Annotated in this window: 46 protein-coding genes (1 of these 46 running past the window's edge); 22 read left to right on the forward strand and 24 right to left on the reverse strand. The window is 59.5% G+C overall.

What is annotated here, in order from left to right; translation table 11 throughout:
- The first annotated feature begins 588 nt into the window (after window positions 1-588).
- The gene (locus IH881_08110) at window positions 589-1,281 is read left to right on the forward strand and encodes a hypothetical protein (protein ID MCH7867649.1); all 693 of its coding nucleotides are present in this window, start codon (window positions 589-591) and stop codon (window positions 1,279-1,281) included.
- A gap of 115 nt (window positions 1,282-1,396) precedes the next feature.
- Here IH881_08110 and lnt read toward each other — a convergent pair whose 3' ends face one another.
- Genes lnt through IH881_08130 form a run of 4 tightly spaced genes read right to left on the reverse strand, consistent with a single transcriptional unit; the run spans window position 1,397 to window position 6,079 of the window.
- Window positions 1,397-2,998, reverse strand: a complete 1,602-nt coding sequence (lnt, locus tag IH881_08115) for an apolipoprotein N-acyltransferase (GenBank protein MCH7867650.1) — start codon at window positions 2,996-2,998, stop codon at window positions 1,397-1,399.
- A gap of 30 nt (window positions 2,999-3,028) precedes the next feature.
- Window positions 3,029-3,781 (reverse strand): cupin domain-containing protein, encoded by a 753-nt coding sequence (locus IH881_08120; protein MCH7867651.1) that lies wholly within the window; start codon window positions 3,779-3,781, stop codon window positions 3,029-3,031.
- 43 nt (window positions 3,782-3,824) lie between these two features.
- Window positions 3,825-5,468 (reverse strand): pyridoxamine 5'-phosphate oxidase family protein, encoded by a 1,644-nt coding sequence (locus IH881_08125; protein MCH7867652.1) that lies wholly within the window; start codon window positions 5,466-5,468, stop codon window positions 3,825-3,827.
- 5 nt (window positions 5,469-5,473) lie between these two features.
- Window positions 5,474-6,079, reverse strand: coding sequence for a glutathione S-transferase family protein (locus tag IH881_08130; GenBank protein ID MCH7867653.1), 606 nt, complete (start codon window positions 6,077-6,079; stop codon window positions 5,474-5,476).
- 214 nt (window positions 6,080-6,293) lie between these two features.
- Between IH881_08130 and IH881_08135 the strand changes: the two genes are divergently transcribed.
- On the forward strand, window positions 6,294-7,925 hold the full coding sequence (locus IH881_08135; protein ID MCH7867654.1) for a sigma 54-interacting transcriptional regulator: 1,632 nt from the start codon (window positions 6,294-6,296) through the stop codon (window positions 7,923-7,925).
- 245 nt (window positions 7,926-8,170) lie between these two features.
- Here the strand turns inward: IH881_08135 and IH881_08140 are convergent, their stop codons facing one another.
- Entirely contained in the window at window positions 8,171-9,001 is an 831-nt protein-coding gene (locus IH881_08140; GenBank protein ID MCH7867655.1) for a hypothetical protein, read from the reverse strand.
- A 193-nt stretch (window positions 9,002-9,194) separates the two neighbouring features.
- Between IH881_08140 and IH881_08145 the strand changes: the two genes are divergently transcribed.
- Window positions 9,195-9,908, forward strand: coding sequence for a hypothetical protein (locus tag IH881_08145; GenBank protein ID MCH7867656.1), 714 nt, complete (start codon window positions 9,195-9,197; stop codon window positions 9,906-9,908).
- 64 nt (window positions 9,909-9,972) lie between these two features.
- On the opposite strand, the gene IH881_08150 is transcribed toward IH881_08145, so the two are convergent.
- Window positions 9,973-10,722 (reverse strand): sterol desaturase family protein, encoded by a 750-nt coding sequence (locus IH881_08150; protein ID MCH7867657.1) that lies wholly within the window; start codon window positions 10,720-10,722, stop codon window positions 9,973-9,975.
- A 197-nt stretch (window positions 10,723-10,919) separates the two neighbouring features.
- Between IH881_08150 and IH881_08155 the strand changes: the two genes are divergently transcribed.
- The 3 genes from IH881_08155 to IH881_08165 all read left to right on the forward strand — a co-directional run bounded on the left by IH881_08155 (window position 10,920) and on the right by IH881_08165 (window position 13,793).
- Window positions 10,920-12,386, forward strand: coding sequence for an NAD(P)/FAD-dependent oxidoreductase (locus tag IH881_08155; GenBank protein ID MCH7867658.1), 1,467 nt, complete (start codon window positions 10,920-10,922; stop codon window positions 12,384-12,386).
- Window positions 12,387-12,437: 51 nt separating this feature from the next.
- Entirely contained in the window at window positions 12,438-13,304 is an 867-nt protein-coding gene (locus tag IH881_08160) for an SDR family oxidoreductase (GenBank protein ID MCH7867659.1), read from the forward strand.
- Window positions 13,305-13,493: 189 nt separating this feature from the next.
- Entirely contained in the window at window positions 13,494-13,793 is a 300-nt protein-coding gene (locus IH881_08165; protein ID MCH7867660.1) for a DUF971 domain-containing protein, read from the forward strand.
- Between the two features lie 35 nt (window positions 13,794-13,828).
- Here the strand turns inward: IH881_08165 and IH881_08170 are convergent, their stop codons facing one another.
- Both IH881_08170 and IH881_08175 read right to left on the reverse strand, forming a co-directional pair.
- On the reverse strand, window positions 13,829-15,064 hold the full coding sequence (locus IH881_08170) for a class I SAM-dependent methyltransferase (protein ID MCH7867661.1): 1,236 nt from the start codon (window positions 15,062-15,064) through the stop codon (window positions 13,829-13,831).
- Between the two features lie 11 nt (window positions 15,065-15,075).
- Window positions 15,076-15,765: a PEP-CTERM sorting domain-containing protein gene (locus IH881_08175; protein MCH7867662.1), complete on the reverse strand. Its 690-nt coding sequence runs from the start codon at window positions 15,763-15,765 to the stop codon at window positions 15,076-15,078.
- A gap of 394 nt (window positions 15,766-16,159) precedes the next feature.
- On the opposite strand from IH881_08175, the gene IH881_08180 reads away from it, so the two are divergent.
- A complete protein-coding gene (locus IH881_08180; GenBank protein ID MCH7867663.1) occupies window positions 16,160-18,112 on the forward strand; it encodes an NAD(P)-binding domain-containing protein in 1,953 nt (650 codons plus the stop codon).
- Window positions 18,113-18,127: 15 nt separating this feature from the next.
- Here IH881_08180 and acnA read toward each other — a convergent pair whose 3' ends face one another.
- On the reverse strand, window positions 18,128-20,800 hold the full coding sequence (gene acnA, locus IH881_08185; GenBank protein MCH7867664.1) for an aconitate hydratase AcnA: 2,673 nt from the start codon (window positions 20,798-20,800) through the stop codon (window positions 18,128-18,130).
- Window positions 20,801-20,972: 172 nt separating this feature from the next.
- Here acnA and IH881_08190 point away from each other — a divergent pair, with 172 nt between their 5' ends.
- Both IH881_08190 and IH881_08195 read left to right on the forward strand, forming a co-directional pair.
- Window positions 20,973-22,370: a hypothetical protein gene (locus IH881_08190; GenBank protein MCH7867665.1), complete on the forward strand. Its 1,398-nt coding sequence runs from the start codon at window positions 20,973-20,975 to the stop codon at window positions 22,368-22,370.
- A gap of 172 nt (window positions 22,371-22,542) precedes the next feature.
- The gene (locus IH881_08195; protein MCH7867666.1) at window positions 22,543-23,727 is read left to right on the forward strand and encodes an acyl-CoA dehydrogenase family protein; all 1,185 of its coding nucleotides are present in this window, start codon (window positions 22,543-22,545) and stop codon (window positions 23,725-23,727) included.
- On the opposite strand, the gene IH881_08200 is transcribed toward IH881_08195, so the two are convergent.
- From IH881_08200 to IH881_08220, 5 genes are all read right to left on the reverse strand, one after another.
- On the reverse strand, window positions 23,687-24,922 hold the full coding sequence (locus IH881_08200; GenBank protein MCH7867667.1) for a serine hydrolase: 1,236 nt from the start codon (window positions 24,920-24,922) through the stop codon (window positions 23,687-23,689). The genes IH881_08195 and IH881_08200 overlap by 41 nt on opposite strands.
- A 109-nt stretch (window positions 24,923-25,031) precedes the next feature.
- Window positions 25,032-26,255: a hypothetical protein gene (locus tag IH881_08205; GenBank protein ID MCH7867668.1), complete on the reverse strand. Its 1,224-nt coding sequence runs from the start codon at window positions 26,253-26,255 to the stop codon at window positions 25,032-25,034.
- A 105-nt stretch (window positions 26,256-26,360) separates the two neighbouring features.
- Complete coding sequence (locus IH881_08210) at window positions 26,361-32,276, reverse strand: CHAT domain-containing protein (GenBank protein MCH7867669.1); 5,916 nt, start codon at window positions 32,274-32,276, stop codon at window positions 26,361-26,363.
- A gap of 55 nt (window positions 32,277-32,331) precedes the next feature.
- Entirely contained in the window at window positions 32,332-34,080 is a 1,749-nt protein-coding gene (locus IH881_08215) for a ShlB/FhaC/HecB family hemolysin secretion/activation protein (GenBank protein ID MCH7867670.1), read from the reverse strand.
- 404 nt (window positions 34,081-34,484) lie between these two features.
- Window positions 34,485-35,228 carry a dienelactone hydrolase family protein gene (locus tag IH881_08220; GenBank protein ID MCH7867671.1) on the reverse strand — a complete coding sequence of 248 codons (744 nt, stop codon included), beginning with the start codon at window positions 35,226-35,228 and terminating at the stop codon, window positions 34,485-34,487.
- A 69-nt stretch (window positions 35,229-35,297) separates the two neighbouring features.
- On the opposite strand from IH881_08220, the gene IH881_08225 reads away from it, so the two are divergent.
- Window positions 35,298-36,080: an enoyl-CoA hydratase/isomerase family protein gene (locus IH881_08225; protein MCH7867672.1), complete on the forward strand. Its 783-nt coding sequence runs from the start codon at window positions 35,298-35,300 to the stop codon at window positions 36,078-36,080.
- 36 nt (window positions 36,081-36,116) lie between these two features.
- Here IH881_08225 and IH881_08230 read toward each other — a convergent pair whose 3' ends face one another.
- A complete protein-coding gene (locus tag IH881_08230) occupies window positions 36,117-37,286 on the reverse strand; it encodes a sulfotransferase (GenBank protein ID MCH7867673.1) in 1,170 nt (389 codons plus the stop codon).
- Window positions 37,287-37,503: 217 nt separating this feature from the next.
- Here IH881_08230 and IH881_08235 point away from each other — a divergent pair, with 217 nt between their 5' ends.
- Together IH881_08235 and IH881_08240 are read left to right on the forward strand one after the other, a co-directional pair.
- Complete coding sequence (locus IH881_08235; GenBank protein MCH7867674.1) at window positions 37,504-38,037, forward strand: hypothetical protein; 534 nt, start codon at window positions 37,504-37,506, stop codon at window positions 38,035-38,037.
- 226 nt (window positions 38,038-38,263) lie between these two features.
- Window positions 38,264-38,941: an SH3 domain-containing protein gene (locus IH881_08240; protein MCH7867675.1), complete on the forward strand. Its 678-nt coding sequence runs from the start codon at window positions 38,264-38,266 to the stop codon at window positions 38,939-38,941.
- 39 nt (window positions 38,942-38,980) lie between these two features.
- Here IH881_08240 and IH881_08245 read toward each other — a convergent pair whose 3' ends face one another.
- A complete protein-coding gene (locus IH881_08245; protein ID MCH7867676.1) occupies window positions 38,981-40,675 on the reverse strand; it encodes a diguanylate cyclase in 1,695 nt (564 codons plus the stop codon).
- Between the two features lie 478 nt (window positions 40,676-41,153).
- Here IH881_08245 and IH881_08250 point away from each other — a divergent pair, with 478 nt between their 5' ends.
- The 4 genes from IH881_08250 (at window position 41,154) to IH881_08265 (ending at window position 44,237) form a co-directional block, all read left to right on the forward strand.
- Window positions 41,154-42,041, forward strand: coding sequence for a DUF115 domain-containing protein (locus IH881_08250; GenBank protein MCH7867677.1), 888 nt, complete (start codon window positions 41,154-41,156; stop codon window positions 42,039-42,041).
- 7 nt (window positions 42,042-42,048) lie between these two features.
- Complete coding sequence (locus IH881_08255) at window positions 42,049-42,810, forward strand: class I SAM-dependent methyltransferase (protein MCH7867678.1); 762 nt, start codon at window positions 42,049-42,051, stop codon at window positions 42,808-42,810.
- Window positions 42,811-43,041: 231 nt separating this feature from the next.
- Window positions 43,042-43,686, forward strand: coding sequence for a hypothetical protein (locus tag IH881_08260; protein MCH7867679.1), 645 nt, complete (start codon window positions 43,042-43,044; stop codon window positions 43,684-43,686).
- Between the two features lie 41 nt (window positions 43,687-43,727).
- Window positions 43,728-44,237 (forward strand): hypothetical protein, encoded by a 510-nt coding sequence (locus tag IH881_08265; GenBank protein ID MCH7867680.1) that lies wholly within the window; start codon window positions 43,728-43,730, stop codon window positions 44,235-44,237.
- A 608-nt stretch (window positions 44,238-44,845) separates the two neighbouring features.
- Here the strand turns inward: IH881_08265 and IH881_08270 are convergent.
- Window positions 44,846-45,691 carry a DUF115 domain-containing protein gene (locus IH881_08270; protein ID MCH7867681.1) on the reverse strand — a complete coding sequence of 282 codons (846 nt, stop codon included), beginning with the start codon at window positions 45,689-45,691 and terminating at the stop codon, window positions 44,846-44,848.
- Between the two features lie 345 nt (window positions 45,692-46,036).
- On the opposite strand from IH881_08270, the gene IH881_08275 reads away from it, so the two are divergent.
- Window positions 46,037-46,753 (forward strand): CAAX prenyl protease-related protein, encoded by a 717-nt coding sequence (locus tag IH881_08275; GenBank protein MCH7867682.1) that lies wholly within the window; start codon window positions 46,037-46,039, stop codon window positions 46,751-46,753.
- Between the two features lie 38 nt (window positions 46,754-46,791).
- Here the strand turns inward: IH881_08275 and IH881_08280 are convergent, their stop codons facing one another.
- Complete coding sequence (locus tag IH881_08280; GenBank protein ID MCH7867683.1) at window positions 46,792-47,121, reverse strand: hypothetical protein; 330 nt, start codon at window positions 47,119-47,121, stop codon at window positions 46,792-46,794.
- A 103-nt stretch (window positions 47,122-47,224) separates the two neighbouring features.
- A complete protein-coding gene (locus IH881_08285) occupies window positions 47,225-47,968 on the reverse strand; it encodes a hypothetical protein (GenBank protein ID MCH7867684.1) in 744 nt (247 codons plus the stop codon).
- 151 nt (window positions 47,969-48,119) lie between these two features.
- On the opposite strand from IH881_08285, the gene IH881_08290 reads away from it, so the two are divergent.
- Window positions 48,120-48,401 (forward strand): hypothetical protein, encoded by a 282-nt coding sequence (locus IH881_08290; protein ID MCH7867685.1) that lies wholly within the window; start codon window positions 48,120-48,122, stop codon window positions 48,399-48,401.
- 91 nt (window positions 48,402-48,492) lie between these two features.
- Window positions 48,493-49,170, forward strand: coding sequence for a TIGR00730 family Rossman fold protein (locus IH881_08295; protein MCH7867686.1), 678 nt, complete (start codon window positions 48,493-48,495; stop codon window positions 49,168-49,170).
- A gap of 30 nt (window positions 49,171-49,200) precedes the next feature.
- Here the strand turns inward: IH881_08295 and IH881_08300 are convergent, their stop codons facing one another.
- Window positions 49,201-50,631, reverse strand: a complete 1,431-nt coding sequence (locus tag IH881_08300; protein MCH7867687.1) for a UbiA family prenyltransferase — start codon at window positions 50,629-50,631, stop codon at window positions 49,201-49,203.
- 179 nt (window positions 50,632-50,810) lie between these two features.
- On the opposite strand from IH881_08300, the gene IH881_08305 reads away from it, so the two are divergent.
- Both IH881_08305 and IH881_08310 read left to right on the forward strand, forming a co-directional pair.
- Window positions 50,811-51,563 (forward strand): glycosyltransferase, encoded by a 753-nt coding sequence (locus IH881_08305; GenBank protein ID MCH7867688.1) that lies wholly within the window; start codon window positions 50,811-50,813, stop codon window positions 51,561-51,563.
- A gap of 619 nt (window positions 51,564-52,182) precedes the next feature.
- Window positions 52,183-53,595 (forward strand): sugar transferase, encoded by a 1,413-nt coding sequence (locus tag IH881_08310; protein MCH7867689.1) that lies wholly within the window; start codon window positions 52,183-52,185, stop codon window positions 53,593-53,595.
- Between the two features lie 8 nt (window positions 53,596-53,603).
- On the opposite strand, the gene IH881_08315 is transcribed toward IH881_08310, so the two are convergent.
- The 4 genes from IH881_08315 to IH881_08330 form a co-directional block, all read right to left on the reverse strand.
- On the reverse strand, window positions 53,604-54,371 hold the full coding sequence (locus tag IH881_08315; GenBank protein MCH7867690.1) for a polysaccharide biosynthesis/export family protein: 768 nt from the start codon (window positions 54,369-54,371) through the stop codon (window positions 53,604-53,606).
- Window positions 54,372-54,491: 120 nt separating this feature from the next.
- Complete coding sequence (locus IH881_08320) at window positions 54,492-54,836, reverse strand: FHA domain-containing protein (protein MCH7867691.1); 345 nt, start codon at window positions 54,834-54,836, stop codon at window positions 54,492-54,494.
- An 87-nt stretch (window positions 54,837-54,923) separates the two neighbouring features.
- On the reverse strand, window positions 54,924-55,733 hold the full coding sequence (locus IH881_08325) for a carbon-nitrogen hydrolase family protein (protein MCH7867692.1): 810 nt from the start codon (window positions 55,731-55,733) through the stop codon (window positions 54,924-54,926).
- Between the two features lie 4 nt (window positions 55,734-55,737).
- Window positions 55,738-56,787, reverse strand: coding sequence for a sigma-54-dependent Fis family transcriptional regulator (locus IH881_08330; protein ID MCH7867693.1), 1,050 nt, complete (start codon window positions 56,785-56,787; stop codon window positions 55,738-55,740).
- Window positions 56,788-57,010: 223 nt separating this feature from the next.
- Between IH881_08330 and mutL the strand changes: the two genes are divergently transcribed.
- Window positions 57,011-57,671 carry the beginning of a DNA mismatch repair endonuclease MutL gene (mutL, locus tag IH881_08335; protein MCH7867694.1) on the forward strand. It continues 1,178 nt past the right edge of the window, so the window shows 661 of its 1,839 coding nt (coding positions 1-661); its start codon is at window positions 57,011-57,013; its stop codon lies beyond the right edge, outside the window.

The raw sequence follows: 57,671 nt of genomic DNA on the forward strand, positions 1-57,671 counted from the left end.
GAGGTTGGCCACCGGGGTGTGGATGGTGCCTTCGGGGGACTTTTTGTGAAGCCAATCGCGACCAATGGCACTCAGGCCAAGCCTCGTCGCACCATGGATGCGTTCCAGCGCGCCTGGGACAAATCCGAGCAACGGGTGAATCGACTACTGGATCCACCGCCAAGCACCGATGACGATGTCGCTCAGTAGATAGTTCACGCGTCTGAAACAACGGTGGCACTCCCTAGCTATCGCGGAAACCCTCAAGCTCATCCGGTCGTGCGTATCCGTACGCAACAGAAGGTAGTTCGTCGCAGTTCGTTTCGACGCCCGCACTCCGACCTAAATGTTTGTGCGGGGCTCATGCGAGCAATTGCGCATTCTGGTTCGTCATGGTAGTTTGAAAACTTCCGAAGAGGTGGCTGTAATTCAGGGCCATGTCCTTCGAATGCGGTATCCCCCGCAGCCGCTGGCTCGAAGCTGCCTCGGTATCAGCTTTAGAAGTCCCCCGTAGCGCGCGGCACCCTGTTCAACGATTTCCACCCCTTCGTAACCTCAACTCTTCTCCTGCTCAGCCGATGCAGGGGCAGACATACGAAGGAAATGACTATGCCTCTACTAAGTGTACTTTCCGTTCGAATTCGACCCGAGAAGATCCAGGAGCATGAAGCGCTTGTAGCTGAAATCGCCCAGCGGGCACGTGATGCGGGCGAGACTTTTCATTGGACCGCGCATCAGGTGATGATGGGAGACCTGCAGACCCTTTACTTCAGTTCGGTGTCTGAGGACTTCAACGCGCTGTCCCAGCGCGGCCAAGCACCCGAAATGGTGACGCGGCTGCTCGGAGAGAAGCAAGCGCAGAAGACGGAGTCCGCGATCAACGCCTGCACTCAGGAAGTTCGTCTCAGCGTATTCACCGAACGCGCGGACCTCAGCTATCAGCCAGACCAAGCCGTCCAAAATTCACCCATATCGGCAAGCACAACGATTCGCGCTCGAAACGGTGAGTTCGAGGCTTGCGAGGAGTTGCTGCGCAAGCTGGCAGAGGCCATTCCCAAGGTCGGCGATCCAGCCAGGATCGTCACTTGGCAGCCAGTGATCGGTGATCTGGCAGTCTATGTGGCAGTGCGACCGCTTCAGGACCTGGCGGATCTCGACAAGCAGATGAGCCCGCCGGAACTCCTGAGCGCAGCGTTTGGTCCCGCTGAGGGTGGCCTGATCTATCGGGCCGGGCTCAATGCGATCGAAAGCGCAACACGCGACATCGTGATCCTGCGACCGGATCTCTCGAACCCGAAGTAGGTCGCGAGGTCAGAACTGTATTGGCGCCTCGACGGAGCGGGGCGCCAGTTCAGGGTCATATCTCATAGTGGCATTGCACCGCGCGCTGAGATTGTGAGCGAAGCGTGCGTTCGCGTCAGGTTCGTGTCCGAGCCTGCTGCCAAGTCAATGCAAGCTTGAGCAGGACTCCCAATTGACAGATGTGAGGCAACAGCCAACCGACGGACGCGTACACAGTCGGCGCTTTCTCGGTATTGCGAGGAAGTTGCACGGATGCGCGTATGTGCTGGGGCGGGTGATCGCTCCTGTTCGCCATGTTTACGTCCAGAGAGGGCAGCTGCGCGATCAGTCGTCCATTGAAATCGACAATTGCGCTTACCCCCGTACTGACAGAGCGAAGCAGGGGAACACGATGTTCGACGGCGCGGAAGCGCGCCAGCGCCAGATGCTGCCAGGGTTCGACTCGATGACCGTACCACGAATCGATTGTGAGGTTGACGAACATGGCGACGCCCTTGGGTTGTCGTGCCACTTCCCGTACATAGCCCGGAATAATGTCTTCGAGACAGATCAGCGGCCCGATCGCAACCGCGGGATGATCGGGCGTGGCTGCTAACTCGAAACGCGCCGGCCCTGTGCCGGCCGAGATATGCGCGATGCCCCCGACGTGCGCGGCCAACCACTCGGGATTGACGAAGGGCATGTACTCGCCGAAGACCACGAGTCGAACTTTGTCGTACGAACCGCTCACCCTGCCGTTCGAATCGAGCAAGTAGGCGCTGTTGTGATCGAATCCGTCAGCGGGATTTCCGCTGACTGCGCCGAGCATAAGCGGCTGACTAAAGCCCTGGCGTATCGGGAACGCTTCATTCGGCACGTCACGTTGAAACGGACGAGGTACGCGGAATGGATAGATCCCCGCCTCGGGCCAGATGATCAGGTCGACACCGAGCTGCTCCAATTCGCGCGAGGGCGACCAAAGCCGGTGCATGCGTTCTGCGATCGGCATCGGCCCGATGGGAATATTCGGCTGCACCACGCCGATTCGCAGCAGCGGCGCTCCCTCTGCGGCACGATCGAGAGCCGCCATTCGCCAGCTTCCAAATCCGACTAGAAACAGTGGGATGGCGAGCGCGGGAAGCCAGTAGCGACGTGCCGGGCGACCGCCAAACAATGCTTCTACCACGAGGCTCGCGCAGAGCACCACCAAAAGCTCGAGGAGCGCCACGCCGCCGAACTCGGCCAGCTGAATCCATGCGGGCTTCAGCGCCAACCCGATGATGATCGTGTATGGAAAGATCAGTGGCCAGGCTGCGTGAACCGCACAGAAAACGACACTCGGCCACAATACGCGCTGCCAGGTCAAATTCGACGACGTCGCCTGCTGCGCAGTCGGAGGCGCAGACAATAGAAGCAGCCAGATGCCATAGGGAATGGCCAGCCAGAAGCAGAAGGCCAGCCAGCCCAGCACCCCGACGAAGTACGGGACACCAGCGAAACGGACGAGGAGTCCGACGATCCAACCCGCGGCGCCGAGGCCGACCCCCATCCCTATCGTCAGGCCGAGGCCGAATCGCACCCGCCGGCTCGTACTTGTCACGAGGCGATGCGCAGTCAGCGCCAACATCACGCCCAGCCACGGCGCCCACAACATTCCGTAGGGCGGTGAGCCGAGGGGGAACATGAATCCCGAAACAGCAGCGAGCGCCCAGCCGACGAGCTCCCGCTTTCCACCCATCGCTCTGTTCATACAGCGAGCGTGGTCGATCTAGTCGCGGATTGCCAGCCGCTCGGAGGGAGGGTCGGCGATCGTCCTCAGGGTCGGCAGGGCGCCTCTCTTTATGTAGAGCACGCATCCCTGCTCCGAGATCAGTTCGATACCCGCCGCATTCGGCAACCGGATCCAGGTTCCGACTCCGTAAACTCCCTCGCTGTCGTAAATCTCTCCCGCGATCACAAAGATTTCACACCCGCCATTCAAGGGGTCTGTCTTCCAGGTTGTGCCCGACGCCCAGCGTTCGAGTCGTGTTACGTCGGGAAACGCGGACTCTTCGTAGAGCAGTTTCGTTTCGATTCCTTCGCTGTTCGTGCACTGCCAATCCATCGCATGGGTGTCGATCTTTTGGTAGACCCGTTGTGCTCCCGCGTACTGGCGCAACTTGACAAAGAGCACGCAGCCATCGCGGGAGAAGGGAGCGTGCCGGAAGCCCTCCGGATTCAGCAGGTGAGTGCCGGCAGGCCAATCGCCGTGCTCATCCGAGAACACGCCCTCGAGCACGAAGATCTCTTCACCATCGGGGTGGTCGTGGATTGGAAATGCGGCGCCTGGCTCGTAGCGAACGACCGATGTCACCTGTCCTGACTCGGCATCACCCACCAGGTGGAGACGTTTGCGCCAGACCGTGCCACTGGGGCTCGCCTGCCACTCGATTTCCGGGGTACGCATTACCGCTCGATGCGCCATGTCGCCATTGAGAGATGCTGGAGCCCGGATCTCTTGGCTGCCTGCTTCGTCGTTCATCACAGCGACCTCAGCTGAAATTGCGGATGCCTTCAAGCCGATTTCATGCCACCGGCCCGAACGACTCCGAGTGTATGCGTTCCGGCGAAACATCGCGTTGCTCCAGGTGTTCGTAGATTGCGGCCATCCATTTACTGGGGCCGCAGAGGTAGAAATCTGCCTCATACGAGTTCAGCAGCGCATCCAGCCTGTCGCCATCGACACGACCTTCCAGATGATCTGCGTCTCGGGTCACGTCCCCGGGAAGTGGGCGGCTGTAACTCACACGAACCTTTACGTTGGGCGCCGCTTCCGCAAGATTGCGCACTTCTTCGTCCAGGGGATGCTGCGTTGAGTTGCGGGCGCCGTGGATGAACCAGATGGGTTTGGTCTCGCCCCGGTCGATCAGAGCGTGCAGCATGCTCACCATCGGCGTGATCCCGACTCCAGCACTGAGTAGTACGCTCGGTCGCGATGTTTCCTTCGCCAGCGTGAAGTCGCCAGCGGGTGCACCGGCAATCAGCGTATCACCCACCTCGACTACGTCGTGCAAATGACGGGACACTGTCCCCATTGATTCCCGCTTGACGGTGATGCGATAGTACGGGTCGCGAGGATCATTGGACAACGAATAAGTCCGATCGACTGCGGCATCGTGCCCAGGGATTTCGAGCTTCACCGGCAAATGCTGTCCGGCCATGAATGAATCGAGTTCCCCGCCCGCGACCGGCTCGAGAACGAAGGAGGTCACGTCCGCGCTCTCCTTCAGCTTGGAGGCAATACGAAGTTCGCGACCCGAATGGGTCTGGCTATCCCAGCGCAGGGGAATTACAGCTGTTTGTTCAAGAACCTCTGCCACTTGAAAATGGATCAACCGCTGGGCGCCAGGGAACTGAGCAAGTTGCGGGCCCGCATCTTCAATCCGGGCCCGCCCCGTGAGTTGGAGCAGGTTTCCAGCTGCGAAATCCACGAAGAGGAGTCCGACTCTCGGATCCATCAGTAGATTGCCAACCGTATTGAAGTGGTTGTTGCCCGCGTAGTCCGGGAACACCAGGCTCTGGGCACTGTCTACCCGAACAAACCCCGGATCCCCGCCGCGGTGGGACGCATCCATTCCGTACGCTGCGCTCTCGCCTTCTCCCCGGTAGCCCGTCGCAATGAAGAAAGTGTCGGCCGTCTCGATGATTTCACGGAAGTGGCGGGTAAGCTGGAGATGACGCACCGGAACTGCCTTCAGAGCCACCACGGGTACGCTTCTCCAGCCGCGTTCATGGATGTACTGGGGGCAATTGCCGAAGGCTTGACCGACGGCGAGTTCCAGACCTTTCCCGTCCCGATGGCTGACGCGCCCATTCAGCCGGTTGCGCCTTCGGGTACTGAACTCGAGGCCCAGGAGCCCGAGATCTGATCCCTCCACAAGGCTATCGACAAGCGGATCACTCGCAGGCGGCAATGCATCAATGCGCAGCGCACCGGGGTGGGGCGAGTGAGCAAATCCAACAGCTCCGGTCAAGAGTGTCGCCCAGGGCTGACCGTCCGCATCGCGCGCCGCAGCCACTAGGAAAGGCAGTTCGGCGTAGAACTCGCGATGCTGCTCGGGCAACGTGCTGCGTACCACCTTGCGGGCCCACGGCTCGATCTCGGCCCGCACACCGAGCTGTGTCTGAACCGTTTGCTCACCAGCATGAAACGGCGATGGGACGGACATCAGCCTTACTCCTTTCCGGGCTTGACTGGAATCGGTGTCGCGCCCGGTCGTTTCGCGAGACGCTCGATCCAGGCCCGAACGTTGGGATATGCGTCGAGCTCAACGCCTCCGTCGGGTGCCAGGGCCAGGTAGCTGTAGTTGGCGATGTCGGCGATGGTCGGAGTGTCCGACACGAGAAAGGATCGATCCGCGAGGTGTTCCTCGAAGCGCTCGATTACCGCGTGCGCGCGCTCCTGTGCTTCGGCGAGATCACCGTTGGCACCGAACACTGTGATGAGTCGTGCGAAGGCCGGACCGTTGGCGACATCGGTGCTGGCGGTGGCAAGCCATTCCTGGACTTTTGACTCTCCTTCCGCGTCGAGCGGTAGCCATTCACCGTGGCCGAATCTCCGGCCGAGGTAGACGAGAATTGCGCTCGAATCGCGCACGACCACGTCTCCGTCGACCAGGACCGGGACCTGGGCGAAGGGATTCAAGGCCAGAAACTTCTGACTGCGCTGTTCGCCTGCCAACAGGTCTACGTCGATGAGTTCGTGCTCGACGCCGAGCAGGGAAAGGAGGTTGCGGACCTTGTGTGAATTGCCGGAAAGATAGAAGTCATAGAGTTGAATCGTCATTTTTGAATCCTTTGGGTGTGCGGTTTAGTTGTGGCCGGCGCGGCCATGTCACCCAATAAAGCACGAGGCATGCCAACTGAGCATAAAACACACTAAATTAGTAATATCCGTTAGTTACGAATACATTTGCCGATCCGTAATCCATGCGAAATGTAGAGAATCAATGAAATTTCGTGTCTAATTACGAAATTTCGCGTATTTTTTGTAAATGGAACTGACGGCGGAGCGCTTCAAAGGGTTGCTGCTCCAAATAGTGGGGGAGTGCGATCTCGACACCTTGCTTCGGGTGATCGTGAGCGAACTCGCCGACGAGAGCGATGTCGCCCTGGCTCGGATCTGGCTCATCAGGCCGGGGGACATTTGTGCCAGCTGCCCGAGGCGCGACGATTGCCCCCAACACACCGCGTGCCTGCATCTGGTTGCCAGTGGCGGAACACCTCTGAATGCGACGACCCCAGCCGGCGAAACCCTTGACTGGACCCGCACCAACGGGAACTTCCGCCGCTTCCCCCTGGGCGTTCGCAAGATTGGGCGCGTCGGCACAGGAGAAACTGTTCGTATCGAAACAATCGAAGGCAACGAAGCTTGGCTCGCCGATCCCGAATGGGCGACCCGAGAGCAGATCCGCGGTTTCGGAGGCGTCCCCCTGACCTATTCCGGTGAAGTCCTGGGCTGTCTCGGCGTCTTCACCAGAAGCGATTTTTGCGAGGACACTCTCGAATGGATGCGGATCGTCGCCGATCATGCGGCGGCCGCCATTGCCAACGCAAGGGCCTTCCAGGAGATCGAAAGTTTGCGCGGCGAACTCGCGCTCGAGAATGAGTATCTCCGCGAGGAGGTGAGCGAAGCGAAGTCATTGGGTGCGATCGTCGGCACCAGCGCATCGCTTGCCAGCGTTCTCCAGCGCATCGCATTGGTCGCACCCACTGACGCGACCGTACTGATTCAAGGAGAGTCGGGGACCGGCAAGGAACTCGTCGCTCGCGAGATCCACCGTCTCAGTGAGCGCGCCGAACGACCGCTGATCCAGGTGAACTGCGCCGCCATTTCGCGCGAACTCTACGAAAGCGAATTCTTCGGTCACGCTCGCGGCGCCTTTACCGGGGCAACTCGTGAGAGAGCCGGGCGCTTTGCCGCGGCCCATGGTGGAACACTCTTCCTGGACGAAGTAGGAGAGATCCCACTCGACTTGCAGGGCAAGCTTCTCCGAGTGCTCCAGGAGGGAAGCTATGAACGTGTGGGTGAAGAGCAGACCCGAGAGGTGGACGTTCGCATCGTGGCTGCGACCAACCGAGATCTGCGCGCCGAAGTGGCAGCGGGGCGCTTTCGCGAGGATCTCTACTACCGGCTCGATGTGTTTCCAATTGAAGTTGCACCATTGCGCGAACGCCGCGAAGACATCAGTGCGCTGGCGGACCACTTTATCGCCCGGACGGCGCGTCGACTCGGACGGCGCGTTCCAAGACTCGACGGGAAGAGCTACGCGGCACTGCGGGGCTACGACTGGCCGGGCAACGTTCGCGAACTTCAGAACGTGCTCGAGCGGGCGATCATCACATGGCGCGGCGGGCCGCTGCGAGTCGATCTAAAACTGTCATCGGCAACACGTACAAGCGGTCAAAAAGTGTCGTCGTCAACAAGTGATGCCGATCGGGTCGGCGAGTCGCCGATCCTCACCGATCTCGAATTGCGAGACCGCGAGCGCGAAAACATCGAAGCCGCACTTCGTCGCACCCGCTGGAAAATTGCGGGGCCGGGCGGGGCCGCGGAGTTGATTGGGGTCCGACCTTCGACTCTCGCCTCACGCATCAAGAAGTTGGGGGTGGAGCGCCCAATCTGACGAGGAGGATCGATCAAGTGTGCCCGGCTGGCTCTGTCGGGGCGAGAGGCAGTCGTACCGCAAACTTGGTTCCGGCCGAGCTCGATTCGCAATCGATCGTCCCGCCGTGCTTATCGACAACCACTGACCGCGAGATCGTAAAACCTTGCCCCGATGCCAGATTTCTCGTGGCACGGACAACCCGTGGTGATTGGGCTCGTGGCCAGTACGAAGGACGCTAGTGCGACGATCTACTAGTCGTTGCTTCAGCTGGCGCCGTCGCGAATGCTCGCCGTCGCATCTTTGCCGTAGATGTAATCGCCAACCCGTCTCATCCAGGCTTGCTCTTCGGCATCCATCGGACCCAGTTCGAGGGCCGCGAGCGCCTCTCTCATCTGGGCTGCGTTGTCTGGGCCCGCGAGACAAAGGTCGACATCAGGGTTGGAGATGGCGAAGCGGTAGCAGTCGGTACCGGTCGGTGTGCGCTCGCCCGGGGGCGTCTTCGCTGCGTCACAGAGTTGGCCCCAGCTCGTGGTCGTGTAGGTCACAACGCCGGGTCGCTCGTCTTCGGGCTTTGCTTCGAGAACCGGAAAAACGTCATTCTCGGCGCCGCGGTGCACCGCATTGTAGCGGACGTGCCAGATCGAATAGGTGTCGTCCTCGAGCAGGGTAGGGAAGAACCTGCGACGATGGCTCGAGATTGCGATCGATCGAATTCGTTCTCGATGCTTCAGTTCGAGCGCTGCGTCGACCACACTGCGAGGCGGCGGTGAGTTGTACCAGCCGAGCAACAGCACGTCGCCGTGGTCGATTCCGAGCTTGCGGATTGCGCTTTCGACCGATCGATTGAGATGCCAGCCCCATCTCGAGTAGCTCTGTAGTACAACACTGATCTCTTCTCGTTTCTGACGCGAAATCTCTCGGATCGCGGTGGCCATCAAGCTGCGACGGTAGCTACCCCAATAAAAGTAATTGACGCCCCGCTCAAACGCTTCGAGATAGCTGGCTGCGGGGGCCCCGAACGACGAGCCAAGGCCGAGCTTGGAAACCCGCAGGCCGCTCCGCCCCAGGGTGGTGCGTTCGGGAAATCCGCTCATCTTCAGCCCCCTAGTGTTGTGGTGCATTGCAGATGCTAGCCAAAACGCTGGACCGTGTAGTGGGGTGGGTCGCGAATTGGGTGCGGATCTGCTCGTGTTTGACAATCCGCACAACGCTTCAATCCCCGAAGATGGTACTCTTGGCTCAGCAGCAGTGCATGGCTCAAAAATCCATGTACTTCGATGGTAGAAAATGAAGCACTTCCCCGTTTCCGTACGAGGTTATTCCATGTGGCTCAACAAGTACGCGCTCTCATGCTGTGGCGTTTGTATTCTGCTGGTTCTTGGTTTTGCGAGCACAGGCGGGGCCGAAGGCCTGCCCGAAGTCAGCGCGCGGCCGCCTTGGATGCTGCACGATCAAAACCGCGACAGTGAAACCGGCTACGCACTTTACAAGCGAAAGCCTGTGGGATCGGACTATGACGCATTCCGATTGGAAGCCATCATCGACTCTCCGCCCAGAGTTGTCGCAGCGGCAGCGGCAGGGAACATTGCTGACCCCGAACGGAGTCAGAAGAACATGGACAAGAAAATCCTCCGCGACGATGAAAATGGGATGATTGTCTACAGCTATATCCACATCAACGCACCTTTTGTCGCGGATCGCGACGTCATCTCCCACATTGATCGCTCCTACGATGCGGCAACAGATACCCACATGATTTCTTGGCGAGCTACGGATGAAGGGCCTGCCCCGATCGACGGCGTGACTCGCGTGTCCCGTTCCGAAGGTTCCTGGACCTTTTCGCCCGAAGCAGGCGGCAAGACCCGGGCGGTCTACGTCAGCCATACCGAGGTCGATGGCTTTGTCCCGGTCTGGATCATCAACGCCACGATGAGAAGAACGATGGTCCAAGGGCTAAAAGGGCTTCGTGAGTCGGTTGCTCTCGTGCGGCAATCTGAATAGTCGGGATTCCACCGAACCTTTCCTGGTGGGCGCCCTGGCGGTGGATTTCAATACCCGCGAGTAACTATTCGATGAACGGGGCATCGCCAAGCGGAGCGCGGACTGGCTTCTCGAGGGTTCCAAACATCCAGTCGTAGATCATCGTCAAAGTGGCGTAGTTTCCCTGGTCCATGTCGATGTGATGCGCGGCGTGAACTGACGTGATGTAGTCGACGGTCTTGAAGGGAAAGTAGGGCAAGTTGACGTAGGTGTGATTGAGGGTGTTGAGTTGGGTGAAGACCAGCGTGGCGAAGACTGCTGATACCACATGGAGCGGACCGCCGCCCAGGAATCCGATCAGCGGGATCATCATCAGGAACAAGCCGAGCCCAATAATGGTCTCGAGAGGATGCACGTACAGCGCATCGATAAAGGTCGGCTGGCGCGCCTGGTGGTGCAGAGCGTGAAGCTTGCGCATGAGTCTTCCATGAAAGATGAAGCGGTGTGTCAGGTAATAGAAGAAATCGAACACCATCAGCACGGCAAGGATGTCGACCAAGTGCCGCCAGATGGGACGCGGCGCCAGATTTACGCACCAGGGCAAGATCACGACAAAGAAAACCAGATTGGTGATCAGCCCGGCCTTGTTGTTGATCTTGACCGCATCGCGGAAGCGTTTGCGGGACAACTTCTCTTTGTCCACTTCTCGGTTCATTTTCAATGCACGCTCGAACGCTGGGATCTTGAACACCAGAGCCTTACCCGCCACGGTCACCACGGACAAGCCGCCAACAAACAGCAGGGCTGCGATCCAGTCGTAATGCAATTCGCTCATGTCGGCTCCGTCCTCAACTCGCATTTCGAGGAGCTCAGCCAGATGCGCTGCATCTCCGCTCGGGCTCCTGCCTGTCGAAGATAGGAGAGCGGCTCGCATTTGGTCAGTGTTTCTTGACATTCTTGTCGCGGATGGATTATCACGAGACTGCCACGTCTGCTGGTATCGTCTACGTGAGCCAGCTGAGGAATGGGATCTTGAGCGGAACCGACGAGCGTAGGCGAAGTCTCCGGGTTGCAATCATCGGCGCAGGCCCGGGGGGGCTGTGCATGGCGAGTCAGCTCAAGCTGGCGGGCTTCGAGGATATCGTGTTGCTCGAAAAGAGCGACGGAGTGGGGGGCACCTGGTACTACAATCGCTATCCGGGCTGTGCCTGCGACATCCCATCCGGTCTCTATTCGTTCTCCTTCGAGATCAAATACGACTGGTCGCGTCCCTACGCTCCTCAACCCGAAATCCGCACCTACATGGAAGAGTTCGCCAAAAAATACGACTTGATTCGCCACTGTCGTTTCGAAAGTGACGTCACCCGTGCTCGCTGGGATGAAGAGCGCGCATGTTGGACGCTGGAACTCCGTTCGGGGGACTGCGTGGAAGCGGAAGTGGTCGTCAGCGCAGTGGGGATGTTCAATGAACTGAATTGGCCGGAGCTCGAGGGACTCGAAACTTTTTCAGGCACGAGCTTTCACTCCGCGCGCTGGAATTGGGATCACGATCTCACTGGCCAGCGGGTTGGCGTGATCGGGAGTGCGGCGAGCGCCGTTCAATTCGTGCCCGAGATCGTCGAGGAGGCCGGTCAGGTTTACCTGTTTCAGCGCACAGCCAACTGGGTTCTCCCGAAGCTCGACGATCCCTACACCGAAGAACAGCTCGAGACATTCCGCAGGGATCCGAACGTCTCGGCGGCGATTCGCGATCAGATCTTTCAAGTCGTCGACGAGGGCATGACGTTTTCGAACCCCGATACACTGGCTGGGTTCGAGGCGGCAGTGCTCGGTGCAATCGAGGGCATCGAGGACGAACAATTGCACGGCAAGTTGCGACCCACGCATCCCTTCGGATGCAAGCGACCGCTGCTATCCAACCGTTTCTACCCCGCATTCAACCGGCCGAACCTCGAATTGGTGACCGACGGAATCGAACGCATCACCAAAAATGCCATTGTCACCGTAGACGGAACGGAGCGTCCGGTAGATACGCTGATCATGGCAACCGGGTTTTCAACCACCAAGTACTTGTCGGCGATCGACGTGACCGGGCGGAACGATCGACACATCGATGAGGCGTGGAGCGATGGCGCACGTGCCTACCTTGGAATTGCCACCGCAGGTTTTCCAAATCTCTTCATGCTCTACGGACCCAACACCAACAACGGATCGATCCTCACGATGATCGAGGCCCAGGTGGGCTACGCGTTAAAGCAGATCGAGCGGATCGTGGGTGAAGACCTCGCATGGATGGATATTCGGTCCGAGCCGATGGAGCGCTACAACGAGGAGGTCCAGCAGGCCATCGCCGGAATCAAGGTGTGGCAGGCGGGTTGCAATGGCTATTACCGAACGCCGAGCGGCCGGGTCGTCACGCAGTGGCCATTTTCCATGAGCGAGTTTTGCGACCGCACGGTCGACGCGGATCCCGATGTGTTCGAAGTCGCCCCCCGCTAACCTTTCCTGGGCGTGCGATCCCCAACCTCAGGAAGTTGTCGAGGCGAGCCCATGACCCGAGAGAAACCAGTTGCCTTCGTGACCGGCGCTAGCCGTGGGATCGGGAAGGCCGGCGCCCTGGCGCTCGCCGAGGCTGGCTATGACGTCGTGATTACGGCTCGCACGGTCGCGCCCGGTGAGAAATACGAATACGGCTCGACAGTCATCGATTCGGGCACCCCCCGATCCATGCCCGGCAGCCTCGCAGAGACCGCCGCACTGATCCGCGAGCGAGGGGGCGAGGCCTTGCCCATTCGCCTCGACTTGATGGACCGCAGGAGCATTGATGCAGCGGTCAAAGAGGCCCTGGCTAGCTGGGGACAGATCGATGTCCTTTACAACAACGGCATCTACCAGGGCCCCGGAGTGATGGATGGGTTTCTGGACCTCCCCCAGGACAAACTCGAATTGGTGTTCGAGGGAAACTTCTTCGCGCAGTTCTATCTCACGCGTCTGTTGCTCGATCAAATGCTGGAGCGCGGGGAGGGCACGATTGTCAACATGACTTCGGGCGCCGCGTCGAGCGACCCCAAGTTTCCGACCGGGAAAGGGGGCTGGGGCTTTGCGTACGGTGCTTCCAAGGGTGCCCTGCATCGGATGGTCGGCATGATCCACGTCGAACTGAATCCGCGCGGGATCCGGGCCTACAACATTGATCCCGGGCACGTACCCACCGAGGCCCTGCGCGAAATACTCGGCGAAGACAGCGCCGTATTCCGGATGCAAGTTGAACACGGTACTCCGGCCGAAGTCCCGGCGGCTATGCTCGTCTGGATCCTCACCAGTGATGAGGGCCGGGCGCGCAGTGGCGAGACGTTCATCGCGCCGGAGTTTTGCGCGGAACGCGGACTCGTACCCGGCTGGCCCAAAAAGACTTGATCGCACCCGCGCTCCAACTTGTGCGATCCACATCAAGTGGGACCGGTCGCCCGAAGACTTCGCTCCGGACGAGGCGCGGGAAAACGTCGTCGCTTTTCTGGTAAACGCTCTCGCGCATCAGGCCTAGGTGCACCTATCCTGTGCCAGGCAGGATAAACCCTCTCAGCGAGCAAGGACACGTTCAAGAGCATGATTCCACTTCCGACACAAGTAGACCTGGCAGACGACGGGCGCCGCATCGAGATTAAATGGCAGGACGGGAGAAGGACGCAGCATTCAGCGTTCGAGCTGCGAGCGCAGTGCCCGTGTGCTTCGTGCGTTCATGAGTTCTCAGGGGAACAGCTGCTCAAGATCGAAGATGTGGACGAGAATGTCGCCGCCTCGGGCTTCCACAAGGTGGGGCGATACGCCCTGCAGTTTGACTGGAGCGATGGGCACTCGACAGGCATCTACACCTACGAGCGGCTGCGCGACGACATGTTGGCCTGATCTCTCGACCTGGGACGTCGACCGGGTAGGTCGGCCTACTTGATCGGGAGACGCGGATCGGAAAAGCCGCGCGCAATCAAACTCAACAGGGTTTGTTCGACCTCGGTTCCGCCATGTCCCTCTTCGCCGGCTACGGCCTGCAATTCGGCGAGGGTCGGGGCAGGGGAATCATCGTTGAGCATGCGCTGCAACAGGGCGAGGCTGCAAGGGTCTTTCAACTCGAACAACTGGCCGTCCGCCCTTGCGAACTTTCGCGCAAGGGTTTGCGTAGAAGTCGGCTCGAGTGAATGACGCAGTCGGGTTGTGAACTCGAGCCCGGCCAGTGTCTCGACCGAGAGCGCGCGAGCCACCGGTGCATCGTCACGCACAATGAGCGACCTGCGACCCGAGCGATTTACCATGAAATCGATCAGCTGCTGGGTTTCGATAAAATCGGGCGCGAGCTGCTGCAGCAACCCGGCAGCACCGGACGGCAGTCCGTCGAGGGCCATCGTGCCCAGATCGACCTCCGACAGGTACTGCATCCCCCACTCGCTCGCCCACTCGACGAATTGGACGAAGTAGCAAGGGTCGTGAATGCTTCCGAGTTCGTCGTGGAGGAACACGTCCGCTGCACTGGTCTGCATGCTCTCCACCACACTCTTGAGAGACTGCGCGTGGCAATCGTCACTGTTGCTGGAATAGCCGGCGTGCAACAGTTTCAACACCAGCGCAGACTGGCGCACTCGCTCCTTTGGATCCTTGATATCGCTGGTCCGAAAGGCGAGCAGTTCGCGGATGGCTTCGCGCTGTTTCCAACCGGGATAGGTTAGATACGCAATCGCGGCGACGCCGCTCCGCTTGAGCCCGAGCCTGCAGAGTTCAAAAATACGCTCCTTGACATCGTCAGCAACCCAAGAGAACGCTCCATGACACAGAATTACATCGAAATCGCCTGGCGCAATATCGAGACTTCGCAGGTCTGAACAAATCAATTCAACGTTGGTCGCGCCGCTCTCTTTGATGGCCTTGCGTCCAGCATCGATTTCGTTTTGAGAGAAGTCGGCTCCGGTGAACTGGACACCCGGATAGCGTTCTGCCTGTTGGCGAATGTGCGCCCCGGAAGCGCAGGCTAGATCGAGTACCCGGATTTCCGAGCCCTTCGACCCATCCGGGCCCAGCCGAAAAAGACGCGCCAGCCCAAGCAACCGGGAGAGATCGAGGTCGTGGAAGACTTGATCCCGATACGGGCTCTCGTCGTAGCGCGCTTTGAGGGTATCGTCCGAATCCATGCAGTCGGATGTCAGCTGGCGCTGAGTTTGGCGCGTCGGCGCTTGCGGGAGAGGATCGCAAAGCCCACCAGACCCATGCCGAGCATGAGTGCGGTGTTGGGTTCGGGGTTGGTCAACCAACCCGCGTTGAGAGCAAGGCCTGAATCATCGTAGGCAAACCCCAGAACCGTAAAGTCGGTTCCACTGGCATTGAATTCGATTTCCAGCCAGCCGTAGAGTGGACCCGATCCAGTGTCGAAGGTGAATCCCGCGTATGCCGTTGTACCTGGAGCCCAGTCGGGATTGGTCGTTCCTCCTTTCGACATGTGTCCCTGGGTGGCAACATACGAAAGACTGTCGTCGACCGTCTCCCCATAACTCATCAGCGTCAGATAGTCCACCGACATCGCTCCGCCAGTCGGGGTCACATAGAACTCGATCGTACTCGCAGTCATCATGGATGCGTGCGGTTGGAGCCACAGATCGTCACCCGCGTCCGCGGTGTTGACCGAGATCCCGCTTAGAAGGGATCCATCAATGGTAAAATTCGTACCGGGAGATGCATTGAGTGTAAGTTCGTAAATGACCGCCGCTGACGCGTTGTCGGCCAATCCCGAAGAAGCCAACCCCAACGCTGCGACCTTGAGACTCCGCCCGCGAAATCGATTTGCTTTTCGACCCAGTCGGGACGTGCTCACAGTGCTCTGCGTTTCTCGATTCATCTACTCATCCACGCGCCAACAATCACTGCTCTGCATCTACCTATAATCTATCGGCAGTACACTCGAGCATCATGACCGGGATCACCTTAGACGCGCAGCTAACTCTCGGAAACACGATTGCTTTCGCCTTAGCAGATTTTCTTTGGATTGTCTATCCGCAATTGATGCGCAGATGGCCATCAGCAATGCGCAATAAGGCGGCATTTCGTTGCGACGACAGTACGACACGGCGCTACCCCTGTACCACTTGCGTGTCCGTGACGAACGCGAGTTGTCCCGTCACCCGCCGGCAACTAATCGTGTACGGGGACCACACACAGCGTCCGAGGTGAACTTTGACGAGTTGCTAGAGTGTTGTTCTATATACCTAGCCATCCGGGAGTAATGCTTGTCCATGTCTGATTCGAACGCGAGACCAGCCAATCCACATGCCGGTCTGCCCATCACCGACGACGATGCGACGATCGCCAAGGCCCTCGAGGATGTAAGCATCCCAACCTTGATGCTCTCGTTGTTGCACATTACGGGCGACGCAGAGTTGATCCGGGGAGCCCTGCGCCCGGCGGGCCTGTTCATCAACGAAGTCCAGGGTTTCATGTCCGAAGAGGACAAGGCGCAGGTGCGAAGTCTCGCCCTCGAGATCATCCGCAAGTATCGCGACGGCGGTTCCAAGCTTCCGCCGCCACCCAGCCCCGAGTTGATCCAGGAGATGATGAGCTGGCTGGTCTGCACCGAAGTGCCGAGCGAATACATCCCCATGATGCTCGAAGAAATGGAGCTCGACGGGATTGACGCGCGCAAACTCGACTGGGACAGTGTCAGCGAGGAAGTTCGAGCGGAGTTTCCAGTCGTCGTCATCGGGTGCGGTCAGTCGGGCCTGTTGGCGGGCATCCGTCTGAAAGAAGCGGGCATTCCTTTTACCATCATCGAAAAGAACGCAGGGGTCGGGGGAACCTGGTACGAGAACACCTACCCGGGTATTCGCGTCGACGTCGGCAACCACTTCTATTGCTACTCCTTCGAGCCCAGTGATCACTGGACCGAATTCTTTTCCCAGCAGGCTGAGCTACAGAGTTACTTCGAGCGGGTGATGGACCGCCACGAGGTCAGGCCCCACGTGCGCTGGGAAACCGAGGTTGTCGGTGCCAGCTGGAACGACACAGACGGTGTCTGGTCGGTCCTTATACGAAACCCCAACGGAAGTGAAGAGACCCTGGTCGCCCGAGCGGTGATCTCTGCCGTCGGCCAACTCAACCGGCCCAAGATTCCGGACTTTCCCGGAATCGAAGAATTCGAGGGCGCCTCATTCCACTCCTCTCAATGGGACCACAGTGTCGACTACAAGGGAAAGCGAATCGCCGTTGTGGGCGCCGGAGCCAGTGGCTTCCAGATCGTGCCCACGATCGCGCCGGACGTCGAACATCTCACGGTGTTTCAGCGCACGGCCCAGTGGATGTTCCCCAACCCAAACTATCACGAAAAGGTGGGATCCGGCGTGCGCTGGGCCATGCGACACCTTCCGTTCTATGGCCGCTGGTATCGCTTCCTGATTTTCTGGCCCGGCTGCGATGGCGGATTGGTCGCAGCGCGCATCGACCCGGAGTGGCCGGACGACGGCAAGTCGATCAGCGCGGCCAACGATGCAACGCGGCAGATGTTCACGGCTTGGATCACGGAGCAGGTGGATAACGACCCCGAACTCATCGCCAAAGTTCTCCCCACCTATCCAGCCACGGGCAAGCGCACCCTGCAAGACAACGGTAGCTGGCTCAAGGCGCTGACCCGGGACAATGTGGATCTGGTAAAGGAAGGAATCGAGCGAATCACAAAGAACGGCATCGTGACGACTGACGGGCGCGAGATCGAAGTCGACATCATCGTTTACGCGACGGGCTTCCACGCAAACCGCTTCCTTCACCCGATGAACATTGTGGGACGAGATGGCCTGGAGCTGACATCCCATTGGGGAGACGAACCCAAGGCTTACCTTGGAATTACCATGCCCGGGTTTCCCAACTTGTTCTGCATGTACGGTCCCGGCACCAACCTCGCCCACGGCGGCAGCTTGATTTTCCACTCCGAATGTCAGATGCGATACATCGAGGGCTGCATAAAGGGAATGATGGAGCGCGGTTTGCGTTCGATGGAACCCAAGCCGGAGGTGCACCAGGAGTACTACGAGCGCACCCAGAAAGAACTGGAAACCATGGTCTGGTCTCATCCCTCGATCGACCACAGCTGGTACAAGAACGCCAAGGGGAAGATTCACATCCTCAGCCCGTGGCGCCTGGTCGTATACTGGGATTGGACCCGCGAGCCAGACTTCGCAGACTTCAATCTGACCTAGCAGCCCGCGAGCTGTTCAGCTTCGGGCCATTTCCCGCAACACCGTATGCAGGATGCCACCGTTTCGGTAGTAGCCGACCTCGGCCGGTGTATCGATGCGACAAATCGCCTTGAACTCGACCACCTGGCCCTCGCTGTTGGTCGCACGAACGGAGACATTCTGGCGCGCTTCGAGATCTTCATCGATGTCGATGTCGAAATGCTCCCTGCCGGTCAGCCCAAGGGATGCCGCGGAGTCGCCGTCCTTGTAGCAGAGCGGAAGCACCCCCATGCCCACCAGGTTGCTGCGATGAATCCGCTCGTAGCTTTCCGCCAGTACAGCCCTGACGCCGAGCAAGAAGGTTCCCTTGGCGGCCCAGTCGCGACTCGAACCCATGCCGTAGTCCTTGCCCGCCAGAACCACCAGCGCCGTGCCGGCGGCCTTGTAGTTCTGGGCCGCATCGTAGATGAACGAGACTTCGCCATCGGTACCCCGGGTAAAGTCGGTCGTGTATCCGCCTTCGGTTCCCGGAGCCAGTTCGTTGCGCACGCGAATGTTGGCAAAGGTTCCTCGGGTCATGATGCGGTCGTTACCCCGACGCGAGCCGTAGCTGTTGAACATGTCGCGTTCGACACCGTGATCGGCCAGGAAGGCACCTGCCGGTGTGTCGGCTCCGATGGCTCCGGCCGGACTGATGTGATCGGTGGTAATGGAATCTCCGACCTTGATCAAGCAGCGCGCATCGCGAATGGCGGTGATCGGCGCAACCTCAGGACTCAGCCCGATGAAGAACGGAGGCTCCTGCACGTAGGTGCTCGCTTCATTCCAGCTGTAGAGCGCACCCTCAGAACTCTTGACATCACGCCACTGCACTGATCCTTTGAAGACGTCCGCGTATTTGTCGATGAACTGCTCCCGGGTCACGAACTCGCCCACGGCGTCGGCGATTTCCTGCTGACTCGGCCAGATGTCTGCGAGGGTGACTTCTTCTCCGTCGGAACCAATGCCGAGGGGATCCGTCGTGAGATCAATATTGACGGTTCCCGCGATCGCATAGGCGACCACCAGGGGAGGGGAGGCCAGGTAATTGGCCTTGACGTCCGCGCTAATGCGCCCCTCGAAGTTTCGGTTGCCGCTCAACACACTGCAGGCTACGAGATCGCGTTCGTGAATGGCTTCGCGGATCGGATCGGGCAGCGGACCTGAATTCCCAATGCAGGTCGTACAGCCATAGCCCACGTTGTAGAAGCCCAGGGCTTCGAGGTCCACCGTTACGTTCGCCGCGTCGAGGTACTCGGTCACCACCTGGGAGCCCGGCGCGAGCGAAGTCTTGACCCAGGGCTTGCGATTGAGACCGCGCTTTCTGGCGTTGCGCGCCAGCAGGCCCGCCGCGAGCATGACGCTTGGATTGCTGGTGTTGGTGCAACTCGTGATCGCGGCCAGCACCACGGCTCCGTCCGTGAGTTCGAACTTGTCACCTTCGTAGTCCACTGGAATGGTGTCTGCCTCGGCTTTGCCGAAGGTTTGCGCCAGATCCGAAGTCCACTGGCTCTGCATCTGGGACAGCACGATCCGGTCCTGGGGTCGCTTTGGGCCGGCGAGGGACGGTTCGACCGTGCTCATGTCGAGTTCGAGATCGGCGCTATAACGAATGTCCCGAGACTCATCGCGCCAGAGACCTTGCTCCTTGGCGTACAGCCCGACCGTTTCGATCAGCGCATCATCGCGGCCACTCAACCTCAAATACTCGAGGGTCCGTTCGTCGATGGGAAAGAATCCCATTGTGGCGCCGTACTCGGGGGCCATGTTTGCGAGGGTCGCGCGGTTCGCCAGGGGCATGTCGTCGAGCCCGGGACCGTGGAATTCGACGAACTTTCCCACCACCCCGTGTTCGCGCAACTGCTGCGTCACCGTCAGGACCAAGTCGGTGGCGGTGCAGCCTTTCGCGAGCGTTCCGAACAACTTGAAGCCAACCACCTCGGGAATCAACATCGAAATCGGCTGGCCGAGCATCACGGCTTCGGCCTCGATTCCACCCACGCCCCAGCCCAGCACTCCCAGGCCGTTGATCATCGTCGTATGGCTGTCGGTTCCCACGACGCTGTCGGGGTACAGGACACCGTCGGTTTCCCAGACACACTTGGCCAGGTATTCGAGGTTGACCTGGTGCACGATTCCCGTGCCCGGAGGTACTACGCGAAAATTGTCGAATGCTTGCTGGCCCCACTTCAGAAACTCGTAGCGCTCGGAGTTGCGGGCAAATTCGCGTTCGGTGTTGATGCGCAGCGATTCTTCGCTCGCAAACGAATCGACCTGCACCGAATGATCGATCACCAGATCACACGGCACCAATGGGTTTATCTTGCTCGCACTCGCCTCGTCCCCGGTCATGCGCACCACCCCCGAACGCATTGCGGCGAGGTCGACCAGCGCTGGCACGCCGGTGAAGTCCTGCAGGAGTACGCGTCCCGGCTTGAATGGAATTTCGGTCTCACCGACGTTTCGCGCATCGTAGGCGGCCAGTTGTCTTACATGTTCTTCGGTGACGCTGAAACCATCTACGTTGCGTAGGCAGGCTTCGAGCAGGATCTTGATCGAATACGGCAGCCGGTCGATGTCCCCGTGGTCGCGCAGCGCCGCGAGCCGGTAGATCGACTTGTCCCCGGCGGGGGTCTCGAGCGTCGCTTTGCTGTTGAAGGGATTCGACATGTTTCTGCTCCTGACGTGGTTTCCGGGGGTCTGGATGATACTGCCGCAGCACGGAAGAGCGAGGGGAAGATCCTTTTCCGGGCTCGGGCGGCGTGCTCGTCTTCGCGACCGGCGGCTCAACTCGGGCTAGGCTCGGTTCACGCTTGCGATGCGATGGAGGTCCGAACACCCGATGGCCAAAGACCCGAAGGAAGTCCAGCAGGAACTTCGCGCGGCATGGGACGATATGTTTGCCAGTCTCGCAGCAGCGCGCGACGCCATCGACCAGGCCGAACTGATGCCAGCGCCGATGAATGAACGAAATTTGGCAGAGGGCTACCGCTATCTGATTGGTTTCCTCCATAACGCCATCGAGCGTTCCTTCCACTCGGACAAGACACGGCCCGCAATTCGCAATGTATTGAGCATTTTTAATCGCGCGACCATCGACAACGCCGATGCAATCTATTTTTCCGCCGCAATCGACGGACGCGAGCAATACTGCCTGCGTGGACAGGCCGAAGATTCGCGTGTCTGGCGGGGAGAAGATCCCGCGACAACGGGGCGTATGGCTCCGCACTACGTCATTTTTGAGGCCTCATCCGGGGTGCTGGCCGGCGACTCCGGGGATCTGCGCGAACTCATCCCGGGAGTCAAGCTCCAGACGGGCAATCTCGACTCGTCGTCCATCGAAGTCGCCGCCGACGGTTCGTTCGAAATCTTGCTAGCCCCCGAAAGACCCGAAGGACATGTGGGGAACTTCATTTCAACGCTGAGGATTGCCGACCGGCCAAATCCGTTAGACCCGGACGCCCCCCTCGAGCGCTACGCGGATTACATCAGCGGACGTCAACTCTTCTACGATTGGGAACGCGAAGACGCGATCCACTTTTCGATCACGCAACTGGGTGCGGAAGGCACGGCGAAAGAAGCCTACAACGCCGAGCAAGCCGCGGCGGAACTGCGACGCTGCGGTGAGTTGGTGCGCGGACAAATGCACTTCTGGAACGCGTTCTGGACCATTCCCATGGGCGTATACGGCAAGCGAGACGGTTCGATTCCGGGCATCGAGTTTCCACGCAACGGTTTCAATACGATCAACGCCGCGTCCGCAGCGACCGGCGGTGGGATGAGCACGAACCTCTATGCCGGTGGTGTCTTCGAACTCGAGCCCGATGAAGCCTTGATCATCGAAAACCGCATTCCCAGTCCTCCGCAATACGTGGGCTTTCAGATCGCCAATCTATGGGGTGAGTCGGTCGAGTACGGCGACCAGATTGGCAGTCTCAACGGGAATCAGAGCGAGGTCGATTCCGATGGCGTGATTCGACTGGTGATCGCGCACCGCGATCCCGGCGTCCCCAACTGGATCGATACGACGGGGCATCGCGAGGGCTTCCTGACCCCGCGCTGGGCGTACAGCGAGACGCCGCCAACGGACCAGTGGCCGACCATTACCGCAACCAAGGTGCGCTTCGACGAAATCCGCAAAAACCTGCCCTCCGAGACTCGGCGAGTGACGCCAGCAGAGCGCCGGGAACAGGTTAGAGTTCGCCAGGAGCACGTCCTAAGGCGCTACCGCTCGTTCTAAAGCGTCACATCACTGAGAGGACCCCTACCGGAGAGCCCCAGGCGGGTCGATGCCCCGAGGTCGTGGTTGCGGTGTTCTCGACCATTCGATACGGTGCGTTTCGTAACTGGTCGGCTCGTATCCGGGCAGTCGACGGGCACCGGCGGCCGGGACGAGACGGGGAGAGCAGATCATGGACTTCGAATTCAGCGCAGAAGAGCAGGCCTTTGCCAGCGAGGTCGCAGCGTTTTTACAGGAAGTGCATTCGGACGACGTCATGCAACCCTGGAAGGAGAACTTCACGCAATTGGTCGACACCCCGGCCAAACGCGCCTTCCTCAAAAAACTCTCGGACAAGAACTGGTTGGGCATCACCTGGCCCAAGGAACTCGGCGGACAGGAAGGATCCGGAATCCTCGAATACCTGCTCAACGAAGCCCTGGCCTACGTGGGTGCTCCCCAGATCGGCAAGGGGGTCGGGATCATCGGCAAGACCTTGATCCGCCACGGCAGCGACAAGCTCAAGGCCGAATTTCTCCCCAAGATCCTGAATGCCGAAGTCGAGTTTGCCGTGGGCTACAGCGAACCCCAGGCCGGCTCCGATGCCGCCAACATGCAACTTCGCGCCGACAAAGTGGACGGCGGTTGGAACCTCAACGGTCAGAAGATCTGGACCACATCCGCGCACTTTGCCGATTGGTACTGGGTGGGTGCCCGCACCAACCGGGAAGTCAAGAAGCACGCCGGCATCAGCCTCTTTCTGATTCCCATGAATGAAAAGGGTCTCGAAATTCAGACCATGGAGTGCATCGGCGGAGATCAAACCAACCAGGTCTTTTTCGACGACGTGTTCGTGCCCGACGACTACATGGTCGGCGACGAGGGCAAGGGATTCCAGTACATCTCCGAGGCGCTCGATCTCGAACGCTTTACCATGTTCACCTTCTCCCCGATCTGGGCCCGCTTCGAACTGTTGTTGGACTACGTCAAGAACAACACCCGGGACGGCGAGTTGCGCAAGGACGATCCCGTCGTGCGCAGTGAAATTGCGAAGCTCGCGACCGATCACGAGGTTGCCCGGGTTCTCGGCCTGCGTTTCGTTGCCGCTGCGAAAGGTGTGGAAGGCAAACCTCCAACCGTGGAGGCCTCTCAGTACAAGCTCTTCGCGACGCAACTCTCTCAGCGCTCAGTCAACAAGGGCCTGGATATCATGGGTTCCGAAGGGCAGTTCCGGCTCGACGACCCCCACGCAATGCAGAAGGGGCGCTTTGATTCTGCCTACCGCGCGACCGTGGTCGAAACGATCGGCGGTGGTTCGAGTGAGATTCAGAAGAATATCATCGCGCGGCGCGGTCTCGGGCTTCCGAAGAACTTCTAGCAGCCGGGGACTTGCGAAGCGCTTCAGCGATTGCCCGGAACATGGCGATGTGTAGATCTTTCGACTCCTGGCGCTCGACCAGGTAGCGACGGTTCGCAGAGTTCTTGACGATCACTACCCGGGCGCCGGGGTTCACGTAGATGTATTGATTGTAGACGCCGGCCGCCGTGTAGTCCGAATTTCCCGGCCCGGGAATCCACCATTGATAACCGTATCCCCAACTGGAAGACGAGGCGGGGTTTCCCTTGCCGGGCATCAAATGTGGCCCCCCCGGAGAGGTCGAAGCGCGGACCCAGCGGGCGGGTACGATTTGTCGGCCCCGAAACTTGCCGCCGTTCAAATACAACATGCCGAAGCGCGCGTAGTCCCGCAGTGAAGCGTTCAGCCCCCCGAGCGCGACCTCCATGCCCGTGCCGTCGAGCATCCAGTAGGCGTCGTGCTCCATTCCGAGTTGGCGCCAGATTTTTTCCTCCAGGTAGCTCGCAATGCTCACCCCGGTCACCCGGGTGAGCAACATCCCCAGCACCTGGGTATCGATGCTCACGTAGTGGTGGTAGCTGCCGGGTTCCCGCGCGCGCTCGAGACTCGCGGCAAACTTGGCCATGGATCCGCCAAAAGCGATGGTCCGACCAAAGCGATTGATGTCGGAATCGGGGTCCGCGTAGTCCTCGTTGAAACCCACTCCAGAAGACATTTGCAGGATATCTTTGATCCGCACTTCGTCGTATCCGCTGCCGACGAGTTCGGGCAGGTAATGCGTAATGGGCTCGTTGATGCTTATGATCTTGCCCTCTTCGAGCGCGATTGCGATCAGGGCCGAGATGAAGGACTTTGCGACCGACCATGAAATGTGTTGCCCGTCTTCACGGTGTCCAAGCCAGTATTGCTCGTAGACGATCGTGTCATCTTTCAGCACCAGCATGCCCGTCGAGCGGCTGTATTCGAGATACTCCTCGAGATTGCGATCCGCCCCCTCGAAGGAAAACGTTTCTGGAAGCTCGATCTCGGCTCGCCGGAATTCGGAGGTTTCGGCGGGAGCCCGGACCGCGCGCGTCGGAAACAAGTCCTGCATGTTCAAAAAGTTGTGGACGATGCGGTCTTCGTCGTAGAGATGGTCCAGGCGATATAAATGCAGAAACAGTGGGGCGAAGTACAGACCGTAAACCACCAGGATCCAGGCCAAAACGGCACGGATGCTGCCGAAATACGACGTTCTGCTGCTCACGACGAACTCGCTCCCAATGCGGTTGGGTTGTCCTTTCGGGACTTCCGGGCAGCAGCGTAGCCCAATGTTTGGCAGCGGTTCAGAGCAACGCTGCCAATAGTGTGCTCCACCCAACCACCTGACGCCGAGTCTCGTCTTCGAAGACAAAGCCCTGCTCGAGCAATTTGCGCTCAATTTCCGGAAGGTGGAGCGCACCCCACGGCACGATGACGTTTTTGTACTGCGGCAATGCAATTTGGATTTGGGCCAGCAGGTGACGATTGCGCAGTTCGAGGATGTCGCGCAGGAACACCTCCGCGAGCTCGGGATGCTCGAGAACGTGGCGGTAGAAATCTATGAACGCCAACAGGGGTTCGTCGGTGTCCCAAATGCCGGCAGCCAGCGCGAGATACTCCACGGTCTCGGGAGCGAACACGCGAGCGTCGACGTCGGCATTGCGAAGCACCGGCCACTCTCCTGCAGCTCCGGTCACGCCGTCTGGAAACAGGTAGAAGCCGATCGGCTGCTGGGTCTGTAGCCCCAGGTTTCGAGCCAGGCGTTCGTAGGTGAGCGCACCCTCGAGTACGGCGCCCTCATCCGACACGCCTTCTTCCAACACGATCGTATTTTCACTCACAAAACTCGCGGTGAGCGCCCGATAGGACTCGTCTTCCCCCACGTGCATCATGCCCACGAGGCGCACCTCGTTTTCTCCCTGGGCGTATCGACGATCGGCCAATTGAATTCCGGAGAGGTTGACCTGCACGAAACTCTCGGTTCCCACCTCCAGCCATGTCGCGAACGAAACCACGACATAGCCGACCAGGAGCGGAACCATGACGAACAGCATCGCGGCAAAAAAGCGCAGGCTATGGCCGAGCGCAATTTGCGGACCGCCCCGGGTCGAGTCGGTCAGCAGCCAATTCTCCCCCCGATTCAAGTGACGGATTCGAAGCAGCGTCGCGGCGGCGAGTCCCAGCTGAATGGCTCCGAGCGCGGCGGGCAGTTCCCACTCGAGATCGAGCGCCAAAGCTAGTGGCGCGCCCCCACTCGCCAACCACAAGACGCTTGCGCAGAGGGTCAGCAACATTCCCATCGGAAGTCGCGCGCAGATTGCCAGTATGGGCACGCACAAAATGGCCCCCAACAAGACCAGTACAGCGACGTATCGCTGCAACGCGATTAGCGGAGGGAGTTCAATGAACAAATCGCTCGCGAGGCTGACCAAGCTGAGCACGGCATCTGCGCCGTAGGCGACAATGAACGCATTTGCGAACCAAATGGGTGGTGAGGGCGAGGATGCAGTGGATTCGGAGAGAGCCATGAGCGCTTCAGATCTTCGAACTTTGCGCGCTCTCGCGCAACCCCCCGACGTAGATCCGCGGACTGGGGCGCAGCGGCATCCCTAGCGACAAAACGAGTCTGCGTTCTACATCCAGTCGTTGACCAGGGTGAAGGGTGCCCAGTAGAAGGGATGTGAATAGCGTTCGCTTTCGCGCAGGGTTGTCTGAGCCTTCTTCAGAGCTTCCGCCTTGTTGAGCTCGGGCTCCTGCAGGCCGCGGTAGAAGGCGATCATCAGTTCCCGTGCCGCGGTGTCCGAGATCGACCAGAGGCTCCCCAGTGCACTGCGTGCGCCGGCACGAATCGCACTCCCGGTGAAGCCAAGCCCCGCCCGATCGTTGCCCACTGCCGTCTCGCAGGCACTCAGGACCAACAGATCCAGCGGCGCGCCATCGGCCTGGGTCATGCCAACTACGTCGGAGAGATCGTCGAATCCGACGCGTCCCCCGTAGGTGAGCAAGAAACTCGTATCGGGATTGCCGGTGAATACAGCGTGAGTCGCAAGGTGGACAATGCCGGGTACTTCCTGCTCGACCGCTTCTCGGATCTTGGCCAGGGTGAAGGATTCGTTCAGCAGCAGCTCGCCGCCTTCAATGGCTTGAATCTGAGCCAACTCCTCCGTGACCGCAGCCAACTCGCTAAAGCCCTGCACACTCTCGCTCACTCCGGCCAGCACTGGGCGTCCACGTTCCGAAGCGAATTCGGGAGGCGTCAGCAACCGCAAGCTAAGTGCCGTGGCCGTCGCAAAGCGATCCCCTACGTAATAACCGTCTTCGTCACTCAGGGCGGCGAAGGGCAGGGTGCGCAGGCGCCCGTCGGGTACGAACACGAGGGTTTCGATTCCCTCCTCGTCCATCCGCTCGGCGTACGGAGCGACCAGCCACTTGTAGAGCAACTTGCCAATTGCGCGGTGCTCGGTGGTCAGCGGATTCTGTACCGCTCGGCGGAATTGATCCACGGTCTTGATCAGGCGCGTTGCCGCGACTTTGGTCGTAAAGCGCTCGATCCCCCCCGGGAGACCCACCAGCAGTTCGATGCGATCGGGCAAGGTGACGGTGTAGACCACTGCAACCTCGTCGCCCAAATTGTCGATGCCGCGACCACTTCCGCCGACACTCGCGATGCACTCATCTTCAAAGTAGTCGCGCAGTTCGGCGCCCTTGAGCTTTTCGAGGGTGTCCCGAGCTTCTGCAATCAAGAGATCGGCAGTGTGCTGGCTCTTGACCATGCTCGCGGTGCGCAGCAACAAGTCGACGGTGTCCTGGTAGACACCTCCCACGGTCATGCGGAACGAGGCGTCGGTCGTGCCGTAGCCCTCCGATGCCACGGGTTTGGTCTCTTCGAGAATCGCGACCGCCCGTCGGTGCGCCGCCAGCGCGGGCCCGACCTGATGCTCTGACCAGAGGATCTGCCCTTCCTGCCAATGTGCGCGGTACAGCAGCTCGGGGGCATTGATGCCTTCCGCAGCGCGGCGCGCCAGACGGGTCAAGTACAACGCTTCGCTGTGGTGCTGCTCTTCGCGATAGAGAGCGCCGAGATTCAAATTCGCCAGCGCCACACTGCGCAGATCCCCGAGTTCCTCGGCTCCCTTGAGCGCCGCATCATAGGCTCCGTAGGCGCTCAACAGCGATTCCGCTCGCGCCTTTGGCGACACCGCGGCCAGTTGAGCGAAGCTGCGGCCCATGTGAATGTTGAGCGGCACGCGCTCTCGGGTCTCGCGCAAGTCTTGGGTCAGGGACATGGCCTTGTCGAGCAGCCTGCGCGAATCCGCCAGGTGACCGCTGTCTGCGGCGGCTCGGGCGGCTCCGGCGAGGGCCCGGGCTTCGTCACCCTTGCGGCCAAGCTTGCGTGCGAGCTTGGCCGAGCGCTCGAAGGCCCAGAGTGCACTCGTAAAGTCGCGGGTAGCGGCATGGCGATTGCCGAGATTGTTCAAGACCGCTGGCGCAGGGGCATTGTTGTCCGAGGCGATCACGATGTTGAGGCCGCGGGTCAATTCCTCTTCGGCCCGGACCAGTTCCCCGGTGCCGATCAACGCATTGCCGAGACTCGTACGGATTGCAGCAGTGTGTTGTTCATCGCCGAGGGGTTCAGCCAGGGCGAGCGCGCGCTCGAGACTGCGACGCGCGCCCATGAAACGACCGTCATTCTGCTGAAGCTGAGCGTACGCGAGGAGCGCTTCACTGGCGCCCCGGGCATCCATTGCCGCTTCGAGTTCATTCACGACCAATTCAAATCCGGCAGCGGCTTCTTCGAAGCGGCCACCTCGCACCGCCACGGCCGCCGTCGCCAATGCGCGCTGGGTTCGGATGTTGCGCTCGAGTTCTTCGACGTTCGCAACCGATGGCCCAATCGCTCCAACGGGAGGAAGATCGGGACTCTGGGCCGCGGCGAGCAGTTGATCGCCTGTGGTGTCGAAGGCGATCAACCAATCTTCAGGAGATGCCGGCAAGCGCCTGCTGGTGCTGGCCAGGAACTGGCTCTTGCGGTCCCTGCCGGCGATCGATTCGCAGGTGCGGGGAACGATCGGCGCGGCCTCGGCGCTATTGGTGAAGAGGGAGACGCCGGGGACCTTTGAAGTCTTCTTCTTTTGAGCGTGTGCCTGGCTGCTGGCGGATGCGGCGGCGATCTGCTGCTCGGCTTCTTCAATGGCCGGATCTCCGGGGGGGCCGGAACCTACCGGGGGCAGGCTCGAAGCTGTGAGTTCGGTTTCGAAGGGCTCGAGATCGGTGAAGCCAACTGGGTCGTCGCTGTTGGTGAAGATTTGCTCGAGGGTGTTGACGATTTCTGTAATTGTATTGTCGGTGGAGTCGTCTTCAGGAGGGGGCTCCGTACCGAGTCGAACGACTTCGAACGTGCCATCCAATTCGGGTGAAATACCCGATACGTCAGTTTGTAGGGTGGTGAGATCTGAAAACTGGGCCGAGGTGAGAGTGATGTCGCCTGCGTGGGCGCCATCCACTGCGCCGGTGGAGATAGAGGCGTCCGTAACGTCCAACTGCTGCTCGGCAAAGATATCGACACTTCCGGCAATCCCGGTCTCACCCAAGCTCCCAAAGTCGATCAAGGCTCCACTCAGATCTACGAAATCCCCAGAAACAGAGAGACCGCCGGGTTTCTCAGTCGAGCCCGAGCTGCCGAAAATCGTGATGTTGGGGAGGGCGATTTCGGGAGCTTCAATCACGACGCCAGCGGTGGTTGGACCGTCAGCCGAGATCGTAACGCTGTCGCCCGAGATCGAGATGCCTGCTTTGATCGACACAGACCCCGCCGTACCAGAGAATGAACCCGTATCGATAATAATGATGGAATTGGTTTGACCGAGACTGATCGTATCCGTCGCCTGGATATTTACGGCACCGCCAGTATCGGCAAAGAACGAGGCGGTAGAGATGTCAATGTCAAGCAGAACATCGGTCCCGAGGATCTCAACGTCGCCCACCCGAGTGGGTCCCTCGGCTGCGGCAGCTACGAAAAACTGTTCTTCGGGAAAATCGGGAATCGTGAGAATTTCCCCCGTGAAGATAGAGCCACCGCTCAAGTGGACGGTGCCGCCTCGAAACGAGACGTCACCACTGCTGTCAGACGGTCTACTGGTGGCAAGATTTCCGTTGAACGTCAAGTTGCCAGACGCGTTGATCTGATTCCCAGACAGATCGGTTGTTACCAATGACAGCCCTGAAGTTTCAGGCCCCTGCGGGTCGAGATCGCTGGCGTCTATGACGCGACCGGGACCTCCCAACGCGATTGCGTGAAAGCCGCGGCCCTGGGTACTGATGTCGAGTGGCGCATCGAAACCGAAAGTCAGCTCGCTGGCAACGAAGACGAACACGCCGCCGAGAAAATCAGAATCGATGGGGGCCACATCGAAGCCATCGACCACGATCGACGAAAGATTGCCGTTGCGAATTTGCACGGCTCCCACACTGACGTCCGTCAACAGGGGTGCCTCGATCGGCGCCGTCATGTCCATCAACGTAACGGAGCTGTCGAAATCGCTGAACAGTTCCAGCCGATCCGCGGTGCTGACAATGAAGCCCTGCTTTGTGTCAATCGCGAAGTCCGGCCCGAAGAAAACTCCGTTTGAGTTTAGGAAGAACAGATCCGCGGAATCGTAGGCGCTTACAATGCTCCCATCGATTTGAGACGGCCTCGAACCTGTGATTCGCGTAATCACGCTGTCGACTTCAACGAGACTCGTCGCATTGTCGGTATAGAGTGCAGTCTCTCCAACATTCAGATCGAACTCGGAAAAGCTGTGCAACACCAGAGAGTCGTCATCTCTTTTGATGCCGTCGTCGCCGTGAATCGTGTAAGTGTTTTCAGCGTCGAGCACAAGCAGACCGGGAGTCTGGCCGGGAGTGGAATCGCGGATAATATTGCTGCCATCGAGAGTAGTTTCGACGTACGAGCCAGCGGTCCCGGATTCCGACGATACGTCGTAGATAGGGTCGGCCTCGCCATCGAAAGTCAAATCCCGGGTAACGAATTGAACCGTACCGCCATCGCTGTTATCGCCAAGCGCGGCCACTGAGCCCGTTGCGTCACTTGCGATGATCTGCTCGCTTCCGTACACGTAAATCGAACCACTAGCTTGATCGCTTCCGGACGTCGTGAGGTCGACATTAGACCCGCTAATGTCCACAACGCGCCCCTCGATCGAGACAGCCACGGGTGTACCGCTGGCGGACTTTCCATCGATCTTCGAGCCCCTGAAACTGATCGCATCCCCAGCCACCTGGATCGTGTTGGGTTCTGTGCCAGACAGCGCCGAACCGGTAAGGATCGTAATGCCGTCGGCCATGACAGATTTGGCGCCGAAGAATCCTATCGAACCCGATTGGTCGCCCGTTCTCGAACCGATGGTATTAAATGTCTGCCCACTCCCGATCGTGAGCGTGTCCTCCGCAACGACAAGGATGTCGCCCGCGCTGGCACCAAGGCTAACGGTCACAATGCTCGAATCGAGCAGGATGTCATTACCCAAAATCCGCACGTCGCCCGCGTCGTCGAAAACCAAACCCCCGGTCGTGATGAATCCCTGGGTCGTGACAGTGCCGCCCTGAAGCAGGATGTCACCATTGCCACGGCCTCCATCCGACTGGGGATCGGTAATCGTGCTCAGGCTGCCGGAATAGAAAACGTCTCCTTCTGTAGCGATTGCTACCCCGAGCAAAGAAGTCGTTCTTACCGAATCAATCGAGGCTGAGTTGGGGCCAGCTGCACCGGCAAAGCCCTCGACCCTACCATCGCGACCCAAACCCACGGCGATAAAACTCCGGCCATTGGTGTCGATGCTGAATCCCTCAACTGTCAACGGATCTCCGAAGCTCACATCGCCGGCGACAAAGCTCAGTTCGGCGGCCTCTGTTCCCAGGAAACTGTCCGTTACATTGAAACCATCAACGACGATATCTCCCAGACCCGTCGGCCCGGCACCCAGAAAACCCCAGGCGTGTGGAACGGCCATGGTCAGATCCGGTACAAGCAATGGCGCTCCGGTATCGATTGTGGTTATTGAACCGTCGAGGGTGCTGCGCATCTCGAGAAAGTCAGCCGTGCTGACGTGGAAGCCCTGCTTTACGTCGAGGGAGAAACCCGAACCGAAGAAGACGCCGTTGGGATTGACGAAGAGTAGATCGGCGTTGGGATAATCACTCTCGATCGTGCCGTCGAGTTGCGAAGAGTTGCTACCGGTAATTCGAGTGAGCACGGTCAGTGCGGCCTCGAGGCCAGCTTCGTTACTGTCCATGTAGCGAGCGGTCTCAGTGGATTTCAAACCCATCTCGCTCAGGCTGTGTACGATCAGGCTCCCGTCTGTGCTGCGGATGCCGTCTTCACCGTCGATCAAGAACACGCCTTCGATGGACTCGATGTTCCCCGCCTCTTGTCCTTCGGTGTCGTCCCGGACGATCTGAGCAGACGCGCTGGATGCAGCAAACAATCCCAACACGATGAATGACAGTACGGCTCGCCCGAGCGAGCCCGATCCATATTTGTTTAACATTTCACCACTCCAGGTTCTCTTGTATCACCGGCGCACTTCAAAAAGCAAGTGCAACTCATGGGAAGCGGACCTGCATCGAGAAGTGAAGGCCGTCGTCCTGCAACGCCTTTTTGTCTCCAGTCACGCCGCCAGTCTTTTCTACTTTCCCCGCCCACTCGATAGCGATTCGTACATGGCGCCAGATGTCGGCGTGGATACCGACTCCCAGGCTCACCAACCTGGCTCCCGATCCGCTCCCTGCGAAATCACGCCCATAGCCCGCATCGCAGAAGAGTCCAAGCTCCAGCCGTTCTACTGGCTCGACATGGGGCAGGGGGATTCGTAATTCCACCGAACCCACGACGCCCTGGTCCCGAACCAGGAGGTTCTCCCGGAGGCCTCGCACCGAGTTGTGTCCCCCGAGCGCAAACTGCTCCAGTCCCAGGAGGTGCGCGTCGGCCACCTGTGCGTCAATGCGCGACTGAATTCGCAAGTCGTACCAGGGCAAGTACTCGACAGCCTGGATCTGGATGAGGCCGCTTACAAATTTTCCGTCGGGAAATTTTTCAAGCGTCATCATGTTCTGCTGCAGCGGGGTGGCATCGAGTATGTCAAGTCCGACGCTCGCCGTAATCCTTGCTGCGAACGCCCGCCGTCTCAGGCGCAAGAGGTAGTCTCCCCCGGCGCGCAACACCGCGACCGTCGATTCCCCCTCGTTTGGATCGTCTGGGTCGATCCCCGCCGCTCCGGCCAAGAACCCACGGCCGCGTTTCCAGTCCCCCGCAAAGAACACTCGAGCCTCTTGACCGCGTTCGCGCAACACCGGCTGCCTGATGCGAAATCCATAGGCCTCGGTCTTGCTTTCGATGTCGAGGGCCTTGAGGGAATCTTCGATGATTTCACTCCACGCACGGCGCATCCAAATCTCGAGCGAAGTGTCCCAGCGATTCAGCGGCACTTCGACTCGCACATCCACATCGTGCAGTCCCTCGGCGACGGAGTACGCGGTCGACCAGGTATCCCCCCAACCCGACACGTTGCGGTGACCCGCGCGAAAGCGTCCGCGATACTCGCCAATCGACACTGGAGCGTAATTATTGAAACTGGCGCTGGCCCAATACGGAACCGCTTCATCGACCGCGATCGACAGCATGCTCTCGCCGCGTTCTTCGCCGGGAATGAGTTCGGCGGCCACCGCAGTGATCCGCGGATCCCGCTTCAAGCGGCGCAGGCTTTCGCGCAAGGTGTTTACGTTCAGCGTGCCCCCGTTAGCTTCGAGCCGCGAGGTAAAGTATCGGGGCCGTAGACGACCGTCAGTTGTGACATCGATCGAAGTGAGCTGACCTTCAATGATCGTGATCTCCACCACCCCGTCGCGATAATCCTGCGCCGGAAGCACTGCACCCGAGCTGATGTAGCCAGCGTCGACGTACGCCCGGGTGACGCGATCGCGCGCCTCCAGGACCGTCGAGTAACGACGCTCTTCACCGAGATAGGCTTGGGTGACAACTTCGAGATCCGCGTCGGACAGCGCGAGATTGCCTGAAAAATGAAACGCCTTGATCGAGATGACTCCGCCGGAGAGCGCGCTGGCCGCGCTGTCGTCTTCCGGAATATGAATCTGGGGCAGGGTGCGACCGGGGATCGGCGCATCCTCTGCGTCCAGATCGAGCGGGGGAAGTTCAGGGCGAGTTTCCCCTGGTCCCCTGAGCAGGGGCGCGACTTGCTGCGCAAACGCAGACTCAGCTGCGAGACTCAAAAGCAAAAAAACCGCCGCTGCACCGACAACCGCCACGGTCGCAATACGAAGGCGAAGGATTGGCATCCAGTTAGAACCTCGATTACCAGCTGTTATTGAGAAGGGGGTAGCTTGTCGCTTGCAGAACCATCCCGCCGACTCGGCGTTCCCAGGGCTAGCGATTCGTTGTCGCGAAGGTGATCGGCGCCGGTGTCTTTGCAACTTCGGGCTTTGCTCTTACCGATACAAGTTCACGCAACATCGTGTTGCTTGCCTGGGTGCCAGACGGAATCATCGCACTCCGCGAGGCCCTCTGCTAAGGCCCGTCCATAGACAGAACCTCGGCATTGGACTGATGAAGGGCCCGATCTTCGGCTTCGTCGCTTTTGGCTTGGTCCTGTTGCCGGAATACCGATCGACTGCAACAGAATCTGTCGATTTTGTATACGACGGACGATTCCCGGCTACGAACAACGGCGCAGTCCTGCGGTCTAGTCGATCGTCAGTGTGCGCTTGAAGAAACCGATCGCGAGCTCGAGGGCAGCCAGCGCCGCTGCGGGGTCGTAGCGGGGGCCTTCGTCTCGGATGAATGCGTGTTGGGCGTTGAACTCGTGCCAGGTGAAGTCGACTTCGGCTGCGCTGAGCGCTTGATAGATCTTGGCGCGGCCCTCGGTTGGGATGTGAGGGTCCTGTCTTCCCCAGACGAGTTGCAACTCGCCCCCGATCTCTGCGCATCGTTCGAGGGTTCCGTTGCCGGCCTTGCAGGCGAGGGTGTCGGAGTGAAGATCGGTTGCGTAGAAGCAACTCGCGGCCAGGATTGCGTCGTTCAGCGCGGCTCGGAATGCGAGGTGTCCGCCGATGCAGATCCCCATGGCGCCAACCTTCCCAGTGCAACCCGCACGCCCGCGCAAACAGTCGACCAGCACGTTGGTGTCGTGATCGTGCGCCTCGAGAGTCTTTGCGGATTTGTCCGCATTGCCCTTGTCCTTGCCGGCGTCGTCGTAGGCGAGCACGGTGCCGATCGGATTCAGTTCGTGAAAAATTTCCGGCACCGCGACTGTAAAGCCATGGCCCGCCAACAGGGACGCAACCCGGCGAATCGGATCCGTCTGTTGAAAAATCTCTGAATAGAAAATCAATCCGGGATAGCGACCTTCACCCGCCGGCTCGTACAGCGTGACGCGCATGGGGCCTGTGTCGGTAGCCAGATCGATTTCACAGGTCTCGATGATCATCGGAGTTCCTCGACGGATCGCGGGAAAATTCCCGCCGCCCAACGGCCATCAGAGGTAAGCTCTCCCGCCATGGCTGGACAAGTGCTCACGACGATTGAAAACGGCATCGGCAGCTTGATTTTCGATCACGAAGCGAGGCGCAACGCCATCACGGGCGAAATGTGGGACGCGATTCCCGCTGCCGTAATCGCATTCGAGAAGTCCGACGAAGTACGCGTGGTCGTGATGCGCGGTGCGGGGGAAGTCGCCTTTGTGTCGGGCGCCGACATTTCGGAGTTCGAAAAGAACCGCAGCGGTGCTTCAGCTGCAGCGTACGATCAAAGCAACCAGCGAGCCTTTGCGACGCTTGCCGGGATGCAGAAACCGCTGATCGCCATGATCCACGGCTTTTGTATCGGGGGTGGCTGCGCGCTCGCCCTCACCGCCGACCTGCGGTACTGCGCCGAAGACGGTGTATTCGCAATTCCGGCGGCAAAGCTGGGACTCGGGTATCACGCGGGGGGACTAGAAGCCCTGGTCAGCGTGGTCGGGCAATCTGCGGCCCGCGAGATCTTCTTTACGGCGCGCCGCTTCGACGCCACGGAAGCACTCCAGATGGGACTGGTGAACGCAGTCCTGCCGAAAGAACAACTCGAAGCTCACGTTGCAGAGGTGGCGCAACAGATCGCCGACAATGCACCCCTGACCCTGGCCAGCGCAAAGTTCATCCTCAGCCAAATCCAACGCGAGCCCGGCGCTCGAGATCAAGCGGCAATCGACGCCTCGATTGGCGCCTGCTATGAGAGCGCAGACTACGCCGAAGGCGTTCGCGCCTTCCTGGAAAAGCGCTCCCCAAAATTCAAGGGTCGCTAGGGTTCGTCGCCGAATGGGGTGTACCCATCGCTCGACTCACCCGGTGCCTCCCGGAAGCTCCGCTTCGCCGGCATCGTCGTCCCAACCGAAGCGCTCGAACAAAGGCGCGAGTTCGCGGCGAATTTCATCGGCCGCAAGACCGAATTCATCCAGGCTGTAGGCGTGACGCGTCTCATGGGTTCGCGCCCGCTTGTCTTCCGTGCGAAGCACTTCTCGGTATTCGTCGGAGATCGCAAACCCAAGCTGCTCGTAGCTGCGTTCGATCGTCTCGGCGGGGCGCGCGGTGAGATCGCGATAATCAATGACTGCTTGTCGGGTCTCGGGATGCCTCGCGAGCACTTCGAGGGGATAGCGGTAGGTGTGGTAGGACTGGTCGGCGAGAAAGCGCAGGCTGCGCATGATGCCGTCCTCATCCCAGTCCAGCGCCCGGTAGCCGACCCGCATCAGTTTGAGCAGGCTGGGTATGGTTTCGTTTGGATTGCGCATGGGCACCACGATGCGGGCATCCGGAAATGCTTCGATCAACGTCTCGACGCGACCCGCAAATACAGGGTTCTTGCTCAAGTGAATGCGATCACTCCCGTTCAACAACAACTGTCGGCGGATGCAAGCCTTGTAAAAATCCATCATTCGCTTGCGTTCATGCGCTGGGCGCTCGTCGATGCGATAGAAATCGAGCTTCCCCATATAAGGCAACTTGGTCATCCAGTAACCGGAAGCACAGGAGTAGTAGAAGACGATGTCGTCTTCTTCGGGTTGGGTGAGTCCCATGTCGTGTATGTCGCGAGTCGCCGCGTAGCGCTTCTCTTCCCAGGCCTGCACGAGTTTTGCGAGCACGCTGGAGAGAAAGCGCCGATCGAATTTGGCGACCGCACGAATCGCTTTCTTCTGCAAGAGAGAAGGGAAGTACAGCTCGTACAAATTGAAGGAGCTAAAGCGCCCATCGTCCTTGCTCATCAAACGATGCACCAACGTGGTTCCGCTGCGCGCGTGGCCGACTACGAAAACCGGGGTGCGGATCTCAACGTTGTGCAGGGCAGGGAAGAGGATGCCGTCGAGAAAGAAGCAGATCGCGTGAAACGACGAGATCAGGGGAACGCTCACGCACAGGATGAACAAAAAGTACCTGCGCGCCATGGGATGCGGTTCGTTCCACGCGAGGCGGAGCATGCGGAAGTACTGAGGGAAGTCGAAGTAGTACAGCATGGTGTGGGGTGTCTCGCCGGAGCTTCGAGCGCCTACCGGCGATCGCTTCCTCGAGTATGCGGCTTCTGGGGTCTCATCGCTTAAACCCCTGCGGGGCGCCTGCCCCGAAACAAACGCGCCTGCTCAGCAAAAAACTCCTTGACGTGGGATTATTTCCCACCGATAATCTATATGTGGGAAAAATTCCCACCTTATACGATGCATGGAGGAAATCACGATGAATCGAAACCCACTACGCATGCCCATGTTGCTCCTGGCCGGGACGTGCATGATGACGGCCCCCATGGTCTTCGCCGGGGAAACCGGAGATGGCTTGAGAGCAGAGAAGTTCTACAAGGCAACGGTAAAGCGCGAGATCCGACAGATTGAAGAGGTCGTCGTTGAGAGGGAACTCGACACATTGCCCGACGACATCAGGCCCCCGGACGATCTCGACTCCGCCGACACCGTGTTGCTGTTCACCAACATAGGCAACCAGCCCGCCATGGTGAAATGCGTTGCTTTCGACAGAAACGGCACACCGATCGGACGCACAGCAACCCGTGTACCGGCACTGGGTTTGCGCTACGTGACAGCGTCGGACATCAGCGACGGGCTCGACTTCATCGGCCAGGTTCAATGCGCGCGCAGGGGGCAGATCGTGGGCTCGGTTGTCTTCATCGGGCCCGGGTTCACGGACTTGCCAGTGATGAACCGCTCGAATGGCGGCGGGAAAGGGCGCATCCGCTTTCCGCTCGTGGTTCACTACTAGACGAGAATCGAGATCCCAGGGCGTCATCGGACGCGCGCCGACAAACAGGGATGCAGTGCGATCCAGCAGGCCGAGGTCGCCGACACGGCGGCTTCGGCCTCGCACCAACGGGTGTCCCAGTTCGAGGAGCCAAAGGCTCAAGCCGTCCTGCCAGCGGACGATACTGACGACTGGTCTACAAACATCGCGGAAAACCCCGCAGTATCCAATCAATCCCTGAGGCCGAATGTTGAAATTATTCAGGAATCGCGTCCGGGTCCCGATTTCTGCGATCGCCTTGGTCAGCATCCTGTTGGAAACAGGCTGTTCTCAACTGGGCACGCCCACGCCGACGGACAGCCCACCACTAAGGGACATTGCCGTCTACCACCGGGCGGAGACCCAGCGAGCGGATCAGCTGAGCATCGAGGTAAAGCGCCTGCGCGCTGATCTGCTGCGCGCCGAAGAGGCGTTGGTCAAAGTGGAATCGGGTTTGCGGGGCAACCACACCCGCGCGAATGCCGTGTCGGAACTCGCGGAAGCCCGCATCCTGGTGAAGCGTGCCGCGCAACGAGCTTCCTGGCGAACCAAAGAAACCAGCGAAGCCCAAAGCAAGCTCGCCGAAGCCGAGCGTCAAGTGCAACAGGGCAATCCCGGTGCTGCTCTCTTCTTCGTATACCGAGCGCGACGTATCGCCGAGCTGGGTCTACTCGAGGCCAAGACAGTCCGATCACAACCCGACACTTACTTCGTGGTGGGCGATCGCGTGAATCTGCGCGCCGGACCCACGACGAACGACCGGGTGCTGCGCGTTCTCGCCAGCGACACCCCTGTGTTCGTCGAGCGCAGTAAGGACGAATGGTTTCTCGTGCGGGTGATCTCCGGATCGGCTGGCTGGATCCATAAGAGTTTGGTGCGCCGCTAACAGCCCGTTGAAGAACCCTGACCGAGCCAGGCACGAATCTCAGTCCAGTTCCTCTGTCACCATCACGCAATCACGTCCGCCGTCCTTCGCCCGGTAGAGTGCCTGGTCGGCACCCGAGAAGAAGGCCTTCGCATCACCTCGATAGACATTTACGCCGACCGACACCGTCAACCTCATGTGTTCACTCGGCAGATCGAGGACGATCGAGCTTGCGGCTACCGATGCGCGAATCTTTTCTGCCAACTTCATGGCACCATCCATGTCCGTCTTCGGCAGGATCAGTGCAAATTCTTCGCCGCCATAGCGCGCCAGGACGTCTGTCTCGCGCACGATCTCGTTCATCACGTTGGCGATCTTGCGCAGGACTTCGTCACCACCGGCATGGCCTATTTTGTCGTTCCATTTCTTGAAGTGGTCGATGTCGATCAAGATCAACGCAAGTGGGTCGCCAACGCGATCAGATCGTTTGATCTCCTTGGCGAGTTGTTCCTGGAAAAAACGGTGATTGTGCAAACTCGTGAGGCCATCGGTGATCGAGAGCTGTTCGAGGACTTCGTTCACCCGCTGCAGTTCGGCGTATTGTTCCCGCATCTGCTGAACGGCCTGCTCGGTCTCCGCCTGACTTCGCTCGAGCGCTTCGGCCTTGCTGGCGAGGCGGGCGGTCATTTCGTTGAATGTCCGCGTCAGCACGCCCACCTCGTCCTGAGCCCGAGTCTCGGGAAGTTCCACATTATCTTCGTCATCCGAGATCCGTCGGGCTGCTTCCGACAGGGCCTCGATCGGGCGAGCAATCGACACCGCAACCCGGTAGGCCGCAACTCCAAAAAGCAAAACAACGGCGAGATTGATGCTCAGAACCCTGCGAAAGGCAGCGAGCAACGGAGCAAAGGCTTCGTCGTAGTTTTCTTCCACAACGAGGGTGAGACCGTATTCGGAAATCGGGGTTGCGTACCCGACGACGCGAACCCCCGCGTCATTGGTGTAGTCGACGACAGTTTCCAATCTACGCAGCGAGGGCAGCACGCGTTTGAGAATATTCGTCCTTTCATGGGACCGCCCTGCAGCGACGAAGATTTGCGCCGCGTTCACCAGGTAGATCTCACCCGTGTCTCCCAGGCGCTGCGTGCGAAGAGGTTCTGCTACCGCTTCGAGCGGCATCACTGCGTTCAGCAAGCCGATCATCTCGCCAGCGCGATCGTCGATGCGCGCCGAAACGATTTGCACGAACTGTCCCTCGACCAGGCTCAGCACGGGCATGGGCTTCTCCACCGACTTCAGAAGTTTGTCGGTCGTTTCTCGAGTCAGCGCATACTCACTTCCGACCCAGACCAGTGTCTCGCCATCGGGCTGGAGAATGAAGAGCGAATCGAAGTGCGGGAAGCGATCGCGAACGTATTGGAGGTACTCCGTAACGTCGTGCGATGCAGTGGACCCTGTTTTTCCATTAGCACCGGGCATCAGCCGCCGGACGTTGTTCTCGAGTACATCGCTCGCGGCCAACACTCCGAGATTGAGAGTCTGATGGCCATACCACTCGTCGACGAGCCGACTGGCCTCCTGGGCGATCTCGGGAAACTTCAGCTCGAGCTTTCCGCGCAAGAACGTATCAATCGAACGAACCGAAATTCCCGTCACGATCAACGAGGTCAACAGGGTCGCGCCGAAGACAAATAGGCTGATGCGCGCAGGTAGGCTGCGAAACGGATTCACGCGTTGGGGGATACGCAGTTGCAACAGTGGAAGCCTCTTCCGATTTTCAGTTGGACGCGATCGCCCGCACAGCTGGACCGCTCACCACGGCCTGCAGGCGAAAATCGACACATCCTCAGACCTCACTGTTCGGCATCTTTATTCTCCATCTTGATGTTTCCGCTCACGCAATGTGACTTGCTCAGGTACTGGCTCACCCGTGTTGGAGCGGTCTTTCCAATCCTGAGGGGGCGGACCATTCTGGCGGCTCCTTCAGGTCATAGAAGGAGAATCGGATAGGGCAGGTGAGGGGTTCTTTTCGCCTCCCACACGTGCAGCCCCAGGGCAGGAAGCATGCAGTTCCTCCGTGCTGGCCTCTGCTCAGTCGCGGCTCGAGTCCGGTGGAATCGGATGCATCCGGCGGCAGTGCAATCGCTGTAGAACTCAGTGTCAGCGTCTCTTGCGTGCAGAATCCCCGCAACTCAACCGATAGGAGAACCGAGGCAAGGGACGGGGACTCGCGATGGTAGATCTAGAACACGATCTAGAACACAAAGACACGCATCGAAAAAGGCGTATCTCGGCCCAGGAACTGACGGCCGAGCGTGTCATCTCGGCCCTGCGGCGCCGGGTCGGAGATGTCCCGCATCGCTTCGCATGGAACGCAAGTCGCGGCCGCAGCCTCGCCAATCGCGAGCGGTTGCTCGACTACAGGGATCGCCACCGCGGACAGCGTTGTTTCATCCTGGGCAACGGGCCCAGTCTCGCCAAGATGGACCTTCGGCCCCTGGCCGGGGAGTGGACCTTTGGCATGAACCGAATCTACTTGCTGTTCGAACAGATGGGATTTCTGCCGAGCTATTACTGCGCGGCCAATGACCTGGTCATCGATCAGTTTGCGCAAGATATCGCCGCACTATCGATGCCCAAATTTCTCAATTGGAACGGCCGGAGCCACTTCGACCCGAACGACGCATCGCTGCTGTTTCTGCGCCAGGCCCTCACCCTGAGCGACTTCTTCGGCCGGGACCTCGCACGCCCCATCTGTTCGGGAGGAACGGTGACCTTCCTCGCTCTGCAGGTCGCCTACTACATGGGCTTCCAGCAGGTCGTCTTGATCGGCGTGGATCACAATTTTGTGGACAAGGGCACGCCCAACCGCGCCGTGACTCGAACCGCCGAAACCGACGAGAATCACTTTCACCCCGACTACTTTCCCAAGGGTTCGCGTTGGCAGCTGCCCGATCTATTGCGCTCGGAAGAAGCGTACCGACTCGCCCGGGAGGCCTATCAAGCCGACGGTCGCGAGATCGTCGATGCCACCGTGGGTGGAGCGCTCGAAGTCTTCGACAAGGCGGACTATAGCGACCTGGTCGAATTCGAAGACGACGCTGACGGTGTCGTCGGATGAGGGCGGCGTGACGAAGCCATCTCCACTCGAACTTCTGCGGAAAGAAAATCCCCTGTTCCAACTCGCGACGGGCAACGCAGACGTTCCCAGCAGCGAAGATTTGTTTGTCGCGCAGGGCGGGGTCGACACCCGACGTTTCCCTCGCGCCTCCGCGGCACTGCCCGCGGATAGCCTGGCTGCGGTCCATCGCTTGCTCAGTCCAGAGCAATCCACGATAGAAATTGGTGGCGGTCAATCGACAGTAGTCTTCGCCAGTACCGTGGCGCGGCACGTCTGCGTAAACCCGGATCGCACGGCAAACGAGCTGGTGCGTGAGTTTCTCGAACGTCACGGAATCTGGCGTGACAACGTCGAGTTCCTCGGCGAATCCTCAGACACAGCGCTCCCGGGCCTCGAAGCCCCGGGCGGATTCGACGTCGCATTGATGGACGGAAATCACAGCTTCCCGTTTCCCATGCTCGACTGGCACTTTATCGATCGACACCTGCACCGAGGGAGCACGCTGATCGTCGACAATGTCGAGATCAACGCGGTCCGAATCCTCACCGAGTACCTCGACGGCGAGCCCGCCTATCGACTGATCGAGCGCGTGCGCGAAAGTCATCGTTACGACTGTTACATCTACGAGAAGGTCCGGGATCGCGTCGTCTCGGGCTGGAACGCACAGGCGATCAATCGCACGACCCTGGCGAGCCTTTGCTTCGACGCCAGCTTGACCGCAATGTGGAAGCCGCTGCAGCGAATCAAGCGCCGCATCCTCTCGAACTGAGCCGGGCTCGCCCCAAATCGGTCGAGAACCCACACAGTGCCACGACACCGTGACCAAGTTGTTCCCTTCCTCCGGCTTTCACAGCCAATAAATCCACGGTTCTCCCGATCTTTAGCCATTTAAGCGCCGTCGATAGAGAGCGCGTTAGCGGTGGAAGTTCGCCGCTTTATTTGTTCGCAATTCGAAAAGCGAATTTTCGCGATCTACGGAAATTCTGAAAAGGTGAATGCAATGTCGACGAAACACATGGGAATCTGGGTAGGCCTGATTTCAAGTATCACGTTGCTCGTAGCTTCGGTAGCCAACGCAGACACCGAAGATGCGACCGGGAGCGGGACAACGGTATTTTTTGGCGAAGATGCGCCGGAGCGCTACGGACTTCAGGATCTTACGCATAGTTACAATTTTTTGAACCGAGACGATTGGGTAGACAACCCCAACCTCAGCAGGCTTGGGTTGGATGGACTCCCGGCCGTGGGCGCGCTGATGGAAGAGATGCCAGGCCATCACGAAGTTTACGGACTGGTTCAAGTGGCGACGAGCTGGGAGGGTGTAAATCGCGACTCGGGGGGCTCCGATACGACCAGCATTCGACTCGACAACAATACATCGATTCTCGGTGTTCGAGGTTGGGTGGGGAATGAAGTGCTCAAGGGAATCTACAACGCCCAGTTCGGGATTGACTACGACAACAATCCCGTGCTCACCCGGCGCGATACCTATATCGGCCTGAAGCACAGTGAGTGGGGAACCGTGGTGCTTGGTACGACGTCACCGCCCTACAAAGCGGTCGCCGCCCGGGATGATCCGTTCCGGGATACAGCAGCCGGATTCGTGTTCGGAGCTCAGAGCTACGCATTTCCGACATCACCCTAATCGACGTCAACAACACCATCGAGTACAAGTCGCCGAAAATCATGGGGGCGACCCTCAACGCTGCGGTCTACATCGATGATACGAACGCCGACAAGACCGGCTACGACGCGGGCTTCGAAATTTATCACGGCATGCTGAATGTGGGCGTTCACTATCTGCGAGCTACCGCGGGCAGCGTCAACATGACCGCGAACCCCGCCAAGTACGTGCGTGTTCACGCCAAGATCTCCGAAGAGGGCCGCTGGAGCGCTCTCTTCGCCTTTGAACACGAGAACTTCGATGATGGTGCAATGGATGACACGAACTACTTTCACGTAAACGCTACCTACCATGTCAGCCCGAAGATGATGGTGGCCGCATCGCTCGGCATCCAGGATGCCGGCGTTGCCGAAGGTGTCGGTGGTTCGGTGGGCGTGTTCTATCAGCTCTACAAGCGGTTCCAGCTCCATGCCCTCGTGAGCTCAACCAATCTCGATGACAAATCGATGAGTGTTGGCGACCGTACAGTCGTCAGCGCGGGGATGAGCATTTCTTTCGGAGTTGGTAGCTAGAAAGTCGAGCTCGCGGTCGGGAACGTCTCCGGGCTGCGTTCTTGTCGGATCCAACGCGGCGCTTCGAGTTCATAACTCAAGCGCCGCGTTTGCGTCTAATATGCCGACGAGTTGCCTTCTACTGGCTATGAAAGTTTCTACACGGAGTGGAATGGGATTCACAAATCCACACCGAAGACTCCCCCGTTGTCGGGAGTCGAAATCCAAGTGGCTGTTCTTGCAGAGGTTTCATTTTGGCACGAGTCTCGCCGTAGACTGAATCATCGAGTTCAGAGGCCGGAAGCAATCCGCTTCCCATCCACTGAGCGAATGATACGGATCAACTACTACGAGGTTTATTGATATGTCGAGAATCTACCGATTGCTGCTGATCACTGGTTCCATTCTGATGTTTGCTGCTTGTGCGACTGCTGGTGATGATGTTGTTACGAAAGATGACCTGTCCAATTTCGGCAACCGACCGTTTGACATTCAGTGCGTCAGCCAGCACGTCTGTTACTAGACAGTGAGATCCAACGCTGATTTGAAGCTGCGCTGAGCCCGATTGCTGACGCTGATCTAGCAAGGCCCGTTCCCAAAGAACGGGCCTTTTTCTTGGGCCCTGCCTATTACAAGCTAGAGAACAGAGACTCGTAGTCCACGCGTTCGAAGACCTCGAGTTTGCCACCCACGCTCGCGTTGACAATCCGCCTGCCGCTCCGCTCGAACACGCGACGGGCCACGGTGTAGGACTTTTCCATGCGATGGGTCTGCGGGTCCCGCCAGCGATAGCCAGGGCCAAAGTAGTCCGGATCGAAGTGGTTTGGATCCGCACCGGTCGAGGTCCACTCGTGACCCCGGACAATGAGATCGTCGGGCTTCGAGTAGGCGTGATCCATACCGAGCAAGATCACTTCTTCAAAACCCATGAAATAGGCCAGCTGCAAACAGATGTACGTCACGGTTCCCCCGCTGAAGAGCAGGCGAGTGGCATCGTTTGAAAACGCTGGCCAGTTCGCAGACTGGACGTCGTCGAAGTCCTGAATTCCCCGGTAGTAGTAGCGGTTGGATCGGTTGAAGCCATGGCATTCGAGCTGCAGCGGAAAAAAACTGACGGAAGCGCGAACGAGGTCCTTGATGTCCTGGAAGCGATCTTCGTGGAACAGCGCGTCTTCGACGGCGTAGTAGGTCGATTCGAAGCCGAGCCAGTCGTGAAGCAAGAAGGTCCCATTCATCCCGAAAGTGAATTCGTTGGCGAGCGGGGCGGGGTCATGCTGCTTGAGCGAGGGACCGCAACCGAGAACGAAGCAGCGCTGTCCCGAGTGGATGTCCCGGAACTGCCCGATCCCCGGAGATGAAGAACGGGTGGCTCGGTACCAGGCATAGAACGCCCGCCGCAGTCCCGCCCGGGTCATCAGTTTCAGGGCTGTGCGCTCCCGGGGACTGAACACCCGCCGCATTTGATCGCGATTCACCCTGCTGCCTCTTTGTGTGAGAACTGACGAAAACGCTGCCGCTCTCTTGCAGCCCTAACCGCAAACGCGGCGCCGTGTATCTATCGTCCTCGGAGTCGAAGTCCTGATCTTCGCAACGATCTCGCACGCAACTCTTTCGGCCGAAGATCGACGACGATTACGACCCGCGGCCAGAACCATGCTTTGACTGGAAAACGTGCGAATTCTCGCATCGCAAGCTGGGTGTCGGGTTTCCACAGTGAGAACTGCGAGCCGCGACATCAGGCTGCTACGCTGCTGCGTCGATCATTCGCTCCGCTTGATCGACGCCTACTCGACTGCCGCGACTGTTCCAGGAGATCACTCATGACGACCCAGCGAGATGGGCACGGGTGGTGGCCGTACCTCGGTCCCTATATGGCGTTTCTGCTGGGCGCCCAGTTGTCGGGCGAGTTTCCCGACGCCTGGCAACCCGCGATGTTGGTCGTCAAGCCCGCGCTGCCGGGGGGGTTGATTCTCTACTTCTTCCTGCGCGGCGACTATCCAGAGCTTCGTGCCATGAGATTTCGTCCGGGCTGGGCGCTGCTCGACATCGCTTTCGGGGTTTTGTTGGCTGTCCAATGGATGGGGCCATACTTGCTGATCGAAGCGCTCCCGCGGCCCGATGCCGAGAATGGCTTCAACCCACAGATGGCCGGCGAATCCATGGTCGCAGTCATTCTGGCGATTCGAATGTTTGGATTTGCGCTGGTGACACCCGTATTCGAGGAACTCTTCATTCGCAGCTTCGTGATGCGCTACGCGGACTGCTACCTGCGCCCGGGAGACTTCCGCAAGATCGAGATCGCCCGCTATACGCTGCGGAGTTTCATCTCCACGGTGTTGATCTTCACCGTGGCCCACGCGTTCTGGGAGTGGTGGGTGGCGCTGCCCTGGGTCGTGGCGACCAACCTCTGGTTCTACCTGCGCAAGGACATGAGTTCGGCGATTCTGGTACACGCAGCCACCAACGCGAGCATTCTCATCTATGTCGTGCTGGCGACCGGCGGCGTGCCGGGGCACGCACTCTGGGTGTTTGCCTAGGCGTGCGAAGAGATTGCGGGCGCTGGTGCAGCCTGTCCTCAGGCGGCGCCGCGGTGCCCAAGCCGGATCCGACCGCTGATGTCGGTGAGTTCGACCATGGCCGCCTGTGCGTCTTCTAGCTTGTCGTCCCGGCAAGCATCGGCCACAACCGTGGCGACGACCGCGAGCGGGGTGTAACCCAGTTCGTCGGCCCGCTGGCGAAGTTTGGTCGCGAGTTCGCACAACAACGCGAGATCCTCATCGAGATCGGCGTCCTGGAGCCGGTCGACTTCTTCCGCCAGCGAAATGACGAAACTGTCAATGGCATCGCCGAGTGCAAGGTCGTCTTCGAGGGTGGAGAAAATGGGAGGCTGCTTCTTTTGGGGCATGCCCAACACATCGGCAGGACAATCCGGCCGCTGTACCGCGTATGCGACAGAGGCTTGTGGCGGGGGGGTCCCCGAAGGGAGTTCCATGGCTCGTCCGGCTGGGCTAGCGAGCCTGCCCCTTGGCCTGGCGTCTCGGATTCGAATCGGCCTTTGGTTTCGCGAGAGACGCCGGGAACGAGAGCGTTCTTCCGTCCCGGGCTTCGAACTCGAGCATCAGCTTTCGCGGACTGGGCAGGTCCTTGAGCAGACGCAGGGAATCGGAGCCTTGTCGGAGCAGATGAATGCGCAACTTGCCACCGCGAAAATCGAGTGACTCGGTCACCGGCGGATCCGCGCCGACCTCACTCAACTGCAAACGCCCTTTGACGATGTCGAGTTCGAATCCCCGCTTGCGGCGCAGTTCGGCCTTGAAATCGCGAACCGCCGTATCGCGCCGCTTGGTATTGGGATGTCTCACCGCGAGTTCTCCAGTGATGTTGGGGGTGCGCCCACCAATTTCGGTAAAACAGCGCGATGCTGTGCCGGCCTCGAGTTCGAGATCGACAAAGCGAATGGTTCCCTCGGCGGGCCGTGTCACGCCAGTTCCGGGTTCGATCAAGATGCGCCGCAGGCCGCGCTGAGCCCGCCCGTCGATCTTGCAAATGAGTGGGCTCGCGTAATTGCCCTGGATCCAAATCAAGACGAGATCGTTGAGGCTGGCGGGGGTGAGTGTCTGTGCCCTCGCTTGCGAGAAGAGAGACATGACGAGAGTCAATCCCAGAGCCCAGCCGACCACAGATGCGAACGCCGCGCCCCGTTCGCGACGGACCTCGCGGTAGCCATGGGTTGATTCAATCGGGCGGAACATCGAAAGCGTCGGGGCCTCCCTACGCCGAAGCTTATCACTCGTATCAGGCTCGAGTCGATCGCAGGCCTGGAATGCATTCTTGAATGCACTGAAACCTCGGGGCCAACAGGAATTCTTGGCAGTACGACCGTGAATACTGCACGCTCATTCCATGAAGTGTTTTGTATGCAACGTCGGGATCGAACTCTCGGCCGAGGGACGCGTGGGCTTCCGTGAATGTTGCGAGAGTTGCGGGGCAGATCTGCACATCTGCAAGAACTGCCGCTTCTACGACCCTACGGCCTACAACGAATGCAGCGAACCGAGCGCCGAGCGGGTGACGGATTCTGAACGGGCGAACCGTTGCGACTGGTTCAGTCCAAGCGACGAAGAGGGCGGGGCGAGTGTTCGCGCAGATTCGCTCGCCGATCTCGACGCGCTGTTCAAGAAGTAGCTGGCCAAATCCCTCACGGGCCCAACCACGACCGCGCAAGGCTGAGTCAGTAAATTTCAGGCCGGCCGCAAATTACCCGATAGGACAAATCATGGACCGACGCGGAAAAGATACCTGGACAGTCTTCAAGATCATGGGGGAATTCGTTGAGGGTTTCGAAACCCTGCACGATTGCTGGCCCTCGGTTTCCGTTTTTGGCGGCGCTCGGGTCCGCCGGGGCAACCCGATCTATGGCCAGGCCGTGGAGATTGGGAGGGCGCTTTCCCACGCGGGCTTTACCGTGATTACAGGCGGTGGCCCCGGTGTGATGGAAGCGGCCAACCGTGGTGCCCAGCAGGGTCCCCATGATTCGGTCGGATTGAACATCCGCTTGCCTTTTGAACAGAAACCGAACCCCTACACCGACAAGCTCGTCAACTTCAACTACTTCTTTGCGCGCAAGGTGATGTTCGTGAAATACGCTTGCGGGATCGTGGGCATGCCGGGGGGCTTCGGCACCATGGATGAGATATTCGAGGCCCTGACCCTCGTGCAGACGAAGAAGATTCAACGCATGCCGGTGGTGCTCTTCGGCAAGGACTACTGGAGCGGATTGATCAACTGGATGGAAGACCGCATGCTTGCAGATCGCATGATCGCCAAGAGCGACCTCAAGCTGTTCACGGTCACCGACGACTGCGAAGAGGTGATCAATGTCATGCTGCGACATCTAAAGCTGTTGCGGCGTCGGGGCGAACTCGAGACCAGTGCAGATCGCGAGACCCCCTAGCTACCCCCTGGTTCCTTCGAAACCACGTGATTACCAGGACGCAAAGACTGCGACCATGACGATCACCACTCCGGTCAGCCAGCTGACGCGATCCGTGGCCGCGAACAACACCGGATCGTCGAGCAGAATCTTCCTCCGCGCCAAGAACCACATGCGCGAGACCCAGTACAGGAATGGAGGCATGATCAGCCAAAGCACGTTGGGGCGGGGATAGAGCCTGCTCACATCGTCGCTGGTCACGAACAAGCAGAGAACCAGGACTGCCATGTAGCCGGCGGCGAGCCCCATGGTCTCGATCATTCCGACATCCGTCACTTCATATGCCCGACGCGCATTACTCTCCGCACCGATGTCTTCGGTCGCCAACAACTCTGCGTAGCGTTTGAGCAGCGCAAGACTCAGAAACATGAACATGCAGAATGCCAGCAGCCAGGGAGACAGCCTTACGTCGGCAGCCACGGCGCCGGCCAGCACTCGATGGGTAAAGAGTCCCGCCAGCACGAGCACGTCGAGAAACAATTTCTGCTTCAGATAGAGGGAATAGGTAATTGTGAGCACCGTGTAGATCGCGAGCATTCCGGTTGCAATCAGCGGGAGCGCCGCAAAGGAGAGACCGAAACCGCCCAGCATAAGGCAGGCCAGCAACGCGACCCCGGTCGGAATGGGCAGCGTTCCCGCCGCGAAGGGTCGCATCCGTTTGCGTTCGTGTCGGCGATCACTTTCGATGTCCAGCAGATCGTTGAGAAGGTAGGTCGCGGACGCAATACTGCAGAAACACGCGAAGGCAATCGCGACCTGAGTGACTTTCTCGAAATTGCTCAGTTGGTGGGCGAGCAGCAGCGGTACCCACAGCAGGGCGTTTTTGATCCACTGGTAAATGCGCATGGACTTGATTGCGGGGGCCAGGCCCGGGGAATCGGTCGAAAATCGCTTGACCTCGCCCTCGAAACTCTCGGCGGCCCGGACTGCGCCAGCACTCGGCTGTACCAGGATTGCCACGGCGGCGTGTCGCCAAACGGGGATGTCAGCAGTGGAATTTCCGAGGTACTCGAACTCCGAGCCTCCGCAGTCGCGCTGAATGGCGTCGAGCTTCGCTTCGCTCAGCAGGTTCATTTCGCCGTCGCTCGCCAGCACCGCATCGAAGAAACCGAGATGTGCGGCGATCGGCTCGGCCATCAAACCATCGCTCGCCGTGGCGAGCACCAGACGCCGCCCCTTGGCCTTTTCCTCGCGCAGGTAGTCGAGCACCTGGCTGCGGTAGGGGAGCCGCGCTGGATCGAAGCTCACTCGCTGTGCAATGGCCCGCTTGAAGCCAGCCTTGCCCCGCAGCAACCAGATCGGCATGCTGAGCGCCCGGAAGGGCTGTTGGGCGGCCAGCAAGCAGATGGACTCCCACAGCATGTCTGTGCTGATCAGGGTGTCATCGAGGTCTACGTAAACAGGGCAGGTCGCGGTGGACATGGCTTGATTGCTTTCGGCCTCGGATTCGATCGAATTGGGGTGGGTGGTCGAAAATTTGCAACCCAGCATTCGTCTTCAGGTCGGCCAACTATACCAAGTTTCTGTATTTCAGTCCGATCCGAGCACGGTATCCTGCAGCGCGTGACGCCTTGCAAACCGGAACCAGGAATATTGCCGCAATGAGCCGCACCACCATCGTCGTGCCCTGCTACAACGAAGCCAAACGCTTTGACGCCAAGGCGTTCGAGCTCGCATTGGCCGATGTTCCGGGACTCGAATTTCTGTTCGTGAATGACGGCAGTGACGACGACACCCCGATCATGCTGCGCGCATTTGAAGAAAAGCACGAAGGGCGGGTGCAGGTCATCGATCTGGCACACAACCGAGGCAAGTCCCACGCGGTACGTGCCGGCATGCTCGCAGCACTGGCCGGAGACGCAACCTACTGCGGCTATTGGGACGCCGACCTGGCAACACCGCTGAATGAAATTCCCCGCTTCGTGGAGGTCCTCGAAGCCAGGCCGCTGCTCGAACTCGTGATCGGATCCCGGGTCAAACTGCTCGGCCGCACGATCGAACGCAATCCGCTGCGGCACTATCTGGGACGCATCTCCGCCACCGTGACCTCCGTGCTGCTGGATCTCCCGGTCTACGACACCCAGTGCGGGGCCAAGCTCTTTCGCAATAGCCCCGAAACGCAGAGTCTGTTCGCGGAAGCGTTCTTGAGCGGGTGGATATTTGACGTCGAACTCATTGCACGAATGATCCAGCATCGCCGCACTGCAGGGCTGCCTTCGGCGGAATTCGCCATCTACGAACTCCCCCTGCGGCAGTGGCGTGACATGGCGGGATCAAAGCTCCGGGTGGGCCTGGCCTATGCCGGCGCATTCTGGGAGATCCTGCGGATTTACTGGCGCTACCTCCGCCACTGAATCTGGAGTGCATAGCCAGAATTGGCCGTATCGCGAGATCGCGACACCAAATTGCGATTTTCCAGGCGGGGTCCGGTGATCTGCGGAATTCGCTTGGCATGTTTTTTTTCAAAATAGTGCAATTTTCTCTTGGATTCGAATTGCCGGTCGTGGTAAGTGTTATACACACGTGTGGGTCGAATCTCGGACGTACGGTTGAAGATCGCCGTACACACCCGAATCGAGCCCAATACGTCCAGTTCTGGCGTATGACGGGATGAATGAAGGCTGCTGGCCCTCACCACTCCAAAGCAACAAAAAGCACCGAAGTTCTAAAATAAAAAAGCTCAGCGACTAAGAAACACAAGCTGACGAATATTGACCTGACTGCGGCTCGATGGGGGGTTCGATCCGTTTCCCTGCGGGGAAGGAGGGCCCATCAGATGCTGTGGAGTGGAACGTCTCCAAGCGATTACTCGCGCCAACCAAATACAAGCTCGATGCCGCGGATTCCGCGGAACCAATCCGTCTCCATCGCGACTCACCTTCAAAATGAGTCCGGCTGGTCCCGGCTCGGTCGGTGCCGGTTTCGTTCAATCAAAGTCGATTTCGGCACACTCGGTTCACGGAGCCCAGAAAAATGTTGAGAGAGCTGGGCCGAAGAATGCATCGGATTTGGCTGATCTTTGACGTATCGATTTGCATCGTCTTGTTTTCGGCCATCGTCTACCACCCGCAATTTGCGGAATCGAACAATCTTCAGGCCTATAGCCCGGTCGCAATCGGGATCATGGCGTTGTTCACCGGTTTCGGTTGGCAGATCATTCTGGGCCGCTGCCGGGTTTACGAATCCCACCGCCGGATCAACGTCTCGCAGCTGTTGAGGCGGCTGACGATGGGCAACTCCATTGGAGCTGCCACACTGGCGGCCGCACTCTTTACCGTCGGAATCGAAGCACCCCCGTTCATGCCTGTGGCCCTCGCGGTCGGAATCTTCACGGTGCAGGCCATCACGCGCATTTCGGCCATGATCCTGCTGCGGTCCATTCGCCGCAGCGGCAGGAATTTTCGCAACGTCTTGATCGTGGGGGCGGGGCCGCGCGCTCTAAACGCGACCAATACGATTCTCAATCACCCCGAGTGGGGTCTTCGCGTCATCGGCTACCTCGACGATTGGTACGGTGAGGATTTTCGGCCCTCCGTTCCCATCGACAAAATTCACAAGATCGTCGAGCTGCCTGAGCTGCTGCGCAACGAGACCGTGGACGAACTCCTGGTCGCCTGTCCACGCACGATGCTGATTACATTGACCCCGGTGGTGAACGAATGCGCACTCATCGGTGTACCCGTCACCGTGCTGGCCGATCTCTTTGGAGACCAGTTGCCCGCCCCGAAGGTCGGCATCCTCGGCTCCCACACGACCTTGAGCTTTGCACCTGTTCACCACAACGAACTCGAGCTCATGGTGAAACGAGTGGTTGATATCCTGGGGGCCCTGGTCGGGTTGCTCCTCTCGGCGCCCATCGTCGCGGTCGCGGCGGTTCTGATCCGGCTCGATTCCAAGGGGCCGATCTTCTTCCGTCAGGAGCGCTGCGGGCTCAACGGTCGCCGCTTCGAGATGATCAAATTGCGCACCATGAACGACGGAGCCGATGCTCACAAGCACGAACTCATGCATCTCAACGAGATGGACGGGCCGGTCTTCAAGCTCGCGAACGATCCTCGGATTACGCCGATCGGCCACTTTTTGCGGCGCACCAGCATCGACGAATTTCCGCAGTTCCTGAACGTCCTGGTGGGCGACATGAGCCTGGTCGGCCCCCGTCCCCCAACTCCGGAAGAAGTGATCTGCTACGAGGGCGACACGCGCCGGCGTCTGTCCATGCGACCGGGTCTCACCTGCTATTGGCAGGTCGGTGGACGCAACAACATCAGCTTTGCCGAATGGATCCAGCTGGACTTGATGTACATCGACACCTGGTCCCTGCTGAACGATCTGGTGATCCTGCTGAAAACCGTGCCCACAGTCATCTTCACCCGCGGAGCCAGCTAACCGTCCCGCTAAAGTCCCGGCAGCGACGTAGTATTGCGATAGGCCGCTCCGGCCTGAATGACCGGCTGGAACGGAAACAAGATCTGCTGCAAGACATAACCAATCCGCGCCAGGATTGTCGGCGGCACCACGACAATGTCTCCGCTGAGCAGTTGAATATTGCTCGAAAGATCCCCCGATTGGATTCGACTCAAATTCACTTGGAGGATCACCGGCTCGCAATGTAACCAGCATTGTGCGGGGTCTCGTGCAGCTCGAATCACCCGGACGTTGCGCTTTGACGCGAAGTTGGTCGTGCCGCCCAATTGTGCGATGGCTTCTGCCACCCGAATGTCGTGCTGGATGGGAAAGGTGCCCGGACTGCGGACTTCGCCGAATAACGTGATGGTGTCGCTCTCGGCTGCAATTACGGTCACGGTGACCGAAGCGTTGCGCTTGAAGCGGCCGATCTCCACCCGCACGGATTCGGCGATCTCCTCGGGCGTCATGCCCGCTGCCTGGAGATCACCAATCAAGTCCAGAGACACCTTGCCGTCCGGACGTACGGTCACAACTCGTTCGATCACGGGCTCGGGCAGAATGCTGATCAAGATCTGGTCGGGGGCGCCCACTCGATAGGGCACCGGTTTTGCCATCAAGGGCGGTGCGGCTGGCGAAACGCAGGCGATCGGGCCGAGCAGCGAAAGACCCACCGCGACCAAGAGCAGCGCAAGCGGCGCCGTCCTCCGCTTTTCATGCTGTGCCTGATTCGCAAATTGAATTGGATTGGAGTGCACGGTTGATCCCCCCACGCGTTCTTCGGGTGTTGTTCGGGTGTTGTTCGGGTGTTGTTCGGGTGTTGTAGTTCGGGTGCAATGAAACTGACATGCTTGGGGGGGCGGGAGAAGTCTACCGTGTCAGCTGGAACTCGGGGACCCAAAATCGAAACGAAACGAAGTACTGCCGATCTTGATCTCGTCCCCCGGCACGAGGGTTGCCGAGCGCACGCGCTTGCCGTTGAGCTTGGTTCCATTGGTCGACTGAAGATCTTCGACCACGTATTCGCCGTGGTCACCGGCGGATTCGTCGAAGCTGATGATGGCGTGCTCGCGGCTGATGCCGTCGTCGAGCAAGGTGATGTCGGTGGTCGGGTTGCGGCCGATCAAGGTTTCTTCGGCAGACAACTCGTACACCATCCCTTTGAAGTCGCCGGTCAGCGCCACGAGACGACCGGATGCGGGCCGGGAAGACTGATCAGACATTGCGCGGCAACCTTTCGGCCTCCGCCCGTCGGGGCAGTGGAGACTCGATCCGCTATCGGCATGGCAAGCGAGAAGCTTGAGACGGCGCTACAGGCGCCGGTTTGCCAGGCAGGGGACAGACTTCCGGACGCGTTCCAAGTGCGCAAGGTCACAGTCGGCCAGGATCACCCCGGGTTCGTCGCCCGCCTGCGCGAGCACCAGGCCCCAGGGATCCACGATCATCGAACGTCCGTAGCTAGAACGATCTGCGCTGTGCTGACCGCATTGGGCCGGGGCCAACACGAAGGCCTGGTTTTCGATTGCCCGGGCGCGCAGCAGCACCTCCCAATGGTCTCGCCCAGTACTGGGTGCAAACGCCGACGGAACACTGAGAAAACGCGCCCCTTGGGCCACCAGTTCTCGGTACAACTCGGGGAAGCGCAGGTCGTAACAGATGGACATGCCTAGCACGCCAAAGGGAAGTTTGGCCGATACCACGTCACTGCCCGGGGCGATCGCATCGGATTCTCGAAAGCTACCGCCGTCGCGAGCCAGGTCGACATCAAACAAGTGGAGTTTGCGGTAACGCGCAACGCACTCGCCTTCGGGCGAGATCAACACACTGCAGTTGTACACGCGATCGCTGTCGGGGATGCGCTCGGGAAACGAACCCCCGAGAATCCAGATGTTCCGTTCTCGAGCCAGTTCGCGAATACAGACGACGATCTCTCCGTCGACGTCCTGGGCGCAGGGGTAGGCCAGCCCTTCCCGGCGCAGATAGCCGTAGTTCTCGGGCAGGGCGACAAACTCAGCACCCCGGTCGACCGCCTCGCGAACGAAGTGACGCGTGGCTTCGAGATTTGCGGCGATATCGTCGCTCGAACTCAGCTGGATGATGGCGGTGCGAACCACTGACATCAGATCAAGTGCGGAACTCGCTCGGATCAACTCCGGTGCGTCGGATCACGTCGTAGAAGTCCTTGCGATCCTTCTTGGCCAGCCTCGCCGCACGACTGATATTGCCACTGCAGCGCCGCAGCAATCCCTCGACGTAGCGAGTTTCGAAGGCCCGCTTCGCATCCTTGAAGGAGGGCACTTCGTCGCCGTCGGTCGCGAGCATCAGCGATTCTGCGGAGATCACCCCGCCGCTGTTGAGTCGCACGGACTGTCGGATGCGTTCGCGCAACTCGCGCACGTTACCGGCCCAAGTTTCCTCGACCAGCCAGTTGCGCGCGTCGGAGGTGAAACCGATCGGCCGAATCTCTTCGGCTTCCGCCACCTCTGCCAGGAAGTGTGCGGCCAATGGCAGCACGTCCTCGCGTCGCTCGGAAAGCCCATCGAGGCTGACCACCTCAGTGGGCAGGTCACCAAGAAGCTTCTGTTCCGTGTGTCCATCGGAACTATCGGCGGTTGCGATGATGCGCACGGCCAACCGAGTCGGTTCACTCTGACCGGGCCGAATGAACGACTGAGACTGTGCGGCTTGAATCACCGCGGTGCGCAGCGACGGCTCCAATTTGTCGAACCCGGCGATCAGCAGCGTGCCCTGTCGCGCAGTGAAGAGCGCACCGTCGGTATTTTCGCCGAGGGGAGCCGCAGCGTCCGCGCTGCCGAACAATTCGCGCTCATGAAGGCCGATGGGCGTACTCGCCGCCGGAAACACGATAAAGGGCTGTCCCGCCCGGGTGCTCCACGCGTGAATCGCGCGACCGAAATGTTGGCGTCCACTGCCACTTGGTCCGACGATCAAGATCGCACTGTCGCCCCGGGCGCAGGCAGTCGCCTGGTCCAGGGAACGTTGGGCACTTTCGCTGGCGGCGACGATTCGATCGCTCTGCCGGCGGCCGATGACCCGAGTCGCCGTTGCGCCCGTGTCCGTACCAGGCGTTGCGCCATGCGGGCTCTCCGCCGCTTCTGCCGTCGTTGCCCCTGCGGTCGGAGTTGTGATCGATGTCGTTCGTTGATCGTTCATGCGTGATGCCCCCAGACGTTATCCGCGTGAAAACCAGAACCATTGATGTTTCACGTCATTGTCAAACACTCTTGCGAATGCATTGCATAATCTCTCGCAAATGAACCAGACGTGTTCCAGAAAACATTGACTCACCAACGCGGCCATGTTAACCCGCAAGAGGGGAAATGTGGGCAGCGAATTCACACCATTTTTTAATTTTCGGCAATTAATCGGAGTTAACATGGAAAATGAGAAGGGTCGCATTCAGCTCCTTTCCAATGCCGTGATCGACCAGATCGCTGCCGGGGAAGTTGTCGAGCGTCCCGCGTCGGTGGTCAAGGAGCTGGTCGAGAACGCACTGGACGCCGGCGCAACGCGAATTCGGGTGGATGTACGGGATGGGGGCCGCGGTCTGGTCGCAGTCACCGATGACGGATACGGCATGTCCCCAGGGGAAGCCCGGATGGCGCTGGCCCGTCACGCCACCAGCAAGCTCACGAGTATTTCCGATCTCGAAAATGTCACCAGCTTTGGATTCCGGGGCGAGGCCATGCCCGCAATCGCTTCGGTTTCGAAGATGAGGTTGTTTACCCGGCCACACGATCACGACGAGGGATACGCGATCAATCTCGAGGGCGGTGAAATTCTCTCCGAAGGGCAGGCGGGTGGACCGGCCGGGACCCGGGTCGAAGTCGCCGAACTGTTTGCCAAGATTCCCGCGCGCCGCAAGTTTCTCAAGAGCGAAGGCACCGAGTGGGGACACATCGCCGATTGGATGCGGAGGTTGGCCCTGGTTCTGCCCGGGGTACATTTTGAACTGCGACGAGATGATCGTGCGGCCATCGTCTGGCCAGCGACCTCGAATCCCCTGGATCGTATTGCCGCCGTGCTCGGAGAAGCCG

Source organism: Myxococcales bacterium (assembly GCA_022563535.1).
In the GTDB taxonomy this organism is placed as follows: domain Bacteria; phylum Myxococcota_A; class UBA9160; order UBA9160; family UBA4427; genus DUBZ01.

What these genes read in the sequence shown, in the direction of transcription:
- IH881_08110 (MCH7867649.1), top strand. Translation starts at nt 589, where the DNA reads ATGCCTCTACTAAGTGTACTTTCCGTTCGAATTCGACCCGAGAAGATC.
- lnt (MCH7867650.1), bottom strand. Translation starts at nt 2,998, where the DNA reads ATGGGTGGAAAGCGGGAGCTCGTCGGCTGGGCGCTCGCTGCTGTTTCG.
- IH881_08120 (MCH7867651.1), bottom strand. Translation starts at nt 3,781, where the DNA reads ATGAACGACGAAGCAGGCAGCCAAGAGATCCGGGCTCCAGCATCTCTC.
- IH881_08125 (MCH7867652.1), bottom strand. Translation starts at nt 5,468, where the DNA reads ATGTCCGTCCCATCGCCGTTTCATGCTGGTGAGCAAACGGTTCAGACA.
- IH881_08135 (MCH7867654.1), top strand. Translation starts at nt 6,294, where the DNA reads ATGGAACTGACGGCGGAGCGCTTCAAAGGGTTGCTGCTCCAAATAGTG.
- IH881_08140 (MCH7867655.1), bottom strand. Translation starts at nt 9,001, where the DNA reads ATGAGCGGATTTCCCGAACGCACCACCCTGGGGCGGAGCGGCCTGCGG.
- IH881_08145 (MCH7867656.1), top strand. Translation starts at nt 9,195, where the DNA reads ATGAAGCACTTCCCCGTTTCCGTACGAGGTTATTCCATGTGGCTCAAC.
- IH881_08150 (MCH7867657.1), bottom strand. Translation starts at nt 10,722, where the DNA reads ATGAGCGAATTGCATTACGACTGGATCGCAGCCCTGCTGTTTGTTGGC.
- IH881_08160 (MCH7867659.1), top strand. Translation starts at nt 12,438, where the DNA reads ATGACCCGAGAGAAACCAGTTGCCTTCGTGACCGGCGCTAGCCGTGGG.
- IH881_08165 (MCH7867660.1), top strand. Translation starts at nt 13,494, where the DNA reads ATGATTCCACTTCCGACACAAGTAGACCTGGCAGACGACGGGCGCCGC.
- IH881_08170 (MCH7867661.1), bottom strand. Translation starts at nt 15,064, where the DNA reads ATGGATTCGGACGATACCCTCAAAGCGCGCTACGACGAGAGCCCGTAT.
- IH881_08175 (MCH7867662.1), bottom strand. Translation starts at nt 15,765, where the DNA reads ATGAATCGAGAAACGCAGAGCACTGTGAGCACGTCCCGACTGGGTCGA.
- IH881_08180 (MCH7867663.1), top strand. Translation starts at nt 16,160, where the DNA reads ATGTCTGATTCGAACGCGAGACCAGCCAATCCACATGCCGGTCTGCCC.
- acnA (MCH7867664.1), bottom strand. Translation starts at nt 20,800, where the DNA reads ATGTCGAATCCCTTCAACAGCAAAGCGACGCTCGAGACCCCCGCCGGG.
- IH881_08190 (MCH7867665.1), top strand. Translation starts at nt 20,973, where the DNA reads ATGGCCAAAGACCCGAAGGAAGTCCAGCAGGAACTTCGCGCGGCATGG.
- IH881_08195 (MCH7867666.1), top strand. Translation starts at nt 22,543, where the DNA reads ATGGACTTCGAATTCAGCGCAGAAGAGCAGGCCTTTGCCAGCGAGGTC.
- IH881_08205 (MCH7867668.1), bottom strand. Translation starts at nt 26,255, where the DNA reads ATGGCTCTCTCCGAATCCACTGCATCCTCGCCCTCACCACCCATTTGG.
- IH881_08210 (MCH7867669.1), bottom strand. Translation starts at nt 32,276, where the DNA reads ATGTTAAACAAATATGGATCGGGCTCGCTCGGGCGAGCCGTACTGTCA.
- IH881_08215 (MCH7867670.1), bottom strand. Translation starts at nt 34,080, where the DNA reads ATGCCAATCCTTCGCCTTCGTATTGCGACCGTGGCGGTTGTCGGTGCA.
- IH881_08220 (MCH7867671.1), bottom strand. Translation starts at nt 35,228, where the DNA reads ATGATCATCGAGACCTGTGAAATCGATCTGGCTACCGACACAGGCCCC.
- IH881_08225 (MCH7867672.1), top strand. Translation starts at nt 35,298, where the DNA reads ATGGCTGGACAAGTGCTCACGACGATTGAAAACGGCATCGGCAGCTTG.
- IH881_08230 (MCH7867673.1), bottom strand. Translation starts at nt 37,286, where the DNA reads ATGCTGTACTACTTCGACTTCCCTCAGTACTTCCGCATGCTCCGCCTC.
- IH881_08235 (MCH7867674.1), top strand. Translation starts at nt 37,504, where the DNA reads ATGAATCGAAACCCACTACGCATGCCCATGTTGCTCCTGGCCGGGACG.
- IH881_08240 (MCH7867675.1), top strand. Translation starts at nt 38,264, where the DNA reads ATGTTGAAATTATTCAGGAATCGCGTCCGGGTCCCGATTTCTGCGATC.
- IH881_08250 (MCH7867677.1), top strand. Translation starts at nt 41,154, where the DNA reads ATGGTAGATCTAGAACACGATCTAGAACACAAAGACACGCATCGAAAA.
- IH881_08260 (MCH7867679.1), top strand. Translation starts at nt 43,042, where the DNA reads ATGTCGACGAAACACATGGGAATCTGGGTAGGCCTGATTTCAAGTATC.
- IH881_08265 (MCH7867680.1), top strand. Translation starts at nt 43,728, where the DNA reads ATGGGGGCGACCCTCAACGCTGCGGTCTACATCGATGATACGAACGCC.
- IH881_08275 (MCH7867682.1), top strand. Translation starts at nt 46,037, where the DNA reads ATGACGACCCAGCGAGATGGGCACGGGTGGTGGCCGTACCTCGGTCCC.
- IH881_08280 (MCH7867683.1), bottom strand. Translation starts at nt 47,121, where the DNA reads ATGCCCCAAAAGAAGCAGCCTCCCATTTTCTCCACCCTCGAAGACGAC.
- IH881_08285 (MCH7867684.1), bottom strand. Translation starts at nt 47,968, where the DNA reads ATGTTCCGCCCGATTGAATCAACCCATGGCTACCGCGAGGTCCGTCGC.
- IH881_08290 (MCH7867685.1), top strand. Translation starts at nt 48,120, where the DNA reads ATGAAGTGTTTTGTATGCAACGTCGGGATCGAACTCTCGGCCGAGGGA.
- IH881_08295 (MCH7867686.1), top strand. Translation starts at nt 48,493, where the DNA reads ATGGACCGACGCGGAAAAGATACCTGGACAGTCTTCAAGATCATGGGG.
- IH881_08300 (MCH7867687.1), bottom strand. Translation starts at nt 50,631, where the DNA reads ATGTCCACCGCGACCTGCCCTGTTTACGTAGACCTCGATGACACCCTG.
- IH881_08305 (MCH7867688.1), top strand. Translation starts at nt 50,811, where the DNA reads ATGAGCCGCACCACCATCGTCGTGCCCTGCTACAACGAAGCCAAACGC.
- IH881_08310 (MCH7867689.1), top strand. Translation starts at nt 52,183, where the DNA reads ATGTTGAGAGAGCTGGGCCGAAGAATGCATCGGATTTGGCTGATCTTT.
- IH881_08320 (MCH7867691.1), bottom strand. Translation starts at nt 54,836, where the DNA reads ATGTCTGATCAGTCTTCCCGGCCCGCATCCGGTCGTCTCGTGGCGCTG.
- IH881_08325 (MCH7867692.1), bottom strand. Translation starts at nt 55,733, where the DNA reads ATGTCAGTGGTTCGCACCGCCATCATCCAGCTGAGTTCGAGCGACGAT.
- IH881_08330 (MCH7867693.1), bottom strand. Translation starts at nt 56,787, where the DNA reads ATGAACGATCAACGAACGACATCGATCACAACTCCGACCGCAGGGGCA.